34 protein-coding genes are annotated in these 47,732 nt (G+C 65.2%); 13 read left to right on the top strand and 21 right to left on the bottom strand.

Annotated features, from left to right (window positions below):
* A partial coding sequence (locus tag QMZ05_RS24920; RefSeq protein WP_353703149.1) for an AMP-binding protein occupies positions 1 to 560 on the bottom strand: 560 nt, incomplete at its 3' end.
* A 214-nt stretch (positions 561 to 774) separates the two neighbouring features.
* Here QMZ05_RS24920 and QMZ05_RS24915 point away from each other — a divergent pair.
* The 4 genes from QMZ05_RS24915 (at position 775) to QMZ05_RS24900 (ending at position 4,825) form a co-directional block, all read left to right on the top strand.
* Positions 775 to 1,911 (top strand): acyl-CoA dehydrogenase family protein, encoded by a 1,137-nt coding sequence (locus QMZ05_RS24915; RefSeq protein ID WP_353703148.1) that lies wholly within the window; start codon positions 775 to 777, stop codon positions 1,909 to 1,911.
* A gap of 150 nt (positions 1,912 to 2,061) precedes the next feature.
* Positions 2,062 to 3,228, top strand: a complete 1,167-nt coding sequence (locus QMZ05_RS24910; protein ID WP_353703147.1) for an acyl-CoA dehydrogenase family protein — start codon at positions 2,062 to 2,064, stop codon at positions 3,226 to 3,228.
* Positions 3,228 to 3,884, top strand: a complete 657-nt coding sequence (locus QMZ05_RS24905) for a glutathione S-transferase family protein (protein WP_353703146.1) — start codon at positions 3,228 to 3,230, stop codon at positions 3,882 to 3,884. Before QMZ05_RS24910 ends, QMZ05_RS24905 begins: the two co-directional genes overlap by 1 nt.
* Positions 3,885 to 4,000: 116 nt before the next feature.
* Positions 4,001 to 4,825: a helix-turn-helix domain-containing protein gene (locus QMZ05_RS24900; protein ID WP_353703145.1), complete on the top strand. Its 825-nt coding sequence runs from the start codon at positions 4,001 to 4,003 to the stop codon at positions 4,823 to 4,825.
* Positions 4,826 to 4,969: 144 nt separating this feature from the next.
* Here QMZ05_RS24900 and QMZ05_RS24895 read toward each other — a convergent pair whose 3' ends face one another.
* Positions 4,970 to 6,193, bottom strand: coding sequence for an ABC transporter substrate-binding protein (locus tag QMZ05_RS24895; protein ID WP_353703144.1), 1,224 nt, complete (start codon positions 6,191 to 6,193; stop codon positions 4,970 to 4,972).
* 214 nt (positions 6,194 to 6,407) lie between these two features.
* Here QMZ05_RS24895 and QMZ05_RS24890 point away from each other — a divergent pair, with 214 nt between their 5' ends.
* The 4 genes from QMZ05_RS24890 (at position 6,408) to QMZ05_RS24875 (ending at position 12,592) form a co-directional block, all read left to right on the top strand.
* Positions 6,408 to 7,274, top strand: a complete 867-nt coding sequence (locus tag QMZ05_RS24890) for a 3-keto-5-aminohexanoate cleavage protein (protein ID WP_353703143.1) — start codon at positions 6,408 to 6,410, stop codon at positions 7,272 to 7,274.
* Between the two features lie 115 nt (positions 7,275 to 7,389).
* Positions 7,390 to 8,988 (top strand): AMP-binding protein, encoded by a 1,599-nt coding sequence (locus tag QMZ05_RS24885; protein ID WP_353703142.1) that lies wholly within the window; start codon positions 7,390 to 7,392, stop codon positions 8,986 to 8,988.
* Positions 8,988 to 10,616 (top strand): carboxyl transferase domain-containing protein, encoded by a 1,629-nt coding sequence (locus QMZ05_RS24880; RefSeq protein ID WP_353703141.1) that lies wholly within the window; start codon positions 8,988 to 8,990, stop codon positions 10,614 to 10,616. Before QMZ05_RS24885 ends, QMZ05_RS24880 begins: the two co-directional genes overlap by 1 nt.
* Positions 10,613 to 12,592: an acetyl-CoA carboxylase biotin carboxylase subunit gene (locus tag QMZ05_RS24875; RefSeq protein ID WP_353703140.1), complete on the top strand. Its 1,980-nt coding sequence runs from the start codon at positions 10,613 to 10,615 to the stop codon at positions 12,590 to 12,592. The genes QMZ05_RS24880 and QMZ05_RS24875 overlap by 4 nt, the downstream gene beginning before the upstream one ends.
* 131 nt (positions 12,593 to 12,723) lie before the next feature.
* Here QMZ05_RS24875 and QMZ05_RS24870 read toward each other — a convergent pair whose 3' ends face one another.
* The 9 genes from QMZ05_RS24870 to QMZ05_RS24830 all read right to left on the bottom strand — a co-directional run bounded on the left by QMZ05_RS24870 (position 12,724) and on the right by QMZ05_RS24830 (position 23,195).
* The gene (locus QMZ05_RS24870; RefSeq protein ID WP_353703139.1) at positions 12,724 to 13,716 is read right to left on the bottom strand and encodes a dipeptide ABC transporter ATP-binding protein; all 993 of its coding nucleotides are present in this window, start codon (positions 13,714 to 13,716) and stop codon (positions 12,724 to 12,726) included.
* Positions 13,713 to 14,726, bottom strand: a complete 1,014-nt coding sequence (locus QMZ05_RS24865; RefSeq protein WP_353703138.1) for an ABC transporter ATP-binding protein — start codon at positions 14,724 to 14,726, stop codon at positions 13,713 to 13,715. Before QMZ05_RS24865 ends, QMZ05_RS24870 begins: the two co-directional genes overlap by 4 nt.
* Positions 14,726 to 15,619, bottom strand: coding sequence for an ABC transporter permease (locus QMZ05_RS24860; protein WP_353703137.1), 894 nt, complete (start codon positions 15,617 to 15,619; stop codon positions 14,726 to 14,728). The genes QMZ05_RS24865 and QMZ05_RS24860 overlap by 1 nt, the downstream gene beginning before the upstream one ends.
* Before the next feature lie 61 nt (positions 15,620 to 15,680).
* A complete protein-coding gene (locus tag QMZ05_RS24855) occupies positions 15,681 to 16,628 on the bottom strand; it encodes an ABC transporter permease (protein ID WP_353703136.1) in 948 nt (315 codons plus the stop codon).
* A 93-nt stretch (positions 16,629 to 16,721) separates the two neighbouring features.
* Complete coding sequence (locus QMZ05_RS24850; protein WP_353703135.1) at positions 16,722 to 18,317, bottom strand: ABC transporter substrate-binding protein; 1,596 nt, start codon at positions 18,315 to 18,317, stop codon at positions 16,722 to 16,724.
* A gap of 345 nt (positions 18,318 to 18,662) precedes the next feature.
* Complete coding sequence (locus tag QMZ05_RS24845; protein ID WP_353703134.1) at positions 18,663 to 19,550, bottom strand: TauD/TfdA family dioxygenase; 888 nt, start codon at positions 19,548 to 19,550, stop codon at positions 18,663 to 18,665.
* 79 nt (positions 19,551 to 19,629) lie between these two features.
* Positions 19,630 to 20,367 (bottom strand): DUF2270 domain-containing protein, encoded by a 738-nt coding sequence (locus QMZ05_RS24840; protein WP_353703133.1) that lies wholly within the window; start codon positions 20,365 to 20,367, stop codon positions 19,630 to 19,632.
* A gap of 84 nt (positions 20,368 to 20,451) precedes the next feature.
* Complete coding sequence (locus tag QMZ05_RS24835; protein WP_353703132.1) at positions 20,452 to 22,002, bottom strand: AMP-binding protein; 1,551 nt, start codon at positions 22,000 to 22,002, stop codon at positions 20,452 to 20,454.
* Between the two features lie 38 nt (positions 22,003 to 22,040).
* Complete coding sequence (locus QMZ05_RS24830) at positions 22,041 to 23,195, bottom strand: iron-containing alcohol dehydrogenase (protein ID WP_353703131.1); 1,155 nt, start codon at positions 23,193 to 23,195, stop codon at positions 22,041 to 22,043.
* A gap of 424 nt (positions 23,196 to 23,619) precedes the next feature.
* Between QMZ05_RS24830 and QMZ05_RS24825 the strand changes: the two genes are divergently transcribed.
* Complete coding sequence (locus QMZ05_RS24825) at positions 23,620 to 23,922, top strand: hypothetical protein (RefSeq protein WP_353703130.1); 303 nt, start codon at positions 23,620 to 23,622, stop codon at positions 23,920 to 23,922.
* On the opposite strand, the gene QMZ05_RS24820 is transcribed toward QMZ05_RS24825, so the two are convergent.
* The 5 genes from QMZ05_RS24820 to QMZ05_RS24800 all read right to left on the bottom strand — a co-directional run bounded on the left by QMZ05_RS24820 (position 23,904) and on the right by QMZ05_RS24800 (position 33,742).
* Positions 23,904 to 24,461 (bottom strand): GNAT family N-acetyltransferase, encoded by a 558-nt coding sequence (locus QMZ05_RS24820; RefSeq protein WP_353703129.1) that lies wholly within the window; start codon positions 24,459 to 24,461, stop codon positions 23,904 to 23,906. The two genes, QMZ05_RS24825 and QMZ05_RS24820, sit on opposite strands and share 19 nt — an antisense overlap.
* A 7-nt stretch (positions 24,462 to 24,468) precedes the next feature.
* Complete coding sequence (locus QMZ05_RS24815) at positions 24,469 to 25,002, bottom strand: tail fiber protein (RefSeq protein ID WP_353703128.1); 534 nt, start codon at positions 25,000 to 25,002, stop codon at positions 24,469 to 24,471.
* Positions 25,003 to 25,014: 12 nt separating this feature from the next.
* Positions 25,015 to 25,509 (bottom strand): phage tail protein, encoded by a 495-nt coding sequence (locus QMZ05_RS24810; protein ID WP_050419879.1) that lies wholly within the window; start codon positions 25,507 to 25,509, stop codon positions 25,015 to 25,017.
* Positions 25,510 to 25,551: 42 nt separating this feature from the next.
* Positions 25,552 to 26,052 carry a tail fiber protein gene (locus QMZ05_RS24805; protein ID WP_353703127.1) on the bottom strand — a complete coding sequence of 167 codons (501 nt, stop codon included), beginning with the start codon at positions 26,050 to 26,052 and terminating at the stop codon, positions 25,552 to 25,554.
* 271 nt (positions 26,053 to 26,323) lie between these two features.
* Positions 26,324 to 33,742, bottom strand: a complete 7,419-nt coding sequence (locus QMZ05_RS24800) for a hypothetical protein (RefSeq protein WP_353703126.1) — start codon at positions 33,740 to 33,742, stop codon at positions 26,324 to 26,326.
* Between the two features lie 874 nt (positions 33,743 to 34,616).
* Between QMZ05_RS24800 and QMZ05_RS24795 the strand changes: the two genes are divergently transcribed.
* From QMZ05_RS24795 to QMZ05_RS24785, 3 genes are all read left to right on the top strand, one after another.
* Positions 34,617 to 35,798: an efflux RND transporter periplasmic adaptor subunit gene (locus QMZ05_RS24795; RefSeq protein WP_353703150.1), complete on the top strand. Its 1,182-nt coding sequence runs from the start codon at positions 34,617 to 34,619 to the stop codon at positions 35,796 to 35,798.
* Positions 35,795 to 38,965 carry a multidrug efflux RND transporter permease subunit gene (locus QMZ05_RS24790; RefSeq protein ID WP_353703125.1) on the top strand — a complete coding sequence of 1,057 codons (3,171 nt, stop codon included), beginning with the start codon at positions 35,795 to 35,797 and terminating at the stop codon, positions 38,963 to 38,965. Before QMZ05_RS24795 ends, QMZ05_RS24790 begins: the two co-directional genes overlap by 4 nt.
* A gap of 264 nt (positions 38,966 to 39,229) precedes the next feature.
* Positions 39,230 to 40,420: an ABC transporter substrate-binding protein gene (locus tag QMZ05_RS24785; protein WP_353703124.1), complete on the top strand. Its 1,191-nt coding sequence runs from the start codon at positions 39,230 to 39,232 to the stop codon at positions 40,418 to 40,420.
* A 181-nt stretch (positions 40,421 to 40,601) separates the two neighbouring features.
* Here the strand turns inward: QMZ05_RS24785 and QMZ05_RS24780 are convergent, their stop codons facing one another.
* The 5 genes from QMZ05_RS24780 to QMZ05_RS24760 form a co-directional block, all read right to left on the bottom strand.
* Positions 40,602 to 40,991, bottom strand: coding sequence for an MAPEG family protein (locus tag QMZ05_RS24780; protein WP_353703123.1), 390 nt, complete (start codon positions 40,989 to 40,991; stop codon positions 40,602 to 40,604).
* Positions 40,992 to 41,098: 107 nt separating this feature from the next.
* Positions 41,099 to 42,184 (bottom strand): lipocalin-like domain-containing protein, encoded by a 1,086-nt coding sequence (locus QMZ05_RS24775; RefSeq protein WP_353703122.1) that lies wholly within the window; start codon positions 42,182 to 42,184, stop codon positions 41,099 to 41,101.
* Complete coding sequence (locus tag QMZ05_RS24770) at positions 42,174 to 44,633, bottom strand: ABC transporter permease (protein ID WP_353703121.1); 2,460 nt, start codon at positions 44,631 to 44,633, stop codon at positions 42,174 to 42,176. Before QMZ05_RS24770 ends, QMZ05_RS24775 begins: the two co-directional genes overlap by 11 nt.
* Positions 44,630 to 45,283, bottom strand: a complete 654-nt coding sequence (locus QMZ05_RS24765) for an ABC transporter ATP-binding protein (protein ID WP_353703120.1) — start codon at positions 45,281 to 45,283, stop codon at positions 44,630 to 44,632. Before QMZ05_RS24765 ends, QMZ05_RS24770 begins: the two co-directional genes overlap by 4 nt.
* A 36-nt stretch (positions 45,284 to 45,319) precedes the next feature.
* The gene (locus tag QMZ05_RS24760) at positions 45,320 to 46,081 is read right to left on the bottom strand and encodes a class I SAM-dependent methyltransferase (RefSeq protein WP_353703119.1); all 762 of its coding nucleotides are present in this window, start codon (positions 46,079 to 46,081) and stop codon (positions 45,320 to 45,322) included.
* Between the two features lie 222 nt (positions 46,082 to 46,303).
* Here QMZ05_RS24760 and QMZ05_RS24755 point away from each other — a divergent pair, with 222 nt between their 5' ends.
* Positions 46,304 to 47,626 carry an MFS transporter gene (locus QMZ05_RS24755; protein WP_353703118.1) on the top strand — a complete coding sequence of 441 codons (1,323 nt, stop codon included), beginning with the start codon at positions 46,304 to 46,306 and terminating at the stop codon, positions 47,624 to 47,626.
* Positions 47,627 to 47,732: the final 106 nt, after the last annotated feature.

The following is a 47,732-nucleotide window of genomic DNA, read 5'->3' as shown; positions in this document are numbered from 1 at the left end:
ACGCAATTCCAGAACGTCATCCCATGGGTGATGATCGCGCCCTTGGGCTGACCCGTGGTGCCCGAGGTGTACATGATGGTCGAGATGTCATCGAGCGTGACCTCCTCGAACCGTTCGAGCGGCCTGGCCGCCGCGATGCCGGCTTCATAGGCGCCGCCCGCGCCGAGCCGCACGGTCGACGCGACATCGCAGAGTTTGGCGACCGCAAGCGCGGTCTCGGCGAGGTCGTCGTCATGGATCATCACCTTCGGCGAGGCGTCGGCGGTGATGTAGCGCAGCTCGGGAACGGTGAGGCGGGTATTGAGCGGCAGGAAGACCGCGCCGATCCGGAAGCAGGCGAACTGGATCTCCAGCGTATCCGTGGTGTTCAGCGCCAGTACCGCCACCCGGTCGCCGCGCGCAACCTTCAGCCCGTCACGCAGCCAGGCGGCTAGCCGCGACACGCGGGCGTCGAGCTCCGCATAGCTGAAGCGGCGTCCGCTTGCGAGATCGACAAGCGCCATCTTTTCCGGCGTGCGCCGGCGATGATGCGCGATCCAGTCGTAGTAACGAACCGGCACATGTCCCTCCTCTGGAACGGCAGTCTTGCGCCGCCTGTTCCTGGCTCGATTGATGCCATGAATTGGCAGTGGAGGGGGCGTATCGGGATACTGTCTTGCGTTTAGTGGCTGGCGGGTGGCCAGATGGAAACCCGTTCCGGCGGACAGCCACTCGACGCAAGTGGCCCAGGAAAAATCCGGACATCGTCGGATCCGGGAATCAGGGAGCACGCGGATGGCAAACCCGTTCTACACCGCCGAGCATGAGGCCTTTCGCGAGGTGATGCGGCGCTTTGTGGCCAGGGAAATCGAGCCTTATGCCCATCAATGGGACGAGGAGGGCGAGTTTCCGCGCGAACTCTATGCCAAGGCGTCCGAGGTCGGGCTGCTCGGCCTCGGTTTCCCGGAAGAATATGGCGGGGTCGCCGCCGACCAGTTCATGAAGATCGTGGCCTCGCAGGAGCTGGCGCGGGCCGGTGCCGGGGGCGTCTCCTCGAGCCTGATGAGCCATACCATCGGCTCGCCGCCGATCGCGCGTGCCGCCCGCCCCGAGGTCAAGGCGCGGGTGCTGCCGGAGGTGCTTGCCGGCAAGAAGATCTCCGCGCTGGCGATCACCGAGCCGAGCGGCGGCTCGGATGTCGCGAACCTCCGTACCAAGGCGCAGCGCGACGGCGACCATTACGTCGTCTCCGGCGAGAAGACCTTCATCACCTCGGGGATGCGCGCCGACTATCTGACGGTTGCGGTGCGCACCGGCGGCGAGGGTCCCGGCGGCGTCAGCCTGCTCTTGATCGAGGGCAATACGCCGGGCCTCTCCCGTACCAAGCTGAAGAAGATGGGCTGGTGGGCGTCGGATACCGCGACACTTCATTTCGATGAGTGCCGCGTGCCGGTCGAGAACTTGATCGGCGAGGAAGGCCAAGGCTTCAAGATCATCATGCAGAACTTCAACAGCGAGCGCATGGGCATGGCGGCGAGCTGCACTGCCTATGCCCGCGTCTGCCTCGACGAGGCGGTCGCCTATGCCAAGGAGCGCAAGACGTTCGGCAAGCCGATCGCCCAGCACCAGGTCATCAGGCACAAGATCGTCGACATGGCGCAGAAGGTCGCGGCGTCCCAGGCGATGCTGGAGATGCTGGCGTGGCGGCTCGGCCAGGGCGAAAGCCCGGTCGCCGAGATCTGCATGATGAAGAACCAGGCGACGCAGACGATGGCGCATTGCGCCTCCGAGGCGGTGCAGATCTTCGGCGGCGCCGGCTTCATGCGCGGCGTCAAGGTCGAGCGCATCTACCGCGAGGTCAAGGTCAACGCCATCGGCGGTGGCACCGAGGAGATCATGAAGGATCTCGCGTCAAGGCAGATGGGACTGTGATGGATTTTGCTCCGTCATTCCCCGGTGCGCAATTGCGCACCTGAGGGCGACGCGGAGCGCGAGCCCGGAATCCATCGGGCAGCAGATTCGATGTGAAATGGATTCCGGGCTCGCCGCTTCGCGTCGCCCCGGAATGACGAGGTAAGAACCATGCTCTTCACCGCCGACCACGACGAACCGCGCCGGCTCTTGCAAAAATTCATCGCGGCCGAGATCAATCCCCATGTCGACGAATGGGAGAAGGCCGACATCTTCCCGGCGCATGAGCTGTTCAAGAAGCTCGGCGATCTCGGTTTCCTCGGCCTCAACAAGCCGGTCGAGTTCGGCGGCCAGGGACTCGATTACTCCTACGCGCTGATGATGGCCGAGGAGCTCGGTGCGATCACCTGCGGCGGCGTGCCGATGGCGATCGGGGTGCAGACCGACATGGCGACGCCGGCCCTGGCGCGGTTCGGCTCCGACGAGGTGCGGCGCGAGTTCCTGGCGCCAGCGATTGCCGGCGACCAGGTCGCCTGCATCGGCGTCTCCGAGCCCGGCGCCGGCTCCGACGTCGCCTCGATCAAGACCAATGCACGCTCCGACGGCGACGACTACGTCATCAATGGCGGCAAGATGTGGATCACCAACGGCACCCAGGCCGACTGGATTTGCCTGCTCGCCAACACCAGCGACGGCCAGGTCCATCGCAACAAGTCGCTGATCTGCGTGCCGATGAAAACCAAGGGCGTCCAGGTCGCGCGAAAGCTCGACAAGCTCGGCATGCGCTCGTCGGATACGGCGCAGATCTTCTTCGACAATGTCCGGGTGCCGAAGCGCAACCGGATCGGCGAGGAAGGCCAGGGCTTCACCTACCAGATGATCCAATTCCAGGAAGAGCGGCTGTGGGGTGCCGCGGCCTGCCTGAAGGCGCATGAGTTCATCATCAACGAGACCATCGAGTATACCCGCAACCGCAAGGCATTCGGCGGCTCGATCCTCGATAACCAGGTGGTGCACTTCAAGCTTGCGGAGATGCAGACCGAGGTCGAGCTCTTGCGCTCGCTGATCTATCGCGCCGCCGAGGCGTTGGTGGCGGGCGAGGATGTGACCCGGCTTGCGACCATGGCGAAATTGAAGGCCGGCCGGCTCGGTCGCGAGCTCACCGATGCCTGCCTGCAATATTGGGGCGGCATGGGTTTCACCAACGAGACGCCGGTCAGCCGGGCCTATCGCGACAGCCGCCTGACCTCGATCGGCGGCGGTGCTGACGAGGTGATGCTCATGGTATTGTGCAAGATGATGGGCACGCTGCCCGGCCTGAAGAAGGGAAACGCCTGATGATCACGCTCTATCACTGCGACGCCGCGCGCTCGTTCCGCCCGCTGTGGATGCTGGAGGAGCTCGGGCTGCCCTATGAGCTGAAGATGCTGCCGTTCCCGCCGCGCGTGTTCGCCAAGGAATATCTCGGCATCAATCCGCTCGGCACCATCCCGTTCATGATCGACGGCGAGACCAGGATGACGGAGTCCTCCGGCATCTGCCATTACCTCGGCACCAAATATGGCCCGACGCCGCTGATCGTGGGCGTCGACGAGCCGGCCTATGGCGCGTTCCTGAACTGGATGTATTTTTCCGATGCGACGCTGACCTTTCCGCAGACATTGGTGCTCCGCTACAGCCAGCTCGAGCCGGAGGAGCGGCGCAATCCGCAGGTTTCCGGCGACTATGCAAAATGGTTCCTCGGCCGCCTGCGTGCAGTGGAGGCCGCCGCGGCGAAGTCGGAATTCCTCTGCGCGGAACGCTTCACGGCCGCCGACATCACGAACGGTTATGCGCTCCGGCTCGCCAGCAATATCGGCCTTGCCAAGGATTTCGGGCCGAATGTCGCGGCCTATTGGGCGCGGCTGCAGCAGCGCGACGGTTACCGGCGCGCGGTGGCGTCGGAGCAGAAAGCCGGGCTGGAACAGAATGTTGCGCCGCGCCCGCGGCCTTGATCGCGCCGGCGTCGATGTGTCTCGGAATTGATCCAGCGCGTCGGTGACAGCTTGCGAATTTGCGCTATGGTAGCTCCGCCGCAGCGGCCCAAAGAGCCGCGCGAGGAGGAACCGCCATGGACGCGATCGTGGACGCGAAGTGCCAGAATTCCGGCCAGCAGCAGTCCGGTCACCGGATGCTGATCACGCCGGAGCGGGTGTTCTATGCCGGGCTGCTCGGCCGCCCCCGTGAACGCTGCCCCGGCGCATTCCACGTCTATGTCGCGATCCGCGACGGCTTGCACCTGTCGACCAGCGAGGGCCGCGAGTCCCGTGGCGAACTCGCGGTGACGATGCCGAACCTGCGCCACACCATCACCAGCGAATATCGTTCCGCGATCTGCGTTGCGATCGAGCCGGAGAGCGTGCCCGACGGCACGCTGGAAGCGGTCGCCCGCCGCCTGCAGGGACCGGACTCTCATTTGTTCGCGAACCGGATCCGCAACGCTTATGCGACGCTCGCCGAGATGCAGCATCGTGACGCCATCGCGAATGCCGAGTTCGACACCATGTGTTTCGGCGACGCGCTGCCGCAGCGCGTGCTCGATCCGAGGGTCGTGCGCGCGATCGGCCGCATCGGGCAGTTCTCCGGCGAGCCGGTGACCGCGGCAGGCTGTGCCGCCGAGGCCGGGCTGTCGCCCTCGCGCTTCCTGCATCTGTTCAAGGAGGAGACCGGAATCTCGTTCCGCTCCTTCCGCGCCTGGAAGCGCGCGCGGCATCTGCTGCATTTCGCCAACCAGGACATCAACCTCGCGCATCTCGCGCAGGATATCGGCTATCCCGACAGCACCCATTTCAGCCACTCGATCCGCCGCTTCTATGGCCTGAAGCCGCGCGCGATCTTCTCCGGCTCGCGCGATCTTGCGATCTACCGGACCGGGCAGGAACGCGCGCTGACGTAACCTTCCGTCGTCCCGGCGAAGGCCGGGACCCATAACCACAGCCGGTTATTGTTTCAAAAGCCCGCTGCCATCCCGCATCACGGATAGATCACGCGGTATGGGTCCCGGCCTTCGCCGGGACGACGGTGAGATTTGCCTCCACCCTTACAAATTCGCGCCCTGGATCACCTCGCCGAACCGCAACCAGCCGGGCCCTTCGATCCGTTGCAACTGCAACTGCTGCAGCGGATGATGATTGGTCGGGCTGGTGTTGACCTTGATGCCGGGCAACAGCGTCGGGACGTAGACGTCTTTCAGATTGTTCGCCTGCGCCATGATGTTGTCGCGGCTGAAATTGCCCTTGCACTGCTCGAGCACGATCTTGAGCACGTTCGCCACCATATAGGCGTAGAGGTTGTAGCCTTCCTTCGGATTGCCGTCGGGGAAGTATTTTTCCATGAAGGCGAGGAAATCCTTCACGCCTTGATCATTGGTCCAGGCCGGATCGGCAACGTCCTTGATATAGGCCGACGAGATCGTGCCCTGCGCCTTGTCGAGGCCGACGGGGACGATGGTCGAAGACAGCGACGCAGCACCGCTGGCGATGAAATGCATCGGCTTCCAGCCGAGCTCATAGATCTTGCGGATCGACTGCGCGCAGAACTTTGCCGTGGTGCCCGAGATCAGCACATCAGGGTTGGCGCCGCGCAAGGCGACGATCTGGGAATCGATCGTGGGATCGGTGACCTCGTGCGAGGCGACGACGGCCGATGTCGCGAACCGCTCGCCCAGCACATCCTTGGCGCCGGCGACGAAGTCCTTGCCGAGATCGTCGTTCTGGTAGAGTACCGCGAACTTCGCGTCCTTGTGCTGGCTCAGCGCATATTTGACGAACACCTGCGCCTCGGTCCGCGCGCTCGGCGCGAAGCCCATGGTCCACGGATAAGACTTGTAGTCGCCCCATTTGTCGCCGTTCACCGACAGGAACAGATGCGGCACCTTGGCGGCGTTGATGTATTTGACGACGGCCGAATTCGGCGCGGTGCCGAGCATGTTGAACAGGAAGGCGACATTGTCGCTCTCGATCAGGCGGCGCACCTGCTCGACCGTCTTGGCCGGATTGAACGCATCGTCGTAGTAGATGTACTTGATCTGCCGGCCGGCGATGCCGCCCTGCTCGTTCAGCATCTTGAAATAGGCTTCCTGGCACCGTGCCTGCACACCGAGCGCCGACACCGGGCCACTCAGCGAAGTGGTGCTGCCGATCCTGATCTCGGTCGCGGTGACCCCGGGTGTGTCTTCGGCCAGCGAAGGCCGGAGGCCCGTGGCTGCGGCTAGCCCCGCGCCTGCCGCGCCGGTGAGCCATCTGCGCCGGTTGATCGAGACCATGACGTTCTCCCCGTGATGCCGGCTTGTTGCGCCGCTTCTGCTTGAAGTAGAGCCTACGCGTCACGTGGGCTCGGCGTCTTGTGTTAACCGGCTGGCGGCGAATTACGGCGCGGGCGCATTGACTTAGCCAGTCAACGCAAGATGGCGCGAAGACAAATTTCTCATCATGGGAAAACCAGCAGCGCATGTGCACTGCAAAGCGGACAAGAGACCCATGAGCGACAAGGCCGTCATCACCTGCGCGCTGAACGGCGTGCTTACCGACCCGAAGCAGCACAACGTTCCGGTGACGCCGGAACAGATGGCGCGCGAGGCCAAAGCCGCGTTCAACGCCGGCGCCAGCATCATGCACATCCATCTGCGTCAGCAGGAGCCGAACAAGGGCCACCTCCCGTCCTGGGACGTCGGCGTCAGCAAGGAGATCCAGCAGGCGATCCGCGAGGCCTGCCCCGGCGTGATCATCAACCACACCACCGGCACGTCGGGCCCGAACTACCAGGGCGCGCTCGATTGCGTGCGCGAGACCAGGCCGGAGATCGCCGCCTGCAACGCCGGCTCGCTGAACTATCTGAAGGTCAAGGCCGACAACACCTGGGCCTGGCCGCCGATGATGTTCGATAACGCGGTCGAAAAGGTGCAGGATTATCTCGACGTCATGAAGGCGGCCGGCACTATCCCGGAATTCGAGTGCTTCGACGTCGGCATCGTGCGCTGCGTCGGCATGTACCGGCAGACCGGCATGTATTCCGGCCCACTCGAATACAATTTCGTCATGGGAGTGGCCTCAGGCATGCCGGCCGATCCGGAGCTGTTGCCGATTCTCCTGAAGCTGAAGACCCCGGAGGCGCATTGGCAGGTCACCGCGATCGGCCGCGCCGAGATCTGGCCGCTGCACCAACGTGCCGCCGACCTCGGCGGCCATCTGCGCAGCGGCTTGGAAGACACGTTCTATCTCGGCGACGGCACCAAGGTGACGTCGAACGGGCAGCTCGTCGAAGGGCTCGCCGCCTGCGCGCGCCGCGCCGGCCGCGAGATCGCGAGCCCCGCGGAAGCGCGGCAGATTTTTGGGACGAGACACTAGGTCACGCCAGCCGTCATTGCGAGCGTAGCGAAGCAATCCATCTTGCTACTCGAAGACAGGGTGGATTGCTTCGTCGCTTCGCTCCTCGGAATGACGGTTGAGAGGAGAACCAGACATGGACAATCTCGCAGCAACCGGCGGCGTCACCGGACCGGGCCGCATCGGGCGAGTCGCGATCGGTGATCTTCTGAAGCGCGCCGCGCGGCGGTTTCCGGATCGCGTGGCACTGACCGATGGCAACCGGCAGGTCACCTTCACCGAGCTCGAACGCGACGCCAATCGCTTCGCCAATTATCTGGTGCAGCGCGGATTGAAGCCGGGCGAGAAGATCTCGACCATCTGCAACAACTCGGTCGAGTTCGTCAAAGCGCTGTTCGGCATCCACCGCGCCGGCCTGGTCTGGGTGCCGATCAACACCATGCTCGGTCCGGCGGACATGGACTACATTGTTGGTCATGCCGAAGTCCGCTTCGCCATCATCGACGACAACCTCCACGCCCAGGCTGACCGTCGCGCCGCGCTGGAAGCGCGTGGCATGGAGATGATCGCGGTCGACCTGACCGGCAATGCCGGCAAGACCGGGTTGCAGGAGTTCAACGGTCTGCTGGAGGGCCAATCCGACACCGAGCCTGAGATCGAGATCAACGATCGCGACCTCGCAATGATCATCTACACGTCGGGCACGACATCGCGGCCGAAGGGCGCGATGCATTGCCACCTCGCCGTGGTCATGGCCGTGATGAGCAACTGCATCGAGATGCAGCTGTCGCGCGATGACGGGATCACCGGGCAGTTTCCGCTGTTCCACTGCGCCGGCCACGTACTGCTGCTCAGCTATCTCTCGGTCGGCGGCCGGATGGCGCTGATGCGCGGCTTCGATCCGGTGGTCTGCATGGAGGCGATCGTCCGCGACAAGCTCACGGTGTTCGTCGGCCTGTCGCTGATGTACCAGGCGATCCTCGATCATCCGCGCCGGCGCGAGTATGATCTGTCGGGCCTGCGCTGCTGCATCTACACCATGGCGCCGATGGGCAAACCGTTGCTCGAACGCGCGATGGCGGACATGTGCCCGAACTTCGTGCTGACCAGCGGCCAGACCGAGATGTATCCGGCGACCACGATGTCGCGGCCGGAAGTGCAGCTCGATCGCTTCGGCAATTACTGGGGCGAGTCGCTTGTTGTCAACGAGACTGCGATCATGGACGACAACGGCAACCTTTTGCCGCGCGGCGAGATCGGCGAGCTGGTGCATCGCGGGCCGAACGTGATGATGGGCTATTACAAGGACCCGAAGTCGACCGAGGAAGCGCGCAGGTTCGGCTGGCACCATACCGGCGATCTTGCCCTGATCGACGGCAATGGCGAGGTGCTGTTCCTCGATCGCAAGAAGGACATGATCAAGTCGGGCGGCGAGAATGTCGCGTCCGTCAAGATCGAGGAGACGCTGCTGGCGCATCCGGCGGTGCAGAATGCCGCCGTGGTCGGCCTGCCGCATCCGCAATGGGGCGAGGCCGTCTCCGCCTTCGTCAAGCTGAAGCCCGGCGCTGTAGTCGACGAGGCCGACATCGAGGCGCATTGCAGAAGGCATCTTGGTGGTTTCCAGGTGCCGAAGCTGGTGCGTATCCTCGAGGAGATGCCGATGACCGCGACCGGCAAGCTGCGTAAGGTCGAGCTGCGGCAGCAACATAGTGGGCATTTTGTGGAGCGCGCGTAGTGGCCATCATCGAGAACACCATCGCCACCGGCGGCGCCGCATTCCAGGGCAATCGCGACGGCATGCTGGCGCTGATCGCCCGGATGCGCGGGTTGGAAGAGCGGACCCGCGCGGCCTCCGCCGCGGCAAAGGACCGCTTCCACAAGCGCGGCCAGCTCTTGCCGCGCGAGCGCGTCGCGCTGGTGCTCGATCCCGGCTCGCCGTTCCTCGAACTGTCGACGCTCGCCGGCTACATGTTCGATGTGCCGGATGCGGACAAAAGCGTGCCCGGCGGCGGCCTGGTCGCCGGCATCGGCTTCGTCTCCGGCATCCGCTGCATGGTCAGCGCCAATGATGCCGGCATCGACGCCGGCGCGCTGCAGCCCTACGGCCTCGACAAGACGCTGCGGGTGCAGGAGCTCGCACTGGAGAACAAGCTGCCGTACGTGCAGCTGGTCGAAAGCGCCGGCGCCAATCTGCTGCGCTACCGGGTCGAGGATTTCGTTCGCGGCGGCAACATCTTCCGCAACCTGGCGCGGCTGTCGGCGGCCGGGCTTCCGGTCGTCACCGTCACCCACGGCTCCTCGACCGCGGGCGGCGCCTACCAGACCGGCCTCTCCGACTACATCGTGATGGTGCGCGGCCGCACCCGCGCGTTCCTCGCCGGGCCGCCTTTGCTCAAGGCCGCCACCGGCGAGATCGCGACCGAGGAGGAGCTCGGCGGCGCGGAGATGCATACCCAAATCTCCGGCCTCGGCGATTATCTTGCTGAGGATGACCGCGACGCGCTGCGCATCGCGCGCGACATTATGGCCAAGCTGCCCTGGGACCGCCCTCGGGATCGGCCGAGCCCAGAACCTGCCGCGTTCAAGCCGCCGCGCTACGACGCCGAGGAATTGCTCGGCATCATGCCGATGGACCACAAGCGTCCCGTCGACATGCGCCAGGCGATCGCGCGCTTCATCGACGATTCCGATCTCACCGAGTTCGGCGCCAACTACGGCCCGGCGACGGTCTGCGGTCATGCCCGCATCCAGGGCCAAGCGATTGGCATCATCACCAACAACGGCCCGCTCGACGTGCCCGGTGCCAACAAGGCGACGCATTTCATCCAGGCTTGCTGCCAGTCGCGCACGCCGATCCTCTATATGAACAACACCACTGGCTACATGGTGGGTAAGGCCTATGAAGAGGCCGGCATGATCAAGCACGGCTCGAAGATGATCCAGGCGGTGACGTCGGCGACGGTGCCGCAGATCACGCTGTATTGCGGCGCATCGTTCGGCGCCGGCAATTACGGCATGTGCGGCCGCGGCTTCCATCCGCGCTTCTGCTTCTCCTGGCCCAATGCCAAGACCGCCGTGATGGGCGGCGAGCAGGCCGCCGAAACCATGGCGATCGTGACCGAGGCGGCGGCCGCGCGACGCGGCAAGCCGATCGAGAAGGAGAAGCTGGACGCGATGAAGGCGCAGATCACGGGTGTTTTCGACGGCCAGATGGACGTGTTCTCGACCAGCGCCCGCGTGCTCGACGACGGCGTGATCGATCCGCGCGATACCCGGACAGTGCTGTCAGAGGTGCTTGCGATCTGCCGCGAGGCCGAGGCGCGCAGCCCGCAGCGCATGCAGTTCTCGGTGGCGCGGCCATGAGCGGGGTAATCGTGAAGCGGACGCCGTTCTTCAAGGTGCTGATCGCCAATCGCGGCGAGATCGCGCTGCGCATCATGCGCTCGGCGCGGCGGCTCGGCTATGGCATCGTCGCGGTCTATTCGGACGCCGACCGCGACGCGCTGCATGTGCGCGAGGCCGATCAGGCGATACGGATCGGCGAGGCGCTGCCGGCGCAATCCTATCTGAAAATCGACGCGATCATCGCTGCCGCCAAGGCAAGCGGCGCCGGCGCGGTGCATCCCGGCTACGGGTTCCTCGCCGAGAACGAGGACTTTGCACAGGCTTGCTGCGATGCGGGGCTGGTGTTCATCGGCCCGTCGCCGGAGGCGATCCTCGCGATGGGCAACAAGGCCGGCGCCAAAGAGATCATGCAGAAGGCCGGTGTGCCCTGCGTGCCCGGCTATCAAGGCGCCGACCAGAGCGATGCGGCGATGCTGGCGGAAGCGAAGAAGGTCGGTTTTCCCGTCATGATCAAGGCGGTCGCCGGCGGTGGTGGCCGCGGCATGCGGCTGGTCGCGGACGCGGCGGCGTTTCCGGATGCGCTGCGCAGCGCGCGGTCGGAAGCGCAGGGCGCGTTCGGTGATCCCACCGTCATCCTGGAGCGCGCGATCGTCGATCCGCGCCACATCGAAATCCAGGTGTTCGGCGACCGTCATGGCAACGCGATCCATCTCGGCGAGCGCGACTGCTCGGTGCAGCGGCGGCACCAGAAGCTGATCGAGGAGGCGCCGTCGCCGGCGGTGACGCCGGAGTTGCGCGCGCGCATGGGCGCGGTCGCAGTCCAGGCGGTCAAGGCGATCGGCTACGAGGGCGCAGGGACGCTCGAATTCCTGCTCGATCGCGCCGGCAATTTCTACTTCATGGAGATGAACACGCGGCTCCAGGTCGAGCATCCCGTCACCGAGGCGATCACCGGGCTCGACCTGGTCGAGCTGCAGCTTCGCGTCGCCCGCGGCGAGCCGCTCGGCGTGAGGCAGGAGGACATCACCTTCTCCGGTCATGCCATCGAGGTTCGGCTGTGCTCGGAGGACGCCGGGCACGACTTCATGCCGCAATCCGGCACGATGGCGCGGTGGCAGATGCCTGACGGCATCCGTGTCGAGCATGCGCTTAAGTCCGGCTCTGAGATCCCGCCGTTCTATGATTCGATGATCGCCAAGGTCATCAGTCACGGCGCCACCCGCGACGAGGCGCGCGGCAGGCTGATCTCTGCGCTGGAGCAGGTCACGGCGTTCGGCGTCACCACCAATCAAGGTTTCCTGATCGACTGCCTGCGCCATCCGGTCTTTGCCAAGGGCGAGGCGACCACGGCCTTCATCGGCAATAACCGCGAGGCCCTGCTGGCGCCGCGGCCCGATCGCGGCAGCGATTTCGCGCTCGCGGCGCTGCTGCTCTATGTCACCCATCCGCATGCGCCGCCATGGCAGCGCGGCCGGTCGCTGTCGACGACGTTTCCGCTCGGCCTGCGGATCGATCTCGGCCATGGCGCGCAGGAGATCGAGATTGTCCGCGAGCGCGACGGGAGCTATGTCGCGAGCCGCAATGGCGATCGCTTCAGTTTCGCGATCGACGAACTCGACCAGGACAGCATCCGCTTTCACCACGACGGTGTGATGGAGCAAGCCAAGTTCCTGCGCGACGGCGATCGGCTCCATATCCTGCATCGCGGCGTCACGCTCTCGGCCCGCGACCTCACGCTCGCGCCGCCGGAGAGCGCGTCGGCCGCCGGCGGCGACGGCAAGGTCCGCGCCGCCATGAACGGCCGGGTCGTTGCCGTACTGGTGAAAGCCGGCGACAAGGTCGCCGCGGGCCAGCCGGTGATGACGCTGGAGGCGATGAAGATGGAGCACGTCCACACCGCCGGCGTCGCCGGCACAGTGTCGTCGATTGATGTTGCTGAAGGCGAGCAGGTGACGACGGGGAAGATCGTCGTGGAGATCGAGGCCGCCGCATAACAGGTGTCGTCCCGGCGAAGGCCGGGACCCATAACCACCGATCTACCTTGCTGAAACGCGCTGGGGCCCCAGCACCGCGAGACGGCGAACGACTGTGGTTATAGGTCCCTGCTTTCGCAGGGACGACAGCTTTACTCCTCCCGCCCCGTCCCGTCATTCAGCCAGCACGCGACCTGATGTCCCGCGCCCGCCGCCTGCAACACCGGCCGCTCGGTCTTGCAGCGATCCATCGCGTAGCGGCAGCGGGTGTGGAAGGCGCAGCCGGAGGGCGGGTTGATCGGGCTCGGCACGTCGCCGTCGATCAAGGGCGCAGTGCGCTTCGCCTTGGGGTCGGCGATCGGCACCGAGGCCAGCAGCGCCTGCGTATAGGGATGCCGCGGATTGGCGAACAGCTCGTGCTTGTCCGCGATCTCGACAATGCGGCCGAGATACATCACGGCAACGCGGTGGCTGATATGGGCGACGACCGCGAGATCGTGCGCGATGAACAAATAGGAGAACTTCTGCTTGCGCTGCAGGTCGATCAACAGATTGATCACCTGCGCCTGGATCGAGACGTCGAGCGCGGAGACCGGCTCGTCGCAGACGATCAGCCGCGGCCCGAGCGACAGCGCCCGCGCGATGCAGATGCGCTGGCGCTGGCCGCCGGAAAACTGATGCGGAAAATTCTTCATCTGGTCGGGCCGGAGGCCTACCTGCTGGAACAGCTCCGCGACGCGCTCCTGCTTCTTCGCGCCGGCCGCGATGCCATGGACAGTCAAGGGTTCGCCGACGATGTCGCCCGCCGTCATGCGCGGGTTGAGCGAGGCAAACGGATCCTGGAACACGATCTGCATCGAGCGACGGTACGGCCGCAGCGCGGTCTTGCTGAGCGGCGCGATGTCCTCGCCGTCGAGCTTGATGGCGCCGCTGGTCGGCTCGACCAGCCGCAGCACGGTGCGCGCCACGGTCGACTTGCCGCAGCCGGATTCGCCGACCAGGCCGAGCGTCTCGCCGGCGCCGAGCGCAAAGCTGACGCCGTCGACCGCATGCACGGTGCCGACCTGCCGGCGCAGCACGCCGCCGCGCACCGCGTAGTGCTTGACGAGATCGGTCACCTCGAGGAGCGGGCGCTGTTCGGTCATGACGCCTCCGCTATCTCGCCGGCACGCCAGCACGCCGCCCAGTGATTGCTCTTGATCTCGTCGAGCGGCGGATATTCCTGGCGGCAACGGTCGACCGCGAGCTTGCAGCGCGGCGCGAAGGCGCAGCCGGGCGGCAACCTGGTCAGCGACGGCACCATGCCGGGGATTTCGACCAGCCGCACGTCCTCCTTCGCATCGGACGAAGGCACCGCGGGGATCGAGGCCATCAGGCCGCGGGTGTAGGGATGCAGCGGCGTCTCGAACAAAGATTCAACTGTCGCTTCCTCGACCTTCTTGCCGGCATACATCACGATCACGCGCTGCGCGGTCTGCGCGACGACGCCGAGGTCATGGGTGATCAGGATCAGCCCGGTGCCGAGCCGCTGCTGCAAATCGACGATCAGCGCCAGGATCTGCGCCTGGATGGTGACGTCGAGCGCCGTGGTCGGCTCGTCGGCGATCAGCAGCGCCGGTCGGCACGCCAGCGCCATCGCGATCATCGCGCGCTGGCGCATGCCGCCGGAGAGCTGGTGCGGATATTCCTGCGCGCGGCGCTCCGGTTCCGGGATGCGCACCAGCCGCAGCATGTCGACGGCCTGCTTCCAGGCCTCCTTGCTGCTCACCTTCTGATGCAGCCGTACCGCCTCGATGATCTGGTCGCCGATCCGCATCACCGGATTGAGCGAGGTCATCGGTTCCTGGAAGATCATCGAGATGCGGTTGCCCCGGATGCTGCGCATCGCGGCATCGTCGAGCTTCAAAAGGTCGGTGCCTTCGAGCGTCACCGAGCCGCCGACGATGCGGCCGGGCGGATCAGGCACCAGACGCATGATCGAGAGCGCGCTGACGCTCTTGCCGCAGCCGGATTCGCCGACGATGGCCAGCGTCTCGCCGCGGCGGACCGAGAACGAGACGTCGTCGACTGCGCGGAACAGGCCGGAGTTGGTGAAGAACACCGTCTGCAGGTTCTTCACGTCGAGAACCGTCTCTGCCGGAATAGCCTCGCTCATCAGCCGCGCTGCCTCGGATCAAGGATGTCGCGCAGCGCGTCGCCGAACAGATTGGTGCCGAACACCGCGAGACTGATCGCAATGCCGGGGAAGATCACGAGCCACGGCGCTGTGCGGACATATTCAGCGGCGGATTCCGACAGCATGCGGCCCCAGGACGGATAGGGTTCGGGAATGCCGAGGCCGAGGAACGACAGCGACGCCTCGGTCAGGATGGTCGAGCCGAGCTGCGCGGTGGCGAGCACGATCAGCGGCGCGATGGTGTTCGGCAGCACATGGCGCAGCGCGATGCGCATCTCGCTCATGCCGATCGACTTGGCGGCTTCCACGAACGGCTGCTCGCGCAGTGCCAACGTGTTGGCGCGGATGACGCGGGCGACGGTCGGGATCAGGGGAATCGCGATCGCAAGGATCACGTTCGGCAGCGACGGGCCGAGCGCTGCGGTCATGACAAGCGCGAGCACCAGCAGCGGCAGCGATTGCAGGATGTCGGTCACTCGCTGGAACACGAGATCGACCCAACCGGAGAGATAGCCGGAGGCGAGGCCTACGATCACGCCGAGCGTGGCGCCGAGTGTCGTGGAGCCGATCCCGACCGCAAGCGAGATCCGCGCGCCGTGGATGATGCGGCTCCAGACGTCGCGGCCGAAGGAATCGGTGCCGAACCAGTGCAGCATCGAGGGTGGTGCCAAGCGGTGCGCTGAATCAACGGTGAGCGGATCGTAGCGGCTGATGACGTCGGCAAAGATCGCGGTCAGCACGAACAGCAGCATGATGAGCAGGCCGACCGTGCCGAGCACATGGCGTTGCGCGAGGAAGGCGAGCCGTCCCCAGCCCCCGCTAGCGTTGGCTCCGGCGCGCCGCAATTCGCTGTCGAAATTGATCGTCGCCATCGGGCCTCTTTAGTTGAGCATGATCTTGTCGGAAAACCGGTTCCCACTTTTCCGGATCATGCTAGTCCCCAAACCGGATGCGCGGGTCGATTGCCGCATAGAGCATGTCGACAATGAAATTCACGACCACCACGACGATCGCGATGAACATCACGAGGTTCTGCACAATCGGGTAATCACGCCAGCGCAGCGCCTCGACCAGGAAGCGGGCGATGCCGGGGATGTTGAACACGGTCTCGGTCACGATCAGGCCGCCGATCAGGAACGCGGCCTCGATGCCGATCACGGTGATGACCGGCAGCACGGCGTTCTTCAGCGCGTGGTGATAGTTGACGGAGGCCTCGGAGGCGCCCTTGGCGCGCGCGGTGCGGATATAGTCCTGGCGCAGGATCTCCAGCATCGACGAGCGGGTGATCCGCATGGTCAGCGCCGCGCTGCGGAAGCCGACCGCCATTGCCGGCACCGCATAGATGGTCAGCGCCTCGAGCCAGGTCTTCGGGTTCGGGTTGAAGATCGGCATGGTGCCGAACAGCGAGACCGACGCCATCAGGATCAACAGGCCGAGCCAGAACGACGGCAGCGACAGGCCGCTGAGGCTGACCACGCGCAGCGCGTAGTCGAGCTTGGAGCCCTGGTGCACGGCGCTGATCACGCCGAGCGGGATGCCGATCGAAGCGGAGAACAAGAGCGCCAGTCCCGCAAGGCGCGCGGTAATCGGAATCCGCGGCAGGATTTCCTCCAGCGCCGGCTTCTCCGAGACGTAGGAATAGCCGAGATCGCCGTGCAGCAGGCCGCCGATCCAGTGCAGATACTGGATCACGATCGGCTGGCTGAGGCCGAGCTCACGCTCGAGATTGGCCTTGTCGGCGGGATCGACGAAGCCCGCGGCGTCGAACAGGATGTCGACGATGTTGCCGGGAACGACGCGGAGCAGCACGAAGATGATGACCGAGATCCCGAACAGGGTCACCAGCATCAGGAACAGCCGCCGCACGATATAGGCAAACACCCTGACTCTCTCCCTGCTCTCTCGCCTGTGTCGTTCTTCTGACGCGTTTTCTTTACGCGAACCGGTACCCACTTCGCTCGAAAACGCTACGTCTTATTTATCCAGCCAGACGTCTTCGTAGCGATAGCCGTTATAGGAGCTGTTGGACATGATCGTGACATTCTTCACGTAAGGCTTCCAGCAGGTGCCGGTGCGGGCATGGAAGATGATCGGCCGCGCGACGTCTTCCTGCAGTTTCTTGTCGATCTCCCAGACCAGCTTCTTGCGCTTGTCGAGGTTGGTCTCCTCGGATTGCTGGTCGAACAGCTTCTCGATGTCCTTGTTGCAATAGTTGGTGTAGTTGCGCTCCGAGCCGCAGGCATAGTTCTCGTAGAATGACTGGTCGGGCTCGTCGACGGCGTTGCCGGTGAGGTTGAGGCCGAGCGAATAGTCCTTGCGGGCGATCTTCGGGAACCACTGCGCGGTGTCGACGACGTCGAGCTCGGCGTCGATATAGATGCTCTTGATCTGGTCGATCAGGATGATCGCGGGATCGCGGTAGACGGCGATGTTGCGGGTCGACACTTTGATCTGCAGATGCTTGTCCGGACCATAGCCCGCCTTCTGCATCAGCTTGCGAGCTTCCTCGCGGTTCTTCTCGACGTCGGGACCGTAGCCGGGAATCGATTCCAGCATGTCCTTCGGCATCGCCCACAGGCCGTCGGGCGCGGGCTCCATGGTGCCGCCGATGTCGCCCTGGCCCTCGAACATGATCTGGATGAACGCCTTGCGGTCGAGCGCCAGCGCCAGCGCGCGGCGGATGTCGAGATTGTTGAACGGCGGGGCGGTCGAATTGATGATGATGTTGGTGGAGACGTTGTTCGGTTCCACCACACAGACCGCTGTCGGATCCTGCGACTTGACGTCCTTGAGCAGCGGGATCGAGACCTCGGTCGGGAACGTCATGTCGAACTTGCCCGAGACGAATCCCAGGATCGCGGTCGAGCGGTTCGGGATGATGGTGAACTCGATGCCGTCGAGATAGGGCAGGCCCTTCTTGAAGTAGTCGGGGTTCTTGGTGAGCTTGATCGATTCGTTGGCCTTGAACTCGACGAACTTGAACGGGCCGGTACCGATGGGCTTGGTGCGCATCTCCGCCGGCGAGACGTGGCAGGGATAGACCGGCGAGTAGCCCGAGGCGAGCAGCGACAACAGCGCGGGCTGCGGCCGCTTCAACTTGAACGATGCCTCATAGTCGCCGTTGGTGGTCACCTCCTCGACCTGGTCGTACCAGGATTTGCGCGGATTCTGCCGGAACTTCTGCTGCGACTTGCCCATCAGCATGTCGAAGGTGCATTTGACGTCGGCCGCGGTGAACGGCTTGCCGTCATGCCATTTCACGTCCTTGCGTAGCTTGAAGGCCAGCGTCTTGTTGTCGCCGCTCCAGGCCCAGCTCTCCGCAAGCTCGGGCCGGATCGTGCTGGCGCTGTTCTGGGCGATGTGCTGATCGAAGATGACGAGGTTGTTGAAGATCGGCATGAACGGAATGTTCACCGAATAGGTCGCGCCCTCGTGGATCGAGGCGCTGCCGGGACTGTCGCGGTGATAGATCCTGAAGATGCCGCCGGATTTCGGCTCGGCCGCGCGCGAAACGTCGCTGATGGTCAGCACAGACAACACCCCGACGGCCAGCGCTTGCACGCTCCGCATGGTCCCCTCCCACATGTCGGTCTCAATGGCCGATTGGCATCGACGATACCACGGTGAGGCTGTCGGGCAACCAGCGAGGGTCGCGAAGGGATTGGCAATTCGGATGACGCCAGGACATTAAAATTTCCACGGACCGGGAATATTGGCTTTGATTGTGCGGAACTCCGGTTGTTTTGTTATGCAGGGACGAATCTCCGTTCGATTTCGATTGCCGGCGACGATGCGTGTGGCGCGAAGCAGTCCACAATCAGCGACAGTTTGTCGCCGATGAATCGTTCTTCCGTCATCCTTCGAGACGCGCGTTCCGCGCTCCTCAGGATGACGGTACGACGACAACTGCACACCTCACTCCGCCGCCTGCGGCGAGGGCAGGTGCATGTTGGCGACGCCGTCGGCCTCGGTTGCCGAGATCGTGGTGCGGATCATCAGGCGGCCCTCATGCGCCGGCCAGGGGCGGCCGCGATGCATGGTGGCGCGGTTGTCCCACATCACGACGTCGCCCTGCTTCCATTGATGCAGATAGCTGACGCCGGGTGCGGTCGCAGCTTCAGTCAATTGCTCGATCAGCGCCTTGCCGGCTTCGGCATCCATGCCCTCGACGCCATAGGCATGCGATGCGAGATACAGCGCGCCGCGGCCGTTGACGGGATTGCGCCAGACCATGCGCCAGCACACCGGCGGCAGCGCGTCGACCTCCTCAGATGTCGCGAGCCCGGCAGCCACCTTGCTGCGCGAATGCGCGTAGGAGTGCCAGGCGAACGAGTTCTCGAGCCGCTTCGCCGTGCCCTTGTCGAGCCGCTCGAAGGCAAGCCGCATCGAGACGAATTCGGTCTCACCGCCATGTTCGGGGATGATGCGCGCCGACAGGATCGAGGTCAGCGCCGGCACGCGCTTGAAGGAGGAATCGGTGTGCCAGAGCTGGTTGGCCTTGGCGCGCAACTGCTGCCGATGGTCCGACGGAACCACCTTGCCGTCGGGTCCGAAGGTCGAGAGGATCACGAAATGCGAGCCGGTGCCCATCGATCCGACCTTGGTCGTCTCGGGCGGACCGAAGCGGCGCGAGAAGGCGAGCTGGATATCGTCGCTGACCTCCTGGCCGCGGAACACCAGCACCGAGTGTTCCTCGAACGCCGCGCGCACCGCCGCATAGGCGGTATCGCTGGCGGCAACATCTGACAGCGTGACGCCGCGCAGTTCGGCTCCGAATCCCTCGCGCAGTGGGATCACTTCCATCGGCAGGTCCTCCCTGATTTTTCTTGTTGAAGCGAGGTTAGGGGAAAAGCCCGCCACCGGCAACGCGACCGGCAGCACCTCACCCCATTGCGATCAGATTGTGCCGCGTCCGCCGGTCGGCGACCTCCATGCGATGGGTGACGAAGGCGAACAGCGCCCAGCTCGTGTGGAAGGCGACGCCGGCGAGAACGACAATGGTTCCGGGAATCGGCCCGATCGAGGCGCGATCCCAGATGTCGCTCATCGTGGTCAACGGCAGCGGGTGGATCGCCAGCTTGCCGTAATAGGCGATGGCCTGGATCGCGAAGATCCAGCCATAGGTTCGGCGCAGCCGCCGGCCGACCGCGCGGGCAAAGCTGATGTGGTAGCTGGGGCGGCGATAATCGTTGGCCAGCAGCTCGGTCCAAGCCGCATTCGGGGACGGGTCTTCGCCGCGGATCATCGGCGCGTAGAAATCGGTTTCGAGCAACCGGGCGCGGGCGCGCCAGACGTTGAAATAGCGATAGCGCCGCGCCTCGAACAGCAGGAAGACCGTGACCAGCAGGCCGACCAGCACCATCGGCAAAGGCGAGGCCTCTGCGTTGCTGTAGGTCGCCGACAGCGCGATCCCGGTGGTGACAACAGCCCAGTTGGTCGAGCTGTCGAGGCGGGTGCGCCAGACCGTGCTGCGGTAGACCTCGCCGCGATAGAGGTGGGCGAGCGCGCCGATCTCGGCGGCAGTGAATTCGAGCCTGCCGGCCTGCACCGGCTCCGGCTCGCGCGGCTGGGGCGACGGCATGGTGGCCTCCGGCGAAGCTGGCTTGCGATTGCAGAGCATAACGCCAAATCCGCGCGAGGAGCGAGTCCGTTGCGGTGTGGCGCTTGCCCGACCGGATCAGCGCCGTCAGCCGCTTCGCTTGGCTCAGACGATCCGCGAGGTCTTGTTGCCCCAATAGCGGTCGCGCAGCAGGCGCTTGTAGAGTTTCCCGGTCGGCAGCCGCGGCAGCTCGGCCTCGAAATCCACCGAGCGCGGCACCTTCTGGCGCGACAGCGAGCCGGCGCAGAAGGCGATCAGCTCCTCGGCGAGCTCCGGCCCCGGCGCGATGCCCTCAACCGGCTGCACCACCGCTTTCACCTCCTCGCCGAGATCGACATTGGGCACGCCGAACACCGCGGCATCCGCGACCTTGGGATGGGTGATCAGCAGGTTCTCGCACTCCTGCGGGTAGATGTTCACCCCGCCGGAGATGATCATGAAGGTGGCGCGATCTGTCAGATAGAGGAAGTTGTCGTCGTCGACATAGCCGACGTCGCCGACCGTGCTCATGCTGCCGTCCGCCGAGCGCGCCTCGCTGGTCTTGGCGGGATCGTTGAAATATTCGAACGGCGTCGCGGTCTTGAACCACACCGTGCCGGGCGTGCCCTTCGGGCAAGGCTGCATGTTCTCGTCGAGGATATGCAGGTCGCCGAGCAACACCCTGCCGACGGTGCCGCGATGCGCGAGCCATTCCTCGCTGTTGCAGGCGGTGAAGCCGAGGCCCTCGGTCGCGCCGTAATATTCGTGGATGATCGGGCCCCACCATTTGATCATGTCGTCCTTGACCAGCGCCGGGCAGGGCGCGGCGGCATGGATTGCGATCTCGAGCGTCGACAGGTCGTAGCGGGTGCGCACCTCCTCGGGCAGCTTCAGCAGGCGCGAGAACATCGTCGGCACTAGCTGGCTGTGGGTGATGCCCCATTTCTCGACCAGCTGGAGATAGCGTTCGGGATCGAAGCTCTCCATGATGGCGACGGTGCCACCCATCCGGATGGTGAGATTGACCGCGGCCTGCGGCGCCGAGTGATAGAGCGGCGCCGGCGAGAGGTAGACCATGCCCTCGCGGTAGTGCCAGAGCTTGGTCAGGAAATCGAACAGCGGCAGGTTCTGCGACGGCGGCTGCTCGGGCAGCGGCCGCACGATGCCCTTGGGCCGGCCGGTGGTGCCTGAGGAATAGAGCATCGCGGTGCCAGCATATTCGTCCGCGATCGGCGTCGACGGCAGGCCGGCGGTGGCCTGCAGCAAGCCGACGATGCGATCACTTTCGCTGTCGCCGTCGACCACGATGCAAAGCTCGACCTGCGGGCACTCCTTCAGCGCCTCGCGTGCGATGTCGAGCTTCAGCTTCGAGGTGATCAGGATCCGCGACTGGCTGTTGGTCAGGATGTAGGCGAGCTCACCCGCGGTGAGGTAGGAATTGACGCAGGTGTAATAGAGTCCTGCGCGCTCGCCGACGCCGCAGGCCTCGAGGTAGCGGTTGTTGTTCTCCATGAAGATCGAATAGTGGTCGAGCCGCCGCAGGCCCTGCTTGCGGAACAGATGTGCGAGACGGTTGTTGCGCGCCTCGAGTTCGCGATAGGTGACGATCTCGCCGGTCCCGGCCATGATGAAGGCGGGTTGCAGCGGGCGCAGGTAAGCATGCTTGCCGGTGTACATTGAGCTTTATTTCCCCTCACTCGCGACTCGTTTTTGTTCTAGGCGGCCATCACCAGAATTTCGCGGACCTGGGACGGGCCGTCGATCTTGCGCGGATTGCGCGGCACCCAGGGCGTGCGCATCGCTCCCGCCGCGATGCGGTCGAAATGTTCGGGACCGACCTGCACCTCCTTGAGGCTGCGCGGCATGCCGAGGTCGCGGATGAAGCGATCGAGTACGTCGCCGGCGTCCGCGCCCGGATGGCCCATCGCGGCGGCGACGAGCGCCTGCCGGTCGGCATTGTCGCACTTGTTCCAGCGCATCACCGCGGGCAGCATCACGCACGAGGTGTAGCCGTGCGGCACGTCGAACTCGGCGCCGAGCACGTAGCCGATGCCGTGGCTCGCCCCCATCGGCACGCCCGAGGCGAGCGGGCCGGTCGAGAGCCAGGTGCCGATCTGGCAATCCATCCGTGCCGAAATGTCCTTCGGGTTGGCCTTCACGCGCGGCAGGCCGGCCGCCAGCATTTCGAGGCCCTTGACCGCCTGCGCGTCGCCGTAAGGATGCGCCTCGCGCGAGCAGATGCCCTCGACGCAATGATCGACCGCGCGGATGCCGGTCGACAGGAACAGCCAGTCCGGCGTGTGCACCGAGAGTTCCGGGTCGAGGATGGTGGCGCGCGGCATCACCAGCGGATGGCGCAGCATTTCCTTCTGCCGCTTGGCCTCGTTGGTGACGCCCGCGATCGAGGAGAACTCGCCGCCGGCGATCGTCGTCGGCACGCTGATCTGGCGCACGACGGGCGCGTTCATCTCGGGCGAGACGCCGCCACGGGTGCGGATCTCATCGATGCCGTCGGATGTGGTGACGTTGTTTGCGAGGCAAAGCTGCACCGCCTTGGCGCCGTCGGTGATCGAGCCGCCGCCGATGGTGACGATCAGGTCGGCCTTCATGGCGCGCGCCTGTTCCGTCGCCGCGATGACCGCGGCGCGCGGCGTATGCGCCGGCATCCTGTCGAAGGTGCCGACGCAGCGCGCGCCGAGCGCCTCGCGGATTTTTTCGATCTCGTCGGTCTCGCGGTTCAGCGTGCCCGATACCATCAGGAAGGCGCGCTGTGCGCCTAACCGGTCCAGTTGCTCGACGATGGCCTCACGGGCGGGCCGCCCGAACACGACCTCGTCCATGGCGCCGAATACGACACGGCCTCGATGCACGCGCCTCTCCCTCAAAATGCTCCGCCTTGCCGGCGGTCGTTGGGGGGGAGGTTAGCGGAGGAAAGCGGGGCCGTCATCAGGGGTCCGATGCTGGTGGTGCAGTACGGTCGTTCCGCTTGTTCAGCTGCCATCACCCGCGAAAGCGGGTGATCCAGTATTCCAGAGGCGGTCGTTACTGAACCGATGGGCCGCGGCGTACTGGATCGCCCGGTCGAGCCGGGCGATGACGGATGAGAATGGGATACCGCTTCACATTCTCGCGGCGCGCTGCGTTCCGAGTCTTGCGTTTACTTGCCCCTCTCTTGGAACAGAGAGCGCAGGGAGGGAGAGAGCAGCTCCGGAATGACCGCGAGAGAGCGCGGCAGAAACCTTGACCGTATCGTCGCGGCGTGTGTTACACGTCGGCAGCAACAGGGACGTGCGCATGACATCCACCGTCGATCTGTCGAAGCTGCACATTGATGACTTCACGCCGCAGCAGGACGCGGAGTTCGAGATGCAGGCGGCCGATCGCGTCGTGGTGCTGAGGCTCGCCAAGGTCGAGCCCGCGGGCAACAGCGGCCGGCCGGGCGGTGCGTTCTCGCTGCTGTTCGCGGGGCCGAAGGGTGCATGGCTGCCGCAGGCGATCTATCCGGTGCGGCATCCCGCGCTCGGTGTGATCGAGATCTTCCTGGTACCGATCGGCCCGCTCGGCGACGGCAACGGCTATCAAGCGATCTTCACCTGACGATCGGTTCCTCCGGCTGCGCGCCAGCGCATCAGATCGTAGACGCCCTTGTCTTCCTCGGTGACGAAGCCGAGCCGGCGGTAGAGCCGCATCGCCGGATTGAGCTTCTCGACATGGATCGAAACGTCCTTGCCGGCCGCGTCAGCCTCGTCCATGGCATCGCGCAGCAACGCCTCGCCATAGCCCTTGCCGCGATGCGCCGGCATGAAGGCGATGTCGATGATGCGGTGCTGGCTCGGCCAGCGCTCGATGTAGAACCGGCCGATGTCCTCACCGCCATGGGTGATCACCAGCCAGTCGGCGTTCGGATAATATTGCTGGTAGTGCGCGTGCTGGGCGCGGAATTGCTGTTCGAGAAAGGCCGCCTTGTCCGCTTCGCTCCAGGGCACCGGCGCCAGTTCCTCGATGCGCGTCGAGGCATAGAGCCGACCGAGGAACGGCAGATCCGCCTCCGCCATCCGGCGGAAGCCGCAACCGGCTTCGGCCGCACGCGTCCAACCGAACGCGGGCGTGCCAGTGGCGGGAACGTGGAGCGTCAAGGCGATCTCAGCTCCGTGGCGGATACACGCCCTGCAGCGCGATGCAGAAATTCAAGGTGAGGTAAGGCTGCATGTTGTTGTGCGGGAGGTTACCACCCGTCATGCCGATCATGGCGGCGTTCATCTGAACCAGGGTCGGCGCCGGGCTCGCGGGTACATAGGCGAAGGCATTGGAGGACTTGCCCAGGATGCGGGTTGGGCTGGGCACCCCGAGGTCGGCAACGTCCTGGGTGCCGACATTCACGAGATGGTTGTGAGACGGTATTTCGCTTTGCAGCAGCGTTACGTTGGGCGTGCCGGTGGTCTCTCCGAGGTCATACAGCGACAGCCCGGGGCCCTGTCCAGGCGCCACCGCCGCGTTGCCCTGCATGTTGGGCAGCGCGAAGTTCGACTTGCCGTCACCGCCATAGGTGGTGCCGAGCAGCGAGAACAGCGCCGTATTCTGCGACAGCGGCAAGATCTGACCGGCGCAGAAGGCCCAGCCCTTGGGGGCGAAATTGAACGGAAAGATGCGGATCTCCGCGACGAAGGGATCGGCCATGTTGTCGCGCTCCTAGGTCTGGCTCGGGAAAATGCCGAACAGCGAAATGATGAAGGTGACGCAGAGGAGCGGCTGCAAATTGTCGTGCGGCTGGCTTCCGCCCGTGTTCGTCAGCATTCCGCTTGCCATCGGGCCATCGGGCGGCTGGCCGTCGATGTATAGGGCGATCGTGCCGGACATTTGATCGAGGACGTTTGCTTGCGGGTTCTGCCCGGTGCTGGTCTGCGTCGAGGCGATGAAGCCGTGCGAATGCTGCGGGATCGTCTGCGTCGTGAGCGTCACGGTCTCGACGCCGCCCGCTTCCCCGATGTTGTAGGTCGTGCCGCTGCTGGCGGTGCCCATATGAATTGGCACACGGCCACGCAGATCGGGGACTGCGAAGGTCACCTGGCCGTCGCCGCCATAGGTGGTGCCGATCAGATTGTACAGCGTTTCGTACTCGGAAATTGCCAACTGGCTGCCGTCACAGAAATGCCAGCCCGCCGGGGCAAAATTGCCGCCGAACATACGGATTTCGCCTACATAAGGTTGTGCCATCGGCGCGTCTCGTCAGGTCTGCGAGGGGAAAATGCCCTGGAGGGCGATGCTGAAATTGATCGTCATGAACGGCTGCATGTTCTGATGGGGCTGGCTGCCGCCGGTATTGCCCACGGTCAGGGGATTGAGCGTCGTGATGTCGGCCAGCGACGAGGTGTAGGCGTTGTTGAAGGCGCCGAGATAGGCGCCCGAATCGATCGGCTGGGTACCGTTGCTGTTGGTGGCGTTGGCCAGATGATTGTGGTGCGCCAGCTCGTTGATGGTGAGCGTGTGGCCCTCCTCACCGCCGCGTTGGCCGAGCGTGTAGCCATTGCCCATACTGATCGGCACCCGGCCCCGCAGGTCGGGCAGACCAAAATTGACGCGCCCGTCGCCGCCATAGGTGGTGCCCAGCAACGAGAACAGCGCCTGATTCTGATTGATCGGGAGCAACTGGCCGTTGCAGAACGCCCAGCCCTTGGGCGGAAAGTTGAACGACATCATGCGGACTTCGGAAAGAAACGGATCGGCCATCGGTCCTCCGCGAATAAGTCGTACGATTTGTGAAAAATGCGACACAATGAATGCAGCGTCGAGAACGTGTGCACGATAGCGTGTTTTCTACCAAGTGCAACCTCAACGATTGTCGGGTCTTTGTGAATTTTTTGCTGGGCGCGCGACGTTCCACATCGTCGCAACGGCGACGGAACGCCGCTATCGTTCTCGGCTCGAATGCGCTCCGACCGATTGAACGACGCCCGCCGGATGGCTCCGGCTGGCGTGTCCTTGTCGGCGCGACGTTCGATCAAACCACCAGATCGTGATGGGTCTGGAGATGATTGTCGGTCGGCGTGCCGCCCATGGCGACGAACGTCGTCTCGTGGCCGAGCCACCAGGGGGCGGCATTGGAATGCCCGCCGAACAGATCGGACAAGGTCTGGCTGTTCGCGGTGAGGTCCAGATGGCTTGTATTGGTTTGCGACGGCGTCTGGGTGAACGACGAGAAGTCGAAGCCGCCGCTGTTGGACAGGCTGTTGGTCGCTTGCAGATTTGAGGATGAGTCGCTTTGCGTGGGCATCGCCTTGACCGATCCCACGTTGGCTTGAGCGACATCCGTAGCAGTTGGCAGCCGCCGCTCGCCGTCGGCGAGGTCGATATACATCAGGTCGTTGGCATCGGATGCCGACGTCAAGTCAGGGAGCCCGAGCACGTGTCCCAATTCATGGACCACGGCGGTCAGCAGATCGAGGTGTCCCGCCGCTGCCGTTGACGGATCGGTCTGCAGGCTGGAGCCGGAAGCATTGAGCGCGTGCGTGAACTCGAAATTGTCCGACGGTGTCGGATCGACGAACCAGCCGTGGCCCGCGGCATCGGTATCGATCGTAATGTGGCCGGCGCTTTCCAGGCCGACAATCTGGCCGGCGAGGTCCGCGACGCTGAAGGTGACGGCATGCAGCGCGGCGAGTTGATCCGAATCGACGCCTGCCTTCACCCATTGCGCAATGGCGGCCGACACGACCGAGTTGAGCTCGCTTTGCGTCAGGTGCGTTTCGCCGGGGGTCGCAACCGCGGCCTGCACGCCGCCATCCGCCGCGAGCATCGGCGATGCGCCGAACCCGTTGACGCTGCCCGCCGTGACGCTGAATGTGGGTGCGGTGGTGACGGTATTGTGCGCCAGCACATAGGCCGAGATCGCGGCGGTGTCGGTCGAGCTGCCGCTGTACGATGTCCCATCGCCCGCGTGCAGGCCGACGGTGGTGTCGAAGCGATCGCGCAGCCGAATATCGGTGCCGCCATTGGCGCCCGAACCCAGGAACTGATTTTCCTGGGCGCCGGTGCCGCCCATCGTCAGAGAGACACTCTGCGCATCGCCCGTCACCGTACCGGCGTTGAGCTCGAAGCCGTGATTGCCGAACGTGCCGGGGTTGGACACCGTGTTGCCCATGACGATCGCGGTCAATCGCGCGTTGCCGCCGTCCACGGCGTCGCCGGTCTGCACCTGGATGCCGTCGTTATTGTACTGATACAGATGGTTGTTGGTGATCGTGACGCTGGAATTGGCGCCGCCGTCGGTGATGAAGCCGATGTCGCTGCCTTGGGAGGAGCCGCTGTTGGTGACGCCGGCCACGCCGATCGTGTTGGAATCGATCGTGCCGGTGAACGAGCTTGCTCCCGATCCGGTGCTGATGCCGAGCGCCGTGCCGACGGCATCGCGCATGGTGTTGTGTGCAATGTTGAAGGTCAGGTTGGCGTGGTCGCCGGTTCCGCCGGAACTGACGGTGATGCCGCCGCCGCCCGAGACGATGTTCTGGTTGTTGTTCGAGAAGCTGTTTCCGAGACCGGCACTCGCGCCGCCCAGCACGAGGTCCGAGCTGACGCCGCCATGCAGATCGAGCTGGAACAGGTCGCCGCGCGCCGACGTGAATGTCGAGCTCTGGATCGTCGCGTTGAATGTTCCGTCGGTGGCTTGAAACACCAGGGCATCGCCCGACTGGTTTGCCGCCGCCGTATTGGTCGCGAAAGTCGAGCCGGTAATGGTGATGCGGTTGAGCGTCTGGCCAGAGTTGTTGAAGACATGGAACGCATCGAGCGCCGCGCCCGTGAAGGTCGAGTTGGTCACCGATGCCGTACCGGAAAGGCCGGTGAAGTAGACGTCGCCTTCGCCGATACCGCCGACATTGTCGCCGTTGGTGCCGGTCACCGTGGTGTTGCCGAGCGTGAAGCCGGTGACGTTGGTGCCGACGATGCCGTAGTTCTGGAAGTCGTGCATCGCCAGGTAGGAGATCTGAACGTCCTTGGTGTTGTTCAGGAAGATGCCGCTGCCCTGCGTGGTGCTGCCGTCGGCGCCGGTCTTGCTGGCGATCGTGCCGCCGCTGCCGGCGGTCGAGCCGTCGCCGGTGACGTGCAGGCCGCCATTGCCGGCGGCGGTGCCGGTGTTGGAGAGGATGATGCCGTCGTTGGAGCCGCCGCTCGAGGTGATGCTCTTGAAGGTGAGGTTGCTCGAGCCGATCTGGGTATTCTCGACATCGAGCGCGGTGCCGGTCGTCGACGTGATGGTGTTGCTGCTGCCCGTGACGGTGATCGTGCCGCCATGGGTGAAGCTCATGCCGGCGCCGCTGGCGGTCTTGACCGCGATGTCGGACATCGCGACGGTGCCGACATTGTTGCCGTCGTCGCTGATGCCGATGCCGGTCGAGGCCGAGGTGTCGATGCTGACACCGGTAATGGTGTGGCCCGACGTGCCGAGCAGGTCGATGCCGTTGTGGGCGCCGGTCACCTGGATGACTGGATCGGCGCCAGAACCGACATTGGCGGTGACCGTTACGCCGGTCACCGGATTGGTGAACTGCAGCGTGTGGCTGCCGCCGATCAGGTTGACGCCGTTGGCGAGACTGATGCCGTTGGCTTCGCTGTAGGTGCCGGTGCCGTGTTCGAGCACGACGTAGTCGCCGGAGCCGGCCGGGTTCGCTGCGTTGAAGGCCGCGATCGAGGTGTAGGGGTCGGCCTGGGTGCCGAGGTTGTGGCTGCTCGTGGCCGAATTGTCGATGTAGAACACCTGAGGCACGACGCCGACTTGGAAGCCCTGCGGGCTCGACGAGAGCGGGCCGCCGGTGCCGGTGTGGCTGTTGTCATTGATGCTCAGCGTAACGAAGTCCGAGCCGGTGAAACCGTCGTCGCTGTTGTAGTTCAACGTCGCCAGCGCGGTGTTGAGCTGGGCGATCGTGCCGGTGAGCGTAACGGTGTGGCTGCCGTTGTTGGTGAAGCTGGCGAGGCCGGTGGTGTCGAAGATCAGCGCGCCGTGGTTCGACGTAATCGTTGCGGTTTCATTGCCGCCTGCGGAATCAATGTCGGCGACCGAGAGCCCCGATATCGCGAGGTTGGTGTGCGAGAATGCGGTTCCGACCGATGAAGCCGACGGCACGGTCGCGGTCGGCGGATCGTCGATCGCGGTGACGGTCTGGGAGGCGCTTGCCGAGCCGGTGTCGTTGCCGCCGTTGGCGGTGCCGCCATCGTCTTGTGCGGTCACGGTATACGAGCGCGCGGTGGTGTCGGGGGGCTCGCCGGTGTTGTTGAACTGGACGAGATCGAGCACGGAATTGTAGTGCGCGATCGTATCGGTGCCGGTCAGGGTGACGGTTTCGGTGGTGGCCGTGCTGCTGATGTCGAAGTGGATGTTGCCGATGTCGCCGCTCGTGCCGGCATGGCCCGCGATCGAGAGCGCATCCGACGGCTTGAGGTCGTTCAGCACGAAGGTCGCGCTGATCAGGTTCGTGCTGTCGACGTCGGTGATCGTGAGGTTGGGTGCAATCGTGACCGGGACGGAATTCGCCGGTGGCGTGCCGACCGGCGGCTCGCTGAAATTGGTGATCGCACCGAACGTCACCACCGGCGGGTTGTTGACCGGCGTGACATCAATGGTGTCGGTCACGGGCGTGCTGTCGAGGATGCCGTCGTTGGCGATGATGGTGACCGTGCGGGCGAGGCCGGACGGGTTGTTGCTGGTGTTGACATAGGTCACCGCGTCCAGCGCCGCCTGGTAGTGCGCGACTGTGTCGCTGCCGGTCAGCGTCAGAATGCCGTGTACGGCATCAAACGACCCGGTGATGGCGCCGATGGTGCTGAAGGCGAGCACGTCCTCGCCGGCGACATAGTTGCCGGTGATCTGGACGGTGGCGTGAGCGAGGTTGGCCGAATCGGAATCCGTGACCGTCAGCGCCGGATCGAACGCGGTTGCAGGCTGCGCCTCGATGTAGTTCAGGGTATGGCCGGCGGTGACGACGGGCGGCGCGTCCGGAGGAGCCACCGTTTCGGAATTCGAAGTGCCGGTGATGCCGGCATTTGCGGTGTCGGTCGCGGTGATGGTCTGGGTGCCGGCGGTTCCGAAGGTCTCGTTGAAGGTGCCGGTGCCATTGGTCAGCGTCATGTCGGCCGGCAGCACCGCGCTGCCGTCGCTCGACGTGAAGTGCACGGTGCCCGAGTAGCCGGTGGCGACGTTGTTATGGGCGTCGAGCGCGGTGACGGTGACCGTGCCCGGAATGTCCGCCCTGCCGTTGGCCGGGATGGTGACCACAAAATGCGTGGCGGCGCCCGGCGCGACGGTTTCGGCATTCGAGGTGCCGGTGATGGCGGCGGCGACCGTGTCGGTCGCGGTGATGATCTGACTGCCTGCGGTATCGAAGGTCTCACTGAAGGTACCGGTGCCGTTGGTCAACGTCATGTCGGCCGGCAGCGAGGCGCCGGCGTCACTCGACGTGAAGTGGACGGTTCCCGTATAACCGGTGACGACATTGCCGAAGGCATCGAGGGCGGTCACCGTGCCCGAACCGGCCGTTCCCGCCGTGCCGTTGGCCGGGATGGCCACTGCAAAATGCGTGGCAGCGGCGGCCGTGACCGTCTCCGTGTTCGAGGTGCCGGTGATGGCCGAATTGACCGTGTCGGTCGCGGTGATGGTCTGGCTGCCGGCGGTATCCAGTGTTTCGCTGAAGGTGGCGGTGCCGTTGGTCAGGGTCATGTTGGCCGGCAGAACGGCCTGGCCGTCGGACGACGTAAAGTGCACCGTGCCTGTGTAGCCGGTTGCGATGTTGCCGAAGGCATCGAGCGCGGTGATCGTGGCCGAGCCGGCGACACCAGCCGTTCCGGGGGTCTGGAGGGTGACCACGAAATGCGTGGCCGGGCCCGGCGCGACCGTTTCGGCGTTCGAGGTGCCGGAGATGCCTGCGCTGACCGTGTCGGTCGCGGTGATGGTCTGGCTGCCGGCGGTCTCGAAGGTCTCGCTGAAGCTGCCAGTGCCGTTGGTCAGCGTCATGTTGGCCGGCAGCACCGCATGGCCGTCGCTCGAGGTGAAATGCACGGTTCCGGTGTAACCGGTGGCGACGTTGCCGAAGGCGTCGAGCGCGGTGACGGTGACCGTGCCCGGCGTGCCGGCGGCGCCGTTGCCGGGAATGCTGACCACGAGAAGCGTGGCGGCAGCGCCGGCCACAGTCTCGGCATTCGACGTGCCGGTGACTGCGCCGTGGAGCGTGTCGGTCGCGATGACGGTCTGGCTGCCTGCGGTTTTGAACGTCTCGCTGAAGCTGCCGACGCCATTGGTCAACGTCATGTCGGCCGGCAGCACAGCACTGGCGTCGGTCGACGTGAAGTGCACGGTTCCCGTGTAACCGGTGACGACATTGCCGAAGGCATCGAGCGCGGTCACGGTGCCCATGCCCGGCATCCCGGCCGTGCCGTTGGCCGGGATCGCCACCGCGAAATGCGCGACGGCGGCGGCCGTGACCGTCTCGGCGTTCGACGTGCCGGTGATGGCCGAGCTGACGGTGTCGGTCGCGGTGATGGTCTGGCTACCGGCGGTATCCAGCGTTTCGCTGAAGGTGGCGGTGCCGTTGGTCAGGGTCATGTCGGCAGGCAGCCCGGCGTGGCCGTCGGTCGATGTGAAGTGCACCGTGCCTGCGTAGCCGGAGGCGATGTTGCCGAAGGCATCATATGCAGTGATCGTGGCCGAGCCGGCGACACCCGCCGTTCCGCCGGCCGGGAGGGTGACCACGAAGTGCGTGGCTGGTCCCGGCGCTACTGTTTCCGCATTCGACGTGCCGGTGATGGCAGCGCTGACCGTGTCGGTCGCGGTGATCGTCTGGCTGCCGACGGTTCCGAAGGTTTCGCTGAAGCTGCCGACGCCGTTGGTCAGCGTCATGTTGGCCGGCAGCACGGCGTGGCCGTCGGTCGAGGTGAAGTGCACGGTTCCCGTGTAACCGCTGGCGACGTTGCCGAAGGCATCGAGCGCGGTGACGGTGACCGTGCCCGGCGTTCCCGCTGCGCCGTTGGCCGGGATGCTGACCACCAGATGCGTCGCGGCGCCGCCCTTCACCGTCTCGGCATTCGACGTGCCGGTGATGGCGGCGGCGACGGTGTCGGTCGCGGTGATGGTCTGGTTGCCCGCGGTATCGAGCGTCTCGCTGAAGGTGCCGACCCCGTTGGTCAGTGTCGTGTCAGCTGGCAACACCGCGATGCCGTCGGTCGAGGTAAAGTGCACGCTTCCCGTGTAACCGGTGGCGACGTTGCCGAAAGCGTCGAGCGCGGTGACGGTGACCGAGCCTGGCGTCCCCGCCGTGCCGTTGGCGGGGAGACTGACCGAAAAATGCGTGGCGACGCCGGGCGTCACGATTTCGGCATTCGACGTCCCGGTGACGGTGTGGTCGACCGTGTCGGTCGCGGTGATGGTCTGGCTGCCGGCGGTATCGAGGGTCTCGCTGAAGCTGCCGGTGCCGTTGGTCAAGGTGACGTCGGTCGGCAGCACGGCGTGGCCGTCGCTCGACGTGAAATGAACCGTGCCGGTGTAGTTGGTGACGACGTGATTCAGGGAATCGAGTGCAGTGACGGTGACCGTGCCCGGCGTCCCCGCCGCGCCGTTGGCCGGGATGCTCACGGTAAAGTGCGTGGCGGCGCCCAGCGTCACCGCGATGCTGAAGGTCTGCGAGCTGGACAAGGTGCCATCGCTGGCCGTCGCGGTGACGGTGTAGGCGTGACCGGGCGCGGTCGTGTAGTCGATCTTGCTGGGATCGGCGACGGTAATCACGCCGGTGTTGGGGTCGATCTTGAAGCCGCCACCGGAGGTGTCGCCGGTCAAGGTATAGGTCACGGCATTCATGTCGGTCGCGGACGCGGTGATGCCGACAAGCGTGCCGGCCGCGGACCCTTCCGCGACCTTGTTGGCGGCTGCGTTGCTGTCGACCGGCGTCGATGGCGCAACGTCAGTGACGCCGATGACGAAACTCTGCGAGCTCGTCGCGATGCCGTCGCTCGCCTGAACCGTGATGGTGTAGGCGTGACCCGGGCTGGTCACGTAATTGACCTTGGTGGGGTCGGCGACCGATACCACGCCGGTGTTCGGATCGATCTTGAAGCCGCCATGCGAGGTATCGCCGGTCAACGAATAGGTGACGGGATTGCCACTGCTGCTGATGGCTTGCGCGGTGATGTTGACCAGCGTGTTGGCTGCGGCACCTTCGCTGACCGTGTTGTTTCCAGAATTGGCGTCAACCGGCGTCGACAGCGAGTCGCTAACGGGCGGCCATGGCGTGCCGGGAGGGCAGCCGAGATAGAGATATTGCAGACCATACGTGTCCACGAACGCCTGAGCGGCCGAGTCGAGGATGATATGACCGGTCGAATCAAGCTGAAGTTCGGGGCGCGTTAAACCACCGATTGTATAGGCAGGTATGGTCGTCATGAGCACTCCTGCGACCGGCGTGGAAGCCGATCAATAATTACAATTGTTGGGGACGATGACGTGTGAAGCCGTTCACACGCTGAAGTTGACTGCGCGCGACCGGGGTTGGCGTCGAGTCGCCTGCAACATGGGAAAACCGCGATGTCCGCGGAGCCGTGACATCAGCAAGATCAAATGCGCTTGCCATTACGTAGTCGCCTTCACACACTCACGCCGCGACAAAACACAATAAAAGTTCGAGAAATAAGCGGCGGCCAAGAATATTCATGCTTTGGCAACCATGACCGTATTGGCGATATTTCCGAGTGTCAATGTGCGCACGGATGACAACCGCGCCGTTAACGATGATTTCTGCTGTGCAGCGGGAGGTAGAGTGCGGGAACCCAGCTGGTCTTGCCGGCTGCGGGGCGGAGGGTTCTGTGCCAAAAGTCGAATCGGGAGCGGTGTGGCGAATCTGTCAAGCGAATTCGCGTTGTGATTGATTCCGGACCGTCTGTCTGTGACCTCGCGCCTCGGATAGGCCAGCGAATCTGCCCCTTTTCGTCGTCACGGTTTCGCGAGCGTGTCGTAAGGCTTTCAGACTCCGCAACTATTCGCTTGATCCGGCGGCCATCTTGAACAGACTGGGGTGCGGCTACATCTGTGACGTCCGCTGCCGCGGCATCGCGGTGGTCCATCCGCGTTGAAACACCGCAAATTCAATTGCGACTTTCGTAGCCCTGCTTTGGTCGGCGTGCTTCGTGGTCTTTTGGGGGAGAGTGAATTGAGTTCGATTGACAGAGCGGAGCGTCCGGCTCCGGTGACCGGCGTCGGGCCTCATTCGCTTCGCCGCCATGCATCGCTCGGCCTTTGGCGCGGCCTTGCGCCGCTCGGCCTGCTGGCCGCGCTGACGCTCGGCGGCTGCGACAACAAAAGCGCGCAATCGCAGGCCGCGCCGCCGGCGCCGCCCGTGACCGTCGCGCAGCCGGTCAAGCGCACCGTCACCGATTGGGACGAATTCACCGGCCGGTTCGAGGCGATCGAGGAGGTTCAGGTCCGCGCCCGCGTCGGCGGCTTCGTCAACAGTGTCGAGTTCAAGGATGGTGCGATCGTCCATGCCGGCGATTTGCTCTACATCATCGACCCGCGACCGTTCGAGGCGGTGGTGCTGCAGGCCGAAGGCCAGCTCGCCGACGCGCGGGCCAAGGGCGAGCTTGCCAAGCGCGATCTCGAGCGCGGGCTGAACCTGGTGCAGACCAGCGCGGTCTCCGAGCAGGTCGTCGACCAGCGCCGCCAGGCGCTGCAGGCCGCGCGCGCCGCCGAGACGCAGGCCGAGGGCACGCTGAAGGCCGCGCAGCTCAATGTCGAATTCACCCATGTGCTGGCGCCGATCACCGGCCGCGTCAGCCGGCATCTGGTGACCCCGGGCAACCTGGTGCAGGGCAGCGAGGGCGGCGCGACGCTGCTGACCTCGATCGTGTCGCTCGATCCGATCTACATCTATTTCGACGTCGACGAGGCGACCTATCAGCGCAACAGCAAGCTGTGGTTCGAAGGCCGGCGGCCGAGCTCGCGCGACACCGCGAATCCGGTGCAGGTGTCGCTGACCGGCGAGACCAAGCCCTCGCATGAGGGCAAGATGGACTTCCTCGACAACCGCCTCGACGTCTCGACCGCGACGCTGCGCAGCCGCGCGGTGATCCCGAACAAGGACCTCTCGATCCTGCCCGGCCAGTTCGGCCGCGTTCGCCTGATCGGCTCCTCGCCCTATGAGGCGCTGCTGATCCCGGACACCGCCGTCGCCACCGACCAGTCGCGCAAGATCGTGTTCGTGGTCAAGGACGACAACACGGTGGAGGCGAGGACCGTCGAGCTCGGTCCGCTCGATGAGGGCCTGCGCGTGATCCGCGAGGGCCTCAAACCGGAGGACCGTGTGATCGTCGACGGGCTGCAGCGCGCCCGCGTCGGCGCCAAGGTGACGCCGAAGATGGCGCAGGCGGCTCCGGCCGACACCAAGGCTCCGGCGGGCGACAAGCCCGCGGCAGCAGACAAGCCCGCGGCAGGTGCGAAGCCATGAATCTCGGCAGGCTCTCCATCAACCAGCCCATCCTCGCGATGGTGCTGTCGATCGTGCTGCTGATCGTCGGCGCGATCGCCTATCCGACGCTGCCGGTCTCGGAATATCCGCAGGTCGTGCCGCCGACCGTCACCGTCACCACGCAATATCCCGGCGCCTCGGCGCAGACCGTGTCCGACACCGTCGCGGCTCCAATCGAGCAGGAGATCAACGGCGTCGAGGACATGCTGTATCTCTACAGCCAGGCGACCTCGAACGGCCAGCTCACCATCACCGCGACCTTCAAGCTCGGCACCGACCTCGACAAGGCGCAGGTGCTGGTGCAGAACCGCGTCGCGATCGCGCAGCCGCGGCTGCCTGAAGAGGTGCAGCGCAACGGCGTCGTCACCCGCAAGAACTCGCCCGACATCCTGATGGTCGTGTTCATGCTGTCGCCCGACGACACGTTCGACCAGCTCTATATTTCCAACTACGCGCTGCTGCAGGTCCGGGACCAGCTGTTGCGGCTCGACGGCGTCGGTGACATCCAGATGTTCGGCGCGCGCGACTACTCGATGCGGCTGTGGCTCGATCCCGACCGGATCGCCAATCTCGGCTTGACCTCGAGCGAGGTGCTGGCGGCGATCCGGGCGCAGAACCTGCAGATCGCCGGCGGCCAGATCGCCGAGCCGCCGATCGCCGACCGCGCCTTCCAGCCGAACCTCGTCTTCACCGGCCGTCTCAAGGACATCAGGCAGTTCGAGGACATCGTGGTGAAGGCCGGTTCCGACGGCCGCACCGTGCGGCTGCGCGACGTCGCCCGCGTCGAGCTCGGCGCGCTGTCCTACGCCACCAACAGCTTCCTGCTGCGCAAATCGGCGGTCGCGCTGCTGGTGACGCAGCGGCCCGGATCGAACGCGCTCGCCACCGCTAAGAGCATCTCCGACACGATGGAGCGGATGAAGGCGAGTTTCCCGAAGGGGCTCGACTACAACATCGGCTACAACCCGACGGAATTCATCGCCCAATCGGTCCATGAGCTGATCAAGACGATCTACGAGGCGATGGCGCTCGTCGTCATCGTGGTGCTGGTGTTCCTGCAGGGCTGGCGGCCTGCGATCATCCCGATCATCGCGATCCCGGTGTCGCTGGTCGGCACCTTCGCGGTGATGGCCGCGCTCGGCTTCTCGATCAACAATCTGACGCTGTTCGGCCTGGTGCTTGCGGTCGGCATCGTGGTCGACGACGCCATCGTCGTGGTCGAGAACGTCGAGCGGCATCTCGAGCACGGCATGAGCCGGCGCGAGGCTGCGCTCAAGACCATGGAGGAGGTCGGCGGCGCGCTGGTCTCGATCGCGCTGGTGCTGTGCGCGGTGTTCGTGCCGACCGCCTTCCTCGGCGGCATCTCCGGGCAGTTCTTCCAGCAATTCGCCGTGACGATCGCGGTCGCGACCGCGATCTCCTGCTTCTGCTCGTTGACGCTGTCACCGGCGCTGGCCTCGCAGATCCTGATCCCGCACCAGGAGAAGCGGCCGCCGGCGCGCTGGAACATCATCGCCCGCGGCTGGGACAGCTTCACCGCGCTGTTCAACCGCGTGTTCGACCGGCTGGCGCACGGCTATGCGGCCGTCGCCGACTTCGTGATCCGGCATACGGTGGTGATGCTCGCGATCTACCTCGCGCTGATCGGCAGCGCCGGCTGGCTGCTTGCGACCACCTCGCAGGGCTTCATCCCGGCGCAGGATCGCGGCTACGTCATCATCTCGGCGCAGCTGCCGGGCGCTGCGTCGCTGGCGCGGACCACGGCCGTGGTGCGCGAGATCGAGCGGATCGCGCTGGATACGCCGGGCATCGTTCGCGTCGCGGCCTTCGCCGGCTTCTCCGGCGCGACACGCACCCAGGCGGGCAACGCCGCGGCGCTGTTCCCGGTGTTCGACGAGCCCGAGGCGCGCCTGAAGAAGGGGCTGACGGCGACCGCGATCACGGCCGAGCTGCGCAAGCGGCTGTCGGTGATCCAGGGTGCCTTCATCATCGTGATTCCGCCGCCTGCCGTGCCCGGCATCGGCACCGGCGGCGGCTTCACCATCCGCGTCCAGGACCGGCAGGGGCGCGGGCCCGAACTGCTGGCATCCGCGACCGATGAACTGGTGCTGGCCGCGCGCAAGTCGCCAAGCCTGACTTCGGTGTTCTCGCCGTTCTCCGCGAACACGCCGCAATTGTTCGTCGATATCGATCGCGTGAAGGCGCAGAAGCTTGGCGTTCCGATCGCCAACATCACCGACACGATCGAGACCTATTTCGGCTCGACCTATGTCAACGACTTCAACCTGTTCGGGCGCACCTATCACGTCACGGCACAGGCCGATCTGCCGTTCCGCAAGGAGACCACCGATCTTGCACGGCTGCGGACGCGCAACGCCAATGGCGACATGGTGATGCTCGGCAGCGTCGTGGACTTCAAGAACATTTCGGGTCCCGACCGCGTCGCGCGCTACAATCTGTACTCGGCCTCCGAGCTGCAGGGTGAGCCTGCGCCCGGCGTCAGCTCGACGACGGCGCTCAACACCATCAAGAAGCTCGCCGACGAGACGCTGCCGTCGGGCTTCTCGTTCGAGTGGACTGACCTGTCCTACCAGCAGGTCAACGGCGCCAATGCGGGCCTCTACGTGTTCCCGATCTGCGTGCTGTTCGTCTACCTGGTGCTGGCCGCGCAATATGGCAGCTGGACATTGCCGTTCGCGGTGATCCTGATCGTGCCGATGTGCCTGTTCGCGGCCACGATCGGCGTGCGCATCATGGGCCAGGACGTCAACATCCTGACCCAGATCGGCTTCGTGGTGCTGGTGGGCCTCGCCGCCAAGAACGCGATCCTGATCGTCGAGTTCGCACGCGACATCGAGCTCGAGGGCAGGCCACGGCTGGAGGCGGTCATCGAGGCCTGCCGGCTCCGCTTGCGGCCGATCCTGATGACGTCGTTCGCCTTCATCCTCGGCGTGCTGCCGCTGGTGCTGTCGACCGGCTCGGGCTCGGAAATGCGCCAGGCGGTCGGCGTCGCCGTGTTCTTCGGCATGCTCGGCGTCACCCTGTTCGGCCTCGTCTTCACGCCGATCTTCTACATGGTGGTGCGCAACATCGCGGAAGGAAAGAATGAGGGCAAGCCGAAGGAGCCCGCGGCTGTGGCGGGGTAGTGGCGCCAAAACCGCGGAGCCTATCTCCGTCACCCTGAGGAGCGCGGAACGCGCGTCTCGAAGGGTGCACGGCCCCACTGGTGGCCGTTCATCCTTCGAGGCTCGCTCCGCTCGCACCTCAGGATGACGGGGCAAGTGTCGCGCGTGCGGAGAGCCCATACTTTTGGCTGATCGGAACGAGACGGAAATCGATGGGCACCAGCTAGGTAATAAAATAATGTCGCGCCGATTTTTTCATATAAAAGCTGCTGGGAGAGCATAACGATGAAGTCGGGATTTATGGCCGCGGTTGCGGCGTGCAGCCTGATGCTGGCGGCGCCGGCGGTGGCGCAGGGCGTCAAGATCGGCATCCTGAACGACCAGTCCGGCGTCTACGCCGATTACGGCGGAAAGTATTCGCTCGAGGCGGCGCGGATGGCGGTCGAGGATTTCGGCGGCGAGGTGCTCGGCCAGAAGATCGAGATCGTGACCGCCGACCATCAGAACAAGCCGGACCTCGCGACCGCGATCGCGCGGCGCTGGTACGAGGTCGAGAACGTCGACATGATCACCGAGCTCACCACCTCGTCGGTCGCGCTCGCGGTGCAGGAGCTCTCCAAGGAAAAGAAGAAGATCGACATCGTGGTCGGCGCGGCGACCTCGCGCATCTCGGGCGATGCCTGCACGCCGTACAGTTTCCATTGGGCCTATGACACCCGAGCGCTCGCGGTCGGCACCGGCGGCGCGCTGACGGAAGCGGGCGGCAACACCTGGTTCTTCCTGACCGCCGACTACGCGTTCGGCTACGCGCTGGAAAAGGACACCAGCGACATCGTCGCGTCGAAGGGCGGCAAGGTGGTCGGCTCGGTCCGCGTGCCGCTCAACTCGTCGGACTTCTCGTCCTTCCTGCTGCAGGCGCAGAGCTCGAAGGCGAAGATCATCGGGCTCGCCAATGCCGGCCTCGACACCACCAACTCGATCAAGCAGGCGGCCGAGTTCGGTATCGTGCGCGGCGGCCAGAAGCTTGCCGGCCTCTTGATGACACTGTCGGAGGTGCACGGTCTCGGCCTCGAGGCGGCGCAGGGCCTCGTGCTCACCGAGGGCTTCTACTGGGACCACGACGATGCCTCGCGCGCCTTCTCCGAACGCTTCTTCAAGCGCACCAGCCGGATGCCGAGCATGATCCATGCCGGCACCTATTCGGCGACGCTGAGCTACCTCAAGGCGGTCAAGGCCGCCGGCACCAAGGACAGCGATGCGGTCGCCGCCAAGCTGAAGGAGCTCCCGGTCGATGACGCCTTCGCCAAGGGCAAGGTGCTCGCGAACGGCCGCATGGTGCACGATCTCTATCTGTTCGAGGTCAAGAAGCCCTCGGAATCGAAGAAGCCCTGGGACTATTACAAGCAGATCGCCGTGGTGCCCGGCGACAAGGCTTTCTTCACCGCCAAGGAAAGCGGCTGCCCGCTGACCAAGTGATGCGTGGCTGGCGTATGCGCAGCGCGTGACACAAAATAGGTGTCGTCCCTGCGAAAGCAGGGACCCATAACCACCGCACTCAGTTGTTGTGACAGGCTGGAGCCCCAAAACTGGACCCTGTGGTTATGGGTCCCGGGTCAAGCCCGGGACGACAGCGGAATGTGTGGCGACACTTGAAGCCTCAATGCACCAGCCGCCACACCGCGCCGCCGATCCCGCCGAGCCACAGGATGATGGCGGCCATCGCCTGGATGCCAAATCCGCGGCTGCGTTTCGCCACCGCCTCGCGATAGCCGATGAAATAGACGATGCGGCCGATCACCCAGATCACGCCGACGGCGGCGGCCGCGGCATCGCCGATATAGATCGCAAACAGCCAGAGCGATGGCAGGAAGATCGGCATCCATTCCAGTGTGTTCATCTGGATGCGGAAAATGCGCTCGAAGTCCGGATGGCCTGAAATCGCCGGCAGCTTGACGCCATAGGCGGCACGGGCGCGCGCGACCTGCGTCGAGGTGAAGAAGTAGAACGCAACGGCAAGGCAGGTGACGATGGCCGTGTAGTGGTACATGGCAGGCGTGTCCTCTTGTTCTGCTGGCCCCGATGTCATGACGCGGCTGCGCCGCGCGGTGTGACAGGCAGGGCTATTTTGGGCGGCGCCGATCTTCCGTCGACGTCCTAGTATCCCGTCATCTCAAGATAGCCGATTCCGGCGTGGCTGCCCGTGAATCGGATCGGGCCTTCCCAATAGGGGAAACTGGTTCCCATCCAGGCCTTCGGATTGAGCGGTGTGGTCTCGATGGCCAGGCCGCGCGCCGGCAGAGCGACGCGCCATGCTGTCGGCAGCTTGCGGCCGTCGATCTCGGTGGTCGCCGCCGGTGTGATGCTGTTGCCACTGGCGGCGATCTCGGTCGAGCGGCCATCCGGCGTGATCCAGTTGCCGAACAGGTTTTCGCGGACGTCCTTCTGGCGCAACCGGTACAGCATCAGCTTCTCGTCGCCGGGCAGATGCAGCGAGAACCAGTCCCAGCCGGTTTGATCCGCCGCCAAGGGCTGGCTGCTCCATTCGCGGTCCATCCAGGCGACGCCGGTGACGTCGACCGGCCTGTCGTCGATCACGATGCGGCCGGACGCCTGGTAGAATGGCTGGCTGTAGTAATAGGAGGCCTGTCCGCGATCCGACTTGCGGCTGTAGCCATGGTCGCCCTGCAGCACCAGCGCGCGATCGGCGTCGAGCCGGAGTGCAGTTGAGAAGTCGGCGGCCGAGGCGTTCAACTCGAGCGGCGCGACGCGTTGTGCATCGAAGTCGTTCAGCCCTCGCATCTCCCAGGCGTCGATCCAGGCGTGGAACGGCATGGCCACGACACCGGCCTGCTCGACGCCGCCGCGTGCAAACGTCTCGCTGAAGCGATGCGTGGTGGCGCTGGTCACCGCGGCATGGCCCATCCACACCTGCTGATTGGCCCAGCCTTCGCTAGGCCCGCCCGGCTTCATGGCCTGGCGGAACAGCGTCCATTGCGCGCCATAGGCCGCGCCGCCGGCATCCGACAGATTCGCGGTGACGTACCACCATTCGATCCGGAACTCCGGATGCGGGCCGTGATCGATCGGGAACACGAACGGCTTGCCCGGCGTGACGGCGGCAAAGCCTTCGGCATTCTCGCCAAGCCCGGCAAAGCCCTGCGCGAACGTCTTGCCACCCAGCGCGAGCGCCAATGCGCCGCCGGAGAAGGCGCGCCGCGTGATGGTGCCGCTAGCGCTCATTGACGAAGGTCCGGATCAGGGTGGCCGGCTGCATGCGGGCCAGTCTAGCAACCGGCAGCGCCGCGGCACAGAGCGCTGCGGCCATCGCCACCGCGAGCAGCTCGATCAGTTGAAGCGGGAAGATTTGGAACGGCAGCCGCCAGCCGAACGCTTTCACGTTGACGATCGCAAGCAGGCACCACGCCACCAGTAGCCCAAGCGGTAGCGCGAACAGCGCTGTGATCAGCGCGACCGCCATGGTCTTCAACAGTTCGAGCGCGGCGAGCCGCCGCCGCGTTAGCCCGATCGCCCATAGCGGTGCCAGCTGCGGCAGCCGCGAATTGGCGAGCGTGAGCAGGCTGGTCAAGAGCGCGATGCCGGCGACGCCGAGCGTGAAGGCGTTGAGCGCCGCGGTCACCGAGAAGGTGCGGTTGAACACCCGCTTGGATTCCCGCTTCATCGTCGCCTGGTCGGCGACATTGCGGTCGTCGAGGCCGAATTTCTCCTGCAGCGCGGTGATCAGCGTGGCGATCTTGTCCGGCGCGACGCGGAGCCCGATCCGGGTCAGCGGGGTCTGCGGGAAGTGCCGCGTCAGCGCGGCGAAGTTGACCGCGATCTGGCCCTTTGGGTTGCCGTAATCCGCATAGATGCCGACGATCTCGAGCGGCCACTTGCCGCCGGGCGCGGGCACCTCGATGTGATCGCCGATCGCAAGCTTCATCCGCCGCGACAGCTGCTCGCTGACGAGGCAGGTGTCGCCGGGACGTAGCCTGACCCAGGCATTGGCCGTGCCTTCCAGCAACGGCCAGTTGTCGCGATAGGTGACGTGATCGGGCAGGCCGAGCACCTCGATCGGCGCACCGCCAAGCTGGGTGTCGGTGCGGCCGCCGGGCAGGATCGCCTCTACCTCGGGCCGGTCGTGCAGCCAGACCTTGATTTGCTTGGCCTGCGCGTCGCTGGCGGCGCTGATATAGACGTCGGCGGCAAGCCTTCCGTCGAGCCAGACCAGGAAGGTGCGGCTGAAGCTCTCCACCATGGTGCCGACGCCGACATTGACGGCGAGCGCGAGCAATAGCGCCATCAGCGCCAGCGACAGGCCGGACAATTGCTGCCGGCTGTCGGCCCAGAACCAGATGCCGACCGGCGCCCGCGCACTGCGCTGGCCGAGCGCGAGCGCGATCTGCAGCACCATCGGCAGGATCAATGCCGCGCCGAGCATCAATGCGGCCAGCACGGCAAAGCCTGCGATCAGGGAATCGCCGAACTGAATGAGCATTGCTGCGACCGCGAACACCGCGAGCGCCGCCGCGCTCTGGAACATCAGCCAGCGCCGCTGCGCCTGCTGCCAGGCCTGCGGCTGCGCGGTTGCCAGCACCGGCATCCGGATCGCCTTGGCAAGGCTGGCGGCCGCGGCAGCCAGTGCGCCGAGAATGCTGATGGCGATGCCGGCGAACCACCAGACCGGCTTCAGCGAAAGCTGTCCGGGAATCTGCGCGCCATAGAGCCCGCGCAGCGAGGCCGCGACATCAGGCAGCAAGGCTGCCGCGATGAAGTAACCGCAGACCAGGCCGATCAGGCCGGCGACCAGCGCCAGCGACACCAGCTCGATGACCAGCACCGTGTTGAGCATCCGCGCCGAGACACCGCAGGCGCGCAACGTTCGCAGCATCGGCAGCCGCTGCTCGAAGGCGAGCCCGATCGCGGAATTGACGATGAACAGGCCGACGAAGAATGACAGCAGGCCGAACGCGGTGAGGTTGAGATGGAAGCTGTCGGTCAGCCGTTCGAGGTCGCTCTCGGCGTTCGGCTCGACCAGACGCAGCTTGTTACCCGCTACGCTCTCGAGCGTGGCATGCGGCGCCTTGGATTTCCCGGCCAAGAGGCGCGACACCTGGCCGGGCATTCTCAAAATATCCTGCGCGATGCCGATATCGACCACCAGCGCGCCGGGCGCGAGCTCCGCCTGCACGCGCAGCGGCGGCAGGCTCGCGCCATTGGCTTGCGGCCGTTCGCCTTCCCCGAGGCCGAGATCGCGCAGCGTCTCCGGTGCCACCAGCATTTCGCCGGGCGGCGTGACGAAGGCTTGCAGGCTGCCGCGTCCGACCGCCGGCGCGTTGCCGACCTCGGAGGGCAGCGTCACCGGCTCGACGCCGAGCAGGCGGAAGCTGCGGCCGTCGATCTGGATGCGGCCCTCGAGCATCGGCGACACCGGCCAGCCGGCGCGGCGCAGGTCGACGAACAGCTGTTGCGGAAAGGTGGCGCTGTCTTTGCTCACCAGCATCGCGGTGCGTGAGCCGCCGAAGGTCGCGGCGGCGCGGTCATAGGCGATGCGCGCCTGCTGGTTCAGCGCCTGCACGCCGCTCCACAGTGCGGTCGCCGAGACCAGCCCGATCAAAAGCGTCGCGAGTTGCATCGGATGCCGCCGCCAGTGGCTGAGCAACACGGCGAGGATCCACAGCGGGCGCCTCACGCAATGACTCCGGCATGCAGGGTGACCTGGCGGTCGAGCGTCGCGGCGAGCCGCGCGCTGTGGGTGACCATCAGGAAGCCGCAGCCGGTGCGAACAACCAGATCGCGCGCCAGATGCAGCACTTCGTCGGCGGTGTCCTCGTCGAGATTGCCGGTCGGCTCGTCGGCGAGCAGCAGCAGCGGCTTCGGCGCCAGCGCGCGGCCGATCGCGACGCGCTGCTGCTGGCCGCCGGACAATTGCTCGGGATAGCGCCTGAGCAGGTTTTTCAAGCCGAGACGCTCGACCAGCTCGTCATGCCAGGCGGCATCGTGGCGGCCGGCGATGCGCGACTGGAACACGAGATTGTCCGCGACCGACAGGCTCGGGATCAAATTGAACTGCTGGAATACGAGTCCAAGCCGGTCGCGGCGCAATTCGGCGCGGCCGGCGTCGCTCAGCCTGGAGACTACGGTATCGGCAAGGGCGATCTCGCCGCCGTCGGCGGCATCTAACCCTGCGATCAGGTGCAGCAGCGTGCTCTTGCCGCTGCCGGATTCGCCCGTCAGCGCGACGCTCTCGCCGGTTGCAACGGCCAGATCGACGCCGCGCAGCACCGCGACGTCTTCCCCGGCAGAGCGGTAACTCTTGGTCAGGCCGGTGACGCGAAGCACCGCGGCGGTCTGGTCAGGTGGAGCGATGGCGGTGCCTCATTGCGGCTTCTGGTATTTCAGGACGAACTCGTCGATCGGCACCGGGGCCTTGAAGACGGGAATGTCCTTCGGGTCCTCCGCATGATGCAGGAAATCGCCCTCGGCCACCAGCTTGAAGCCGGCCGCCTCGATCTCCTGCTTCAAGGTGCTCTCCTCGATCCGGTGCAGGGTCTTGGCGACGTTGGTGCCGTCGCCCGGCTTGGCCGAGTGGTCCGCGATGACGAGCAAGCCGCCCGGCTTCAGCGCGGCGAACATCTTCTTGTTCATCGCGGCGCGATCGACCGGCAGATAGCTGATGTCGTGATAGAAAAAGAAGAAGGTGATCATGTCGAGGTCCTTGACCTCGGGCGGGATCGGGTCGTCATAGTCGCGCACCACGTGGATCACGTTCTTCATCGCGGGCGACTTCGCGCGGGTGTCGAACTTGTCCTTCACGAATCGCTCGAGCACGGTAGCCGAATCCTGCGCATAGACCTTGCCCGAAGGGGCGACGGTGCGTGCCAGCAATTCGGTGCTGTAGCCGGCGCTCGCCGCCATGTCGAGGATGGTCATGCCGGGCTTGACGCCGGCAAAGGCGAGCATCTTGGCCGGCTGGCGGCGCTGATCGACCTGGCGGTCCGCATCGCTGCGATCGGGCGCGGCGACGATCGCGGCGTAGTCGGGACTGGCGGTGTCGTCTGCGCGGACAGCCGTCGCAGCGAGGAGGGCGGTGGACGCGAGCGCAGTGCAGGCGATCGCGCGAAGCATCAATCTGTTCATGAAATAACCCCGGCTTTTCGTTGCCCCCGAGCATAGCAGCGCCCCCATGACAGATCACCGCTTCGCGGCCGCGCCGACGCGATCGTGATCGGCCGTTACAGCTGCGCCGGGTTGTGCGACCCCGGTAAATTGCGTTGTTGCGTTGCCCGGCGAGGCGTGGCTAGCATCGCCGATTGGGGCCGATCTTACGAAGCCAAAAAACGAAACGACGGGGAGCCAGACATGACGACGCAACCGACGCCCATGGGGACGTCGAAGGGGACCGGGACGCCCAAGGGCGCCTGGACCATCACCTTCCTTCTGTTCCTGTTCATGGTGGTGAACTTTGCGGACAAGATCGTGGTCGGGCTCGCCGGCGTGCCGATCAGGAAGGAGATGGGCCTCACCCCGGAGCAGTTCGGCGACCTTGGCTCGGCCTTTTTCTATCTGTTCTCGATCTCGGCGATCGTGGTCGGGTTCATCGTCAACCGCGTTGATACGCGTTGGGTGCTGCTGATCCTGGCGGTGATCTGGTCGCTGGCGCAATTTCCGATGATCGGCACCGTCAGCCTCACGACGCTCACGATCTGCCGCATCATCCTCGGCGCCGGCGAGGGGCCGGCGTTCTCGGTCGCCGCGCACGCGATCTACAAGTGGTTTCCGGACGAGAAGCGCACGCTACCGACCGCGATCCTGTCGCAGGGCTCGGCGTTCGGCGTGATCCTTGCGGTGCCCGCGCTGAACTGGATCATCGTCAATCATAGCTGGCATCATGCCTTTGGCGCGCTCGGCATCGTCGGCCTGCTCTGGACCGTCGCCTGGTTCGCGCTCGGCAAGGAAGGGCCACTGGTGTCGACGACTGCTGTCGTCGCCGACGAGCCGCGGATTCCCTACTGGAAGCTGCTGTCGTCGCGCACCTTCATCGGCTGCGTGATTGCGACCTTCGGCGCCTATTGGGCGCTGTCGCTCGGACTCACCTGGTTCACCTCCTTCATCATCGAGGGCCTCGGCTTCTCGCAGCAGCAGGCCGGCTTCGTCTCGATCCTGCCCTGGATCTTCGGCGCGACGATCGTGATTCTGACCGGCTGGATATCGCAGTTGATGCTGGCGCGCGGCTTCACCACCCGCGGCGCGCGCGGCGTGCTCGGCTCGGTGCCGCTGATCATCGGCGGCGCCATTCTAGCGACCTTGCCCTACGCGCCGCCGGGCGGGCTGATGATCGCGTTGCTGGTGATCGGCTCCGGCCTGTGCGGCTCGATCTATGTGGTGTGCCCGCCGATGCTCGGCGAGTTCACCCCGGTGTCGCAGCGCGGCGCGATCATCGCGATCTACGGCGCGCTGTACACGATCTCGGGTATCCTGGCGCCGATGGTGATGGGCAGTGTGATCCAGCGCGCGGCCACGCCGATGGCCGGCTATATGAGCGGCTTCACCATCAACGCCGCGATCATGGCGGGATCCGGCCTGCTCGGGCTGCTGCTGCTGTGGCCCAACACCGAGCGGGCACGGCTGACCGGCACGTCACCGCCCGCGGGCGCCATCAGGGGCGCCGTATCGTCGACGTAGGGTAGGCACGCTTCACCCTCCCCCTCCAGGCAGGGCTATCGCATGTGGCCGAGGAGTTCGAAGAGGAAGGCATCGTTCCATCCGGCGCGCTTGAGCTTGCCACGCA

Origin of the sequence: Bradyrhizobium sp. INPA03-11B (assembly GCF_040446015.1) — a bacterium.
In the GTDB taxonomy this organism is placed as follows: Bacteria; Pseudomonadota; Alphaproteobacteria; order Rhizobiales; family Xanthobacteraceae; genus Bradyrhizobium; species Bradyrhizobium macuxiense_A.
The sequence above is the reverse complement of the archived record's forward strand: the minus strand, read 5'-3'. Positions and strand labels throughout refer to the sequence as shown.

Excerpts from the sequence above, each read along its gene's own strand:
- QMZ05_RS24825 (WP_353703130.1), top strand. The coding sequence starts at position 23,620 with ATGACATCCACCGTCGATCTGTCGAAGCTGCACATTGATGACTTCACG.
- QMZ05_RS24865 (WP_353703138.1), bottom strand. The coding sequence starts at position 14,726 with ATGAGCGAGGCTATTCCGGCAGAGACGGTTCTCGACGTGAAGAACCTG.
- QMZ05_RS24885 (WP_353703142.1), top strand. The coding sequence starts at position 7,390 with ATGGACAATCTCGCAGCAACCGGCGGCGTCACCGGACCGGGCCGCATC.
- QMZ05_RS24870 (WP_353703139.1), bottom strand. The coding sequence starts at position 13,716 with ATGACCGAACAGCGCCCGCTCCTCGAGGTGACCGATCTCGTCAAGCAC.
- QMZ05_RS24910 (WP_353703147.1), top strand. The coding sequence starts at position 2,062 with ATGCTCTTCACCGCCGACCACGACGAACCGCGCCGGCTCTTGCAAAAA.
- QMZ05_RS24775 (WP_353703122.1), bottom strand. The coding sequence starts at position 42,184 with ATGAGCGCTAGCGGCACCATCACGCGGCGCGCCTTCTCCGGCGGCGCA.
- QMZ05_RS24835 (WP_353703132.1), bottom strand. The coding sequence starts at position 22,002 with ATGTACACCGGCAAGCATGCTTACCTGCGCCCGCTGCAACCCGCCTTC.
- QMZ05_RS24850 (WP_353703135.1), bottom strand. The coding sequence starts at position 18,317 with ATGCGGAGCGTGCAAGCGCTGGCCGTCGGGGTGTTGTCTGTGCTGACC.
- QMZ05_RS24875 (WP_353703140.1), top strand. The coding sequence starts at position 10,613 with ATGAGCGGGGTAATCGTGAAGCGGACGCCGTTCTTCAAGGTGCTGATC.
- QMZ05_RS24790 (WP_353703125.1), top strand. The coding sequence starts at position 35,795 with ATGAATCTCGGCAGGCTCTCCATCAACCAGCCCATCCTCGCGATGGTG.
- QMZ05_RS24815 (WP_353703128.1), bottom strand. The coding sequence starts at position 25,002 with ATGGCCGATCCCTTCGTCGCGGAGATCCGCATCTTTCCGTTCAATTTC.
- QMZ05_RS24845 (WP_353703134.1), bottom strand. The coding sequence starts at position 19,550 with ATGGAAGTGATCCCACTGCGCGAGGGATTCGGAGCCGAACTGCGCGGC.
- QMZ05_RS24905 (WP_353703146.1), top strand. The coding sequence starts at position 3,228 with ATGATCACGCTCTATCACTGCGACGCCGCGCGCTCGTTCCGCCCGCTG.
- QMZ05_RS24895 (WP_353703144.1), bottom strand. The coding sequence starts at position 6,193 with ATGGTCTCGATCAACCGGCGCAGATGGCTCACCGGCGCGGCAGGCGCG.
- QMZ05_RS24755 (WP_353703118.1), top strand. The coding sequence starts at position 46,304 with ATGACGACGCAACCGACGCCCATGGGGACGTCGAAGGGGACCGGGACG.
- QMZ05_RS24780 (WP_353703123.1), bottom strand. The coding sequence starts at position 40,991 with ATGTACCACTACACGGCCATCGTCACCTGCCTTGCCGTTGCGTTCTAC.
- QMZ05_RS24805 (WP_353703127.1), bottom strand. The coding sequence starts at position 26,052 with ATGGCCGATCCGTTTCTTTCCGAAGTCCGCATGATGTCGTTCAACTTT.
- QMZ05_RS24800 (WP_353703126.1), bottom strand. The coding sequence starts at position 33,742 with ATGACGACCATACCTGCCTATACAATCGGTGGTTTAACGCGCCCCGAA.
- QMZ05_RS24785 (WP_353703124.1), top strand. The coding sequence starts at position 39,230 with ATGAAGTCGGGATTTATGGCCGCGGTTGCGGCGTGCAGCCTGATGCTG.
- QMZ05_RS24810 (WP_050419879.1), bottom strand. The coding sequence starts at position 25,509 with ATGTTCGGCGGCAATTTTGCCCCGGCGGGCTGGCATTTCTGTGACGGC.
- QMZ05_RS24840 (WP_353703133.1), bottom strand. The coding sequence starts at position 20,367 with ATGCTCTGCAATCGCAAGCCAGCTTCGCCGGAGGCCACCATGCCGTCG.
- QMZ05_RS24860 (WP_353703137.1), bottom strand. The coding sequence starts at position 15,619 with ATGGCGACGATCAATTTCGACAGCGAATTGCGGCGCGCCGGAGCCAAC.
- QMZ05_RS24915 (WP_353703148.1), top strand. The coding sequence starts at position 775 with ATGGCAAACCCGTTCTACACCGCCGAGCATGAGGCCTTTCGCGAGGTG.
- QMZ05_RS24890 (WP_353703143.1), top strand. The coding sequence starts at position 6,408 with ATGAGCGACAAGGCCGTCATCACCTGCGCGCTGAACGGCGTGCTTACC.
- QMZ05_RS24760 (WP_353703119.1), bottom strand. The coding sequence starts at position 46,081 with ATGAACAGATTGATGCTTCGCGCGATCGCCTGCACTGCGCTCGCGTCC.
- QMZ05_RS24900 (WP_353703145.1), top strand. The coding sequence starts at position 4,001 with ATGGACGCGATCGTGGACGCGAAGTGCCAGAATTCCGGCCAGCAGCAG.